Genomic DNA, 49,201 nt, shown 5'->3' on the forward strand with positions numbered 1-49,201 from the left:
ACGCAGATGCCATGAGCGGCGTAGCCTTTTTCAAGCCAGCCTTGAAGAAGGGCGCCGCCCATTTTGCCGCATCCAAGCAGCAGGAGAGATTTGTTCATTGGAAGGTCAAGCTTCTCCGACAACATCCAGCAGGGAGGCTTGCATCGCCTCTTCCGCCGATTTTCCGCCCCAGATGACGAACTGGAACGCAGGGAAGAAGCGCTCGCATTCGGTCAGGGCGACATCCACCAGATCCTCGAGCTGCTCGACGCTCGCGGAATGCGCGCCACGCAGCAGACAGGTCTGACGAAACATCGGTGTTCCGTCTTCGGTGGAGAGGTCGAAATGACCGAGCCAGAGTTTCTCGTTGATCATTGCAAGCAGGGAATGGACCTCGCGCCGTTTCTCGACCGGAACCCGGCTTTCGAAAATGCACGAGAAGTGAAGCGCTCCCATATCCTCCTGCCAGAGGAAAAAGAGCCGGTAGTCAGCCCAGCGGCCTTGGATTTCGACGGCAAGCTCATCTGTGCTCGCACGCTCGTGAGCCCAATCATTGGCTCCGACAATTTCCTCCATCAGGTCTAACGGATTACGGGGAACTTCAACCGTTTCGACGTAAGTCAGAGACATACTATCAAACCCCCTCTGAGAGGTGCGCTGTCCGGCGCTCCGGGACGATCGTAGACAGGGAAGCTTGGTCCGTCAGACCGCGATTAACAGCCCGACTAGATCTAGCGTGATACCAATCGCCAAGTACCACGAGAAGTAGCCTCTCAAATGCGAAACCCGCGATCAACCTATATTTCGTGGGTCGCGTCCGAAATATTGGTCTATTTAGTTTTCTTTACAAAACAGCGGCTTATTTATTCTGTGCCGCATCCGGCGCAGCGGATTTGGCGGAAGTCGTTGTTTTTGCCTGCTTTGGCGCCCGGCGTGTGGTCTTCGCCTTGGCCTCCTTGAGGCTTGCGAGCTCCTTTTCAAGCATTGCAACACGTTCCGCAAGCGCTTCCTGCTCGGAGCGCGCCTTGCTCGCCTGTTCGCGCACGGCCGCGAATTCCTCGTATGTCACAAGATCGTGCTCACCGAGATAGCGCTCGAACTGCTGACGAATCAGCTGCTCCATCTCCTCGCGGACACCGGCGGCGGCGGACATGGCGCCGTTCGCCATCTTGGCGATGTCATCGAAAAATCTGTTATTCGTCTGCATCGGCGGCTCCTCCTGGTCTGGCCCGGCTGCCGGATATTGGGCAAATCCTCGGGGCACAAGCAGCGTCCGTTCCCAGACCTACTACTTTCGAGCTTGCGAAAGCAATCCGCGTCGGGCGAGAAACATCCATATAGAGTTAGGATCGGAGGAACGAGCATGATTGTCGTTACAGGCGGCGCCGGATTTATCGGATCCAACCTGGTCGCCGCCCTCAGCGAGCGCGAGGATCTGGCGCGGGACATCGTGGTCTGCGACACGCTCGGCGCCGGAGAGAAGTGGCGCAACATCGCAAAGCGCGAGTTGGCCGACATCATCCCGCCCGAGGATCTGTTCGACTTTCTCGACAGGCACAAGAACGTGGTCGAGACCGTGTTTCATCTTGGTGCCAGTTCCTCCACCACCGAACGCGATGCCGATTTCATCGTTAAACAGAATTTCCGCACCTCCGTCGATCTGTGGACATGGTGCGCCGAGAATGACGCAAGACTGATCTACGCCTCGTCCGCCGCCACCTATGGCGACGGCAGCGAGGGTTTCGAGGACGACGCCAGCATCGACGGCCTCGCCGGACTGCAGCCGCTCAATCCCTATGGCTGGAGCAAGCATCTGTTCGACCGCCGAATCGCCCGCCTGGTTGCCGAGGGGCGCAAGACGCCGAAACAATGGGCCGGACTCAAGTTCTTCAATGTCTACGGCCCGAACGAATCCCATAAGGGCAACCAGCAGAGCGTGGTGGCACAGATATATCCGCGCGCCGCAGCCAACCTGCCGGCGACGCTGTTCCGCTCCCACAACCCCGATTACGAGGATGGCGGCCAGCTTCGCGATTTCGTCTGGGTTGGCGATTGCGTCGAGGTGATGATCTGGCTGCACGATACGCCGGACGTCTCCGGCCTGTTCAATCTCGGCACCGGCCAGGCCCGCTCCTTCGCCGATCTCGCCCGCGCGGTGTATGTCGCGCTTGAGAAGGACCCGCGAATCGATTTCGTCGATACGCCGGTGGAGATCCGGGACCGCTACCAGTACTTCACCGAAGCGCGCATGGAGAAGCTGCGGGATGCCGGGTATCCGGGTCAATTCACCCCGCTTGAAGAAGGCGTGCGGCGCTACGTCCAGGACTATCTCGACACCGAAGACCCTTATCGCTGAACGCGGGAGCGACCCTTATGGAGCAGGCAGGCCTGCCTTTCCCGAATATCGATCCGGTGATCTTCTCCGTCGGACCGTTCGCCGTCCGCTGGTACGCACTCGCCTACATCGCCGGGCTGATCCTCGGCTGGCGCTATTGTGTGCATCTGTGCCGCCGCACACCGCATTTCATGGACCCGTCCTCGCTGGATGATCTGCTGATCTATGCCACGCTTGGCGTGGTGCTCGGCGGCCGCATCGGCTACGTGCTGTTCTACAATCTCCCCTACTATCTCGAAAACCCGGCACAGATCCTGATGGTCTGGCATGGCGGCATGGCCTTCCATGGCGGCATGCTCGGTACGCTCGCCGGGTTGTTCCTCTTCGCCCGGCGGCGCGGCATCAATCCGCTCCTGGTTGGCGATATCGTGGCGGCGGCGGCGCCGATCGGGCTGTTCTTCGGACGCATCGCGAACTTCATCAATGGCGAGCTCTATGGCCGCGCCACCGATGTTCCCTGGTCGATGGTGTTTCCGAATGGCGGCCCGATGCCGAGACACCCAAGCCAGCTTTATGAAGCCGCGCTGGAAGGCCTTGTGCTGTTCATCCTTATTGCCCTGCTGATCGCCCGTATCGATATCAGGCGCTATCCCGGTGCAATCGGTGGCCTGTTCTTTGCCGGATACGGTATCGCCCGCTTCATCGTCGAGTTCTTCCGGGAACCCGATGCGCAACTCGGCTTCCTGTTCGCGGGCGCGACCATGGGACAGCTTCTTTCGCTGCCGATGATCCTGGTCGGGACCGGGGTGATGATCTGGGCTCTCCGCCGTCCTCCGCTCCCGGATAATTCATGACGGCAAGCCCGCTATCGGCACATCTGAAGGCCCTGATCGAGACGGACGGTCCGCTCACCGTGGCGCGCTATATGCGGGAAGCCCTGCTGCATCCGGAGCACGGCTATTACACGACGCGTGAGCCGTTCGGCGTGGCGGGCGACTTCATCACCGCGCCGGAGATCAGCCAGACCTTCGGCGAGTTGATCGGCCTCTGGTGCGCCGCTGTCTGGCAGCAGACCGGCAGCCCGACGAAGATCGCGTTGGTCGAATGCGGCCCCGGCCGCGGCACATTGATGGCCGACGCACTGCGCGCCGCCCGCATCGTGCCGGGCTTCCGCGATGCCATTGAGGTCCATCTCGTCGAAGCCAGCCCCCGGCTCCGCGCCCTCCAGCGCGAGACATTGTCCGGCACGGATGTCACCTGGCATGACACGGTGGAAACACTCCCGAACGCCCCCTCCCTCATTCTCGGCAACGAATTTTTCGACGCCCTGCCGATCCGGCAACTAATCCATCGCGATGGCATGTGGCGGGAGCGCTGCATCGTCCAGGATGCCGGAAATGACGCCCTTGGCTGGTCGGAGATGCCGGCACCGGCCGACCTGGTCAGGCTGGCGCCTTCCGCCCTGATACCCGCAGAGGGTGACATATTCGAGATCTGCGAGGACGGCCGCACGGTCGCCGAACAGATCGCACGGCACATTGCCCATTGTGGCGGCGCCGGACTGTTCCTTGATTACGGCCACGGCAAAAGCGCTTTCGGCGACACCTTCCAGGCACTGCGCGGCCATCAATATGTGGACGTGCTGGAGAAGCCCGGGACCGCGGATCTGACCGCCCATGTCGATTTCGATGCCTTGCTGGAAAGCGCCGCGTCCGGCGGCTGCACCTGCTTCGGCACCGTGACACAGGGGCAATTCCTCACCGCGCTTGGCATCGAACCCCGGGTCCAGGCCCTTGTCGGAAAAGCCTCCCCCGCCCAGGCGGCGACAATCCGTAGCGGCGCGCGGCGCTTGATCGAACCCACCGAAATGGGCACGCTGTTCAAGGCTGTGGCGATTGCCGCGCCGGGAGTGGATGCGCTTCCCGGTTTCGGCCCGCCACGGAACAGGTCGATGCGTGAAACGGGAGCCTTTTCAGGGTGATCCAACTTGACGAGATGAATACGGACAAGATCCGCCACGCTTTCTATACAAGGCGCGGCGGGGTCAGTCAGGGCATCTATCGCTCGCTCAATTGCGGGCTCGGATCCGGGGACACGCGAAAAGCCGTCGTCGCCAACCGGGCACGAACCATGGCCGCACTCGATTGCGATGCCGGGGCGCTCTTCACCTGCAACCAGATCCATTCCGCAATCGTCCATGTCATCGACAGCGACGAGCGGCCAGACGAGCCCCCGCGCGCCGACGGCATGGTGACGGCACGCAAGAACATCGCCCTCGGCGTCCTCTCGGCGGATTGCACACCGATCCTGTTCTCCGACCCGGGAGATGGCATCATCGGCGCCTGCCACGCAGGCTGGCGCGGCGCGCTGAACGGCGTCATGGAAGCAACGGTCGACGCGATGATCGAACTCGGCGCCCGTGCGGACAACATCCAGGTCGCCGTCGGTCCCTGCATCGGCCAGGCCTCCTACGAGGTCGGTCCGGAATTCCCGCAGCCGTTCCTCGAGCAGGACAAGAACAACGCCGCCTTCTTCAGTGCCGGCAATCGCGAGGGGCACTTCCAGTTCGACCTCTCGAACTACTGCGCCTCCCGCCTGTCCCGTCTCGGGCTGGGCGAGCTCTACCGGCTCGATTGTGATACCTGCAGGGACGAGCCGAACTTTTTCAGCTACCGGCGCTCGCGCCTGCGCAATGAGCCGGATTACGGACGGCAGCTCTCAACCATCGTCATATCGGAGTAGCTTGTGCTGCATTTCACCGAGCAGGAGCTCGCGGACCGCCGCGCGCGGACCATAGACCTGATGCAGCGGCGCGGCCTCGACGGCCTGCTGATGTTCCGCCAGGAAAGCATGTTCTACCTCACGGGGTATGACACGTTCGGTTTCTGCTTCTTCCAGTGCCTCTATCTCGGCGCGGACGGGCGTCTTGCCCTGATGACGCGGGCGCCGGATCTCCGGCAGGCGCAGAACACCAGCATGATCCAGGATATCCGGATCTGGGTCGATCGGGACGGCGCCACACCGGCGAGCGAGCTGAAAGCCATGCTGGGCGAGTTTGGCGGCGCCGGAAAAACCTTCGGCATCGAATACGAGGCCTATGGTCTGACCGCACGGAACGGCATGGCGATCAACGCCGAACTCGACGGCTTTTGCACACTGATCGACAGCTCCGAGCTGGTTTCCGAACTGCGCGTGGTGAAGTCCCCGACAGAGCTGGCCTATGTCCGGCGCGCCGCCGAGCTGGCGGACGATGCCCTCATAGCCGGGCAGGAGCTGACCGGCCCGGGTGCCTTCGAGGGAGACATACTCGCCGCCATGCAGGGAGCCGTCTTCAAGGGTGGCGGTGATTATCCCGGCAACGAGTTCATTATCGGCTCCGGCTCCGACGCGCTGCTGTGCCGCTACTTCACCGGCCGCCGCACACTGGAGGCCGAGGATCAACTGACATTGGAGTTTGCCGGGGCATACCGGCACTACCATGCCTGCATGATGCGCACGCTCCCCATCGGACCGGCGAAGCCCGGGCATGTCGACATGCACAGCGCCTGCGTGGAAGCACTGGAAGCCTGCCGCGCGGCACTACGTCCCGGCAATATCGCCGGTTCGGTGTTCGACGCGCATGCCTCCGTCATGGACCGGCGCGGTTACAGCCATGCCCGGATGAATGCCTGCGGCTACTCTCTCGGCGCCGTCTTCGCTCCGATGTGGATGGACTTCCCGATGCTCTACCACGGCAACCCGGTTGAAATCCGTCCCGGCATGGTGTTCTTCGCACACATGATCCTGATGGACAGCAACAAGGATCTTGCCATGACCCTCGGCGAGACCTTCATTGTCACCGACGATGGAAACGAACGGCTTTCCAGGCTGCCGCTCGACCTTGTTCGCAAATAGCACTCCGGGGAAGACGCCGAAACATGCCTCATCTCCATATCCTGTTCGCAGCGGCCGTCCTCGGGCTGCTTGTCAGTTGCGTCCTGGTGATTTAAGTCCCGCACCATGAAAGACAGCCCCCCGTGCCGGGACTTCTCCGCACGCCGCCTCATCCTGCCGGTCCTGCTGGTACTCTTCCTGACCGGCTGCGGAGAAATACCGCGCCCGTTCAGCCGGGAGCCTTACCAGAAATCAGACGTCGAATTTCTTCTCGCCCCCGAAGCCGCCGGCATCTATGTCGAGCCTATCGAGGGACCTGTGGGCTGGGTTGGGGAAGCCATGGCGGCGGCGCTCTCGAAATCACTGGTCAAACACAATGTCATCGCCAGCGCCAGCGCCCGGAACAAGCGCAGCTATGTTCTCAAGGGCCAGGGCTATCAGCAACTCCATGTCGGACAGCCTTCCGAACTTATTCTCGATTGGGAGTTGAGCGACCCGTCCGGCAAGGTCATCGGCGAGAAACGCGTCGCCTCGGTTCCGCCCGCCGCATTCTGGGAAGCGCCCGACGCCGCCCATTTCAAAGACATCTCCAACCAGAATGCGCCGGATATCGCGGCCTGGCTGCTCCCGCAGATAGAAACCCTCGCCACAGCCGATCTTCCCGGACTTTATGTCGATCTGATCGAAGGCAAGGCCGGCAGCGGGAATGCCATCCTGCGCCAGGCCCTGCTGCGCAAGCTCCGCGCCCGCGGCGTGGCCATAGAAAACAGCGGCACGATCCCGGAGGGCGCACTGTCCCTGAAAGGCAGGATCGACATCAAGCCTATCAATGCAGACACCGATATCGTCGCCATTTCCTGGCGCCTTATCGATCCTGCCGCCCGGGAAATCGGTGTCATCGACCAGCAGAACGCGGTGTCCGCCGGCAGCATGGAAGAGAATTGGGTTTCCGCCTCGCCACTCATCGCGGACGGCACCATGCAAGGCCTTCTGCCCCTGCTGCGTGCGTATGGACGCCAGAGAATAGGCGAGAAACCTGTCACAAAGCGGCAATAACCCTTGCGCGCTTTCAACACGCGCTGATATGTTCCGCCCGCTTCTACTGATGCTGATTTCTTGAAGATCCGGCACAGCAAGATAAGGATTTCACCGCTCCTTCCCCAACCGAGATCACAGGGCACGAATGTCAGACGTTCGTATGAAGATCCTGGCCTGTAACAGTAACAGGCCACTGGCGGAAACAATCGCCGCCTACCTCAACATGCCATTGACGAAGGCCGACGTCCGCCGGTTCTCGGACATGGAAGTGTTCGTCGAGATCCAGGAGAATGTGCGCGGGGAAGACGTTTTCGTCATCCAGCCAACCTCCTATCCGGCGAATGACAACCTGATGGAACTGCTGGTCACGCTCGACGCACTGAAGCGGGCCTCGGCACGGCGCATCACGGCTGTCATTCCCTATTACGGCTATGCCCGTCAGGACCGGAAATCAGGGTCCCGAACACCGATATCCGCCAAGCTGGTCGCCAATCTGATCACCACGGCCGGCGCTGACCGGGTGCTGACCATGGATCTCCATGCCGGCCAGATACAGGGGTTCTTCGATATCCCGACGGACAATCTGTTCGCCGCCCCCGTCTTCCACAAGGACATCACGGACCGCTACGGCGACGAGCAAATCACCATCGTTTCGCCCGATGTCGGCGGTGTTGTGCGTGCTCGCGCGCTGGCCAAGCCGCTGAACGCCGACCTCGCGATCATCGACAAGCGCCGCGAACGTGCCGGTGTGTCCGAGGTCATGAACATCATCGGTGACGTGAAGGACAAGCGCTGCATTCTGGTCGACGATATCGTCGACAGCGGCGGCACCCTCTGCAATGCCGCCGAAGCCCTGATGGCCTCCGGCGCGGTTTCCGTCGATGCCTATATCACGCATGGCGTGCTCTCCGGCGGCGCTGTTGCGCGCGTGACATCCTCGCCGCTGCAATCCCTGGTCACCACGGACAGTATCGCGACCACGGAAGCCGTTCGTGTCGCACGCAATATCCGCCAGATTTCGGTCGCGCCGCTTCTCGGCGAGTCGATCCGGCGCATCGCCGAAGAGCGCTCGGTTTCCAGCCTCTTCAACTTCTAGACCTGCCGCGCCGGACCGGCATGCCGGTCCGGGCCGCTTTGGGCTAGCTTTTTCCGGCGAAAGCCACTAAAACGCCCCGCTCATCCGTTCCGCCTTGCGGGCTGGCACCCCTGGAGGTCAGCCGCACGCGGAACATCTTTATTGGAGAATAAAATGTCTGATGTGATCGCACTGAGCGCCCAGACGCGTGACCGGGTCGGTAAGGGGTCCGCCCGTGCCGCCCGTCGCGCGGGGCTCATCCCGGCCGTAATTTACGGCGACAAGAAAGACCCGGTTTCCGTGACGCTCAATGAGCGTGCGCTGACGAAGCTGCTTCATCAGTCCGGTTTCTTTTCGACCCTGATCGATCTCGAAGTCGACGGCAAGAAGCACAGCGTGCTTGCCCGTGACGTGCAGCTGCACCCGGTCACCGATCGTCCGGAGCATGTTGATTTCCTTCGGGTCAGCGCCTCTTCGACCATCACCGTCGAAGTGCCGGTTGAGTTCATCAACGAAGACAAGTGCCCGGGCCTCAAGGTCGGCGGCGTTCTGAACGTCGTGCGTCACGAAGTCGAAGTGAGCTGCCGTCCGGACCAGATGCCGTCTTCCCTGACCCTCGACCTCGAGGGCTGGAATGTCGGCGACAGCATTCACATCAGCGCCATCGTCCTTCCGGAAGGTGTCACCCCGACCATTACCGATCGGGATTTCACCGTCGCAACCATCGCTGCTCCGTCCTCGATGAAGAGCGAAGCCAGCGAATCCGAAGACGAGGCCGAAGATACGGCTGAAGACGCCGAAACCGAGTCCGAAGACTAATCTGCCGCGCCGTGCCCGCCTCCTCGTGAGGCGGTCCGGCGGGAGGGGACCGAGCGATGTTTCTGTTCGTTGGCCTTGGAAATCCCGGGGCGAAATACGAGCTGACGCGCCATAATATCGGCTTTCTCGTCGCTGACGAAATTGCCTCAAGCTATGGTTTCGGTCCTTTCCGGGCACGCTTTCAGGCCCTCACCGCCGACGGTACAGTCGGCGGTGAGAAGGTCCTGCTGATGAAACCGACCACCTTCATGAACGATTCCGGCCGCGCGGTCGGCGAAGCTGTCCGGTTCTTCAAGATCCCTCTCGAAAACATCATCGTCTTCTATGACGAGATCGACCTTGCCCCCGGCAAGCTGCGCGTGAAGCGCGGCGGCGGAAGCGGCGGTCACAATGGTATCCGCAGTCTCGATGCCCATATCGGCAAGGAATACTGGCGGGTCCGTCTCGGCGTCGGCCATCCGGGCGACAAGAACCGGGTGAAGGATTACGTGCTGCAGGATTTCGCCAAGGCGGAACGCGCCGGCTGGCTCTCGAAGCTCGTGCCCGCAGTCGCCGACGAGGCTGACCTGCTGGTCAAGGGCGAGGATAGCGGCTTCATGAGCCGGGTCAGCCAGGCCGTCTTCCCGCAGCGCCCGAAACCGCCAAAACCGAACAACAAGCCGGATACAGCCAAGGCTGTCGGCGCCAGCGATAACAGTCAGGAAAATTAAGTCATGGGCTTCAAGTGCGGCATCGTTGGCCTGCCGAATGTCGGCAAATCCACCCTCTTCAACGCGCTGACCGAAACGGCGGCGGCGGAAGCGGCGAACTATCCGTTCTGCACCATCGAGCCGAATACCGGCCGCGTGGCCGTGCCGGACCCGCGCCTCGAAAAGCTCGCCGAACTCGCCAGCTCGAAGACCATCCTGCCGACGCAGCTTGAATTCGTCGACATTGCCGGTCTGGTACGCGGTGCCAGCAAGGGCGAAGGTCTGGGCAACCAGTTCCTCGCCAATATCCGTGAGGTCGACGCTATCGTGCACGTGCTGCGCTGCTTTGCCTCCGACGACATCACCCATGTCGAAGGCTCCGTCGATCCGCTGCGCGATGCCGAGACCATCGAGACAGAGCTAATGCTTTGCGATCTCGACAGCCTGGAGCGCCGGGTCTCCCCGCTGGAGAAGAAAGCCAAGTCCGGCGACAAGGACGCGAAGATCCAGGTCGCCATCATGACCAGACTTCTGGAAGCCCTGCGCGACGGCAAACCGGGCCGCTCCATCGATGACTGGAGCCCGGAAGAACAGAAGATCGTCGCCACCCTGCAGCTGCTGACCACCAAGCCGGTGCTCTATGTCTGCAATGTGGACGAGGAAAGCTCCGCCGAGGGCAATGAATATTCCGCCAAGGTGTTCGAGATGGCGAAAGCCGAAGGCGCCGTCGCGGTTGTGATTTCAGCCGCCATCGAGTCCGAAATCGCCCAGCTCGGCACCACCGAAGAAAAGGCCGAATTCCTGGAGACTCTTGGTCTGGAAGAAGCCGGTCTCGCCCGCCTGATCCGTGCCGGTTACAGCCTTCTGGATCTGCTGACCTTCTTCACGGTCGGCCCGAAGGAAGCCCGGGCATGGACCGTCGGGCGCGGTGCCAAGGCACCGAACGCGGCAGGCGTCATCCATACCGATTTCGAGCGCGGCTTCATCCGGGCGGAAACCATCGCCTATGACGATTTCGTCGCCTGCGGCGGCGAGAGCGGCGCCAAGGAAGCCGGCAAGATGCGGGTCGAAGGTTCGGAATATCTGGTGAAGGACGGTGACGTCTTCCACTTCCGCTTCAACGTCTGACCTCGACAGCCTTCAGCCGGCATTGACGGCGGGCATCAGCTTCCGCCGGGCCAGTGCGAGAAACAGCAGCCCGGTCGCGAACATGATCAGGCTGTATGTTGCCGCCGGAATGACGTAGGCGCCGCCGCCAAAGATCAGCACGCCCACCGCGATGGCGAGGGTACCGTTCTGAAGGCCGCATTCGATGCAGATCGAAATACGCTGCTCCGGCCCGCTGCCAAGCGCCTGGGCGCCGAGGAAGGCGAGCGCCATCATGACGACGTTCAGCGCAAGCGTGACCAGTCCGGCTTCGGCGAAATACGCCACCACATTTTCCCGCTCCTGCAGAATTGCACCCGCGAGGACGAGCACGAAGAACAGGGTCGAGAGCTTGATGGCATAGGGCGCGCACCGGTCCGTCAAACCGGGCACAAAGTGACGCACTGCCATGCCGAGCAGGACCGGCACGGTCACGATCAGGAAGATGCTGATCGCGGTTTTGCCGATCGAGACTTCCCCGGCCAGTGCCTCACCGGCAATCTGTTGATAGGCCATGCCGAGAACCAGCGGGATGGTTACCACGCTGAGCAAACTGGCGACAGCGGTCAGCGACACCGAAAGCGCGACATCCCCTCTCGCCAGAGAGGTCAGGAAATTCGATGTCACGCCGCCCGGCGCCACGGCGATCAGCATCACGCCCATCGCGATTTCCGGTGCCAAAGGCCAACTGGAAACCAGCAGAAAACCAACGAGCGGCAAAAGCAGCATCTGGAAGACCAGCCCGGTCACCATATCCCGCGGCTGCGTCAGCAACCGGCCGAAATCGGAAATCCGGAGCCCCAGTCCCAGGGTGAACATCATGAAAGCCAGGACCAAAGGCAGGACGATGTCAGTGACGATCCCCATTTCGAACCTCGTTATTCAATTTGACCACCCTTCGGCGTGCCGGGAATCCCCAATATCACAAAGGGTTCGTGAAGGCTTCAACAAGGATAAACGCCATAAGCGGTTATGGACGTGGAGTGTTGGTGAAGAACGGCGATATCTTTCACGTCAACGTCAACGTCGGGGCGTCTTCCGCAGCGAGGACGGCGCTCTGCCATAGAGCGCCCGGAACACGTCATTGAACCGCCGGATACTCTGAAATCCGGCGGCGAAGGCAATCTCCGCCATCGGCATCTCGCCAAGATCGATCAGACGTTTCGCCCGCTGCACCCGTGCGGTCGCCGCGACCTGAGCCGGACTGGCCCCGGCATGCCGGGCGAAAAGCCGGGACAGGTGCCGTGCGCCAATCCCGAGACTGTCCGCCAGTGCCGTGACCGGCTTGTCATCCAGATATCCCGCCTCGATCATCCGCATTGCCCGGCCCACCGTTGCAGCCGTTCCGCGCCAGGCGGGACTGCCGGGCGCCGTCTCCGGCCGGCATCGCAGACATGGCCTGAACCCCGCATTCTCCGCAGCGGCGGCGGTCGGGTAAAAGCTGACATTGGCGGACTTTGCCGGACGAACCGGGCAGACCGGCCTGCAATAGATCTTCGTGGATCGCACGCCGCTGAAAAACAGGCCGTCAAATGCCGGGTCCCGCGCCAGTCGCGCCCTGTCGCAGGTTTCGGGATCGGGGAAGTCGGTCTCGTCGGATTGCATAACAGCATGATCCTCTAGCGGTTCTCGCAACGCTAGCTGGAATCGGACTCAATCCCGGGATGACAGCCGAATACAGCCAGCAAGACCACAACACGGGTGCGACAAAAGGTTAACCGGAGGTCTCCCATGTCGCACAAAACCCCGAATATCGCTGTCGAAACCGGCCTGCTCGTCCTGCTGTCTTTTCTCTGGGGTGGCTCATTCACCCTGACCGAAGTGGCGCTCGATACTGTGCCGCCCGCCAGCATCGTCGCCGCGCGCCTCATCATCGGCGCGGGCCTTCTTATCCTGACCGCACTTTGGATGCGGCTGAAATTCCCGAGCACGATAGCCGCCTGGTCCGCCTTGCTGGTGCAGGGTATCCTGCAAAGCGCCCTACCCTTCACGCTGATCAGCTGGGGGCAGACCCGGATCGACAGCGGTCTGGCGGGCTTGCTGAACATCACACCGCCGCTCTTCGTCTTTCTGATCAGCCTGATATTGCTCGGTGACCGCGCCAATCTCGGCAGACGGTTTACCGGCACAGTAATCGGCTTCGCGGGCGTTGCGGCAACGCTTGGCCCCGCCGCCTTCGCCGACGATCGGGGCTCCGTCCTCGGACAGCTTGCAATCACCGGCGCCAGCCTCAGCTACGCCCTGGCCGCCCTCTTCGCCCGGCGCTTCTCCGGCCAGCCTCCCATCCTGACCGCGGCCTGTTCCATGAGCATGGCAGCGGCAATCATGATCCCCGCGGCATTCCTGACCGATCAGCCCCACACCCTCTCTCCCAGCATTGAGGGCATCGCCGCAATCCTTGGCCTCGGGTGCTTCTCGACCGCCATCGCCATGGCGATCTATTTCCGGCTGGTCCGCACGCTTGGACCGCTCGGCGTCACGACAGGCAGCTATCTCAGGGCTGGCTTCAGCATGCTGCTCGGGGCACTCCTCCTCGGAGAAGCGCTCTCAAGCGCGCAGATGCTCGGCTTTGTTCTGATCCTGCTTGGGGTCGCGGTGACGACGGGCCAGATCCGGTATCCGTTCAGAGCCCGCCATGCACAATGATGGCGAGTCCTTCATCCGGGTCCGGCGCCTCGAAATATCGGGAGATCAGATCGAAATCCGCATCGCTCGGCGCGAAGGCATGTGTTCCGCTCGCATTGCGCTTGCGGAGACGATCGCGGCATTGCGCTTCGGAGAGATCGAGATAATGCAGGATCGGCAAAACCTCCGCCGCCTCGGCAAGCTCCCGCATCCAGGCCCGCAGCCCCCGCGTATTGGCCGGAAAATCCAGCGCTACCGTCGTGCCGCCACGCAGCAGGGAGACCAAATGCGGCTCCATGACCGACCGCAGCCGCGCCGAATAGCGGACATAATCGTCGAAGCTCTTCAGCTCCGGCCCGTACAATGCGCTCATCCAGTCATCCTCGCTGATCAGCAGGGCGTCGGACTGACAGGAAAGGCGTTTGGCGAAAGTGGATTTACCGGCGGCGATCTTGCCGCAGAACAGATGCAATATGGTGGACATGGCGCTTTACCGTATCCGGGTCTAGGAGCCCGGCTGCGGGCATTACCCGCGGGTTTTGGAACAAGGGTATACGATGACCCGGCCTGTTGGTCAGACCGGGTCGGTAATAACTCGGCGCACCACGAGGGTCGCCGCCTTGTTCAGAAGCGCGTTCATGCCTTTTGATTAGCGCAACATGCACGGCCCGTCACGCGGAAACCGCTTTGCTATCCGCATCCGCAGGTTCTAGAGTCCGCCGCTCGGAGCAAGCCAGCGGAGGGACTGATGGGCGAGTTCATGCAATTGACGGCGTCGGACGGGCACAAATTCGACGCATATCTGGCACAGCCGAGCGGAAAGCCCCGCGGCGGCGTGGTTGTGGTGCAGGAGATTTTTGGCATCAACGCGCACATCCAGAGCGTGGTGGACGATTATGCGGCCGAAGGATATCTGGCCATCGCGCCAGCCCTGTTCGACCGGATCGAGCCGAAGATCGAGCTGGGCTATGAAGCCGACGACATCGAAAAAGGCCGCGACTACAAAACCCGCAGCGAAACCGATCCGGCGCTGCTGGATATCGCCGCCGCACGGGATACCGTGGCGGCAGCCGGCAAGGTCGGCGTGGTCGGCTATTGCTGGGGCGGGTTCCTGGCCTGGGTAGCGGCGACCCGGATCGACGGCTTTGCCGCCGGTGCGAGCTATTATGGCGGCGGTATCGGCGCGGTCGCCGAAGAGAAGCCGAAATGCCCGGTGATCTTCCATTTCGGCGAGCAGGACCATGCCATCCCGAAAGAGGATGTCGCCAAGGTGAAAGCCGCGCATCCGGAGCTGACAGTCAACATGTACCCGGCCGGACACGGCTTCAATTGCGACCACCGGGGCAGCTTCGATGCCACCAGCGCGAAGGTCGCCAAGGAGCGCACGCTGGAACTGTTCGGCGCGCATATCGGTTAAGCCGAGCCAGCTCGCCATAATCGCGGTGCCTTGGCTGGCACCGCGATAAGGGAGCTACCTCCCACCTGTCAGGTTCGGAGCACGCGCCATCCAGTGCGGCCATTCAAAATATCTTTGTGAGATTTAGCGGGGCGTCAGGCTCGCAATCTCTTACACTCCTTTGGAACAACGTGGAAATCCGTCGTTTGCGCGACTGACTGTTCAGCACTTATCCGATGTCTTGTAGGTGAGCCCAGACCGTTGGACTCTTATAATATCGCAATCGATTACAGAGACCCGGCATGGATCGCCATAGCGTTTCTGTCCGGATTGCTGTTTCGCCAAATCAACCTGCCACCAATGATCGGCTTCCTGGTCGCCGGTTTCATTCTGCATCTGTTTGGCGCTGAGAGCGATCAGTTCCTTGCCTCCATAGCCGATATGGGCATCACACTGCTGCTGTTCACCATTGGCTTGAAATTGAGGTTAAGCACTTTGCTGCGCCCGGAGATCTGGGCGACCACGAGCCTGCACATGGGCGCTACGGTTGTTCTCGCCGCCGCCTTTATCGCAGCACTCGGCTGGGCCGGTTTCCTTCTTTTCGACGGTATGGACTATCAGACCGCGCTGATCATCGCGTTCGCCCTGTCTTTTTCGAGCACAGTCTTCGCCGTCAAGACTCTGGAAGATCGTGGCTCACTGATGTCGCGCTATGGTCAAGCCGCGATCGGCATCCTGGTCATGCAAGATATTGCCGCCGTGGTTTTCTTAGCCTTCTCCGCAGGAAAATTGCCTTCAATCTGGGCGGTATCCCTTCTCGCCCTTATTCCCGCGCGTCATATGCTGGGCTATCTGATGGAGCGGAGCGGTTATGGCGAACTGCTGGCCGTTTTCGGGTTCAGCATGGCGCTCGGCGGCGCAGCATTGTTCGAGTTGGTGGGCATGAAGGGCGATCTTGGCGCTCTCGCGCTGGGAGCGCTGTTGGCAAGTCACACCAAGGCCAAACACCTCGCCAATATATTGATGAACTTCAAAGATGTGTTTTTGGTGTGTTTCTTCCTGTCCATCGGGCTCACCAGTTTGCCGACGTGGGAAACCGCAGCAACGGCAATGGTTTTGCTGATTCTCATTCCGGTTAAAACACTCTTGTTCACCTGGCTTTTGACTAGGTTTCGGATGCGCGCCCGGGGATCGACGTTTGGCGGGCTGGTTCTGGGCAACTATTCCGAATTCGGCCTGATCGTTATCGTCATCGCCATTGGCGCGGACTGGCTAGCAGCCGACTGGTTGACAGTCATCGCTCTGGCATTGTCCATTTCCTTGATTATCTCCTCAGCCATGAATGTTTACGCGCTGGAGATTTACAGCCGCTTCAGCGATGCCGTGGCAAGATGGGAAACTCGAGAACGCTTAATCGGTGACGAGGATATCGATCTAGGCGGACACCGCATTCTGATCTTCGGAATGGGGCGTGTCGGACGAGCCGCATATGATGAAATGCGCATCCATGCGGAAGACAAAATCGTCGGGATCGATCTGGATGAAACGCAGGTTGAGCGAAACTGCGATGAGGGGCGCAACGTTGTCCTAGGCGACGCCACAAATTCCGAATTCTGGTCTCGTCTCGTGACCCCTCATGCGGACATTGAAATGATCCTGCTCTCGATGTCGAAACACCAATCCAATATCGATGCCGCACGGCAGATGCGTGAGCGCGGGTATAAAGGCCCCATCGTCTCCACATCGCTTTTCCCGGACCAGGAACAGGAACTCCTGGAAAACGGCATCGACGAGGTTTTCAACATCTATGACGAGGCCGGCAGCGGCGCCGCCACACGCATGCACGGACTGCTGGAAAGCCGACGGCCCTGAATAGAGGCTTACCGCCTCAAGCCAAGACCACGCGCCGTCACACGCCGGGCAGCCGGTAGTCCCTGAACTTCTCGCGCAAGGTCATCTTGGACAGCTTGCCGGTTGCCGTGTGGGGAAGTTCGTCGACGAACACCACATCGTCCGGCAGCCACCATTTCGCCACCTTGCCACCGAGAAAATCCTGCATCTCTCCGGCAGTCAGCCGCGATCCGTCCTCCAGTACCGTGATCAGCAGCGGACGTTCCACCCATTTCGGATGCGGCACCGCGATCACCGCGCATTCCGCCACATCCGGATGCGCCAGCGCCGCGCTCTCCAGATCGATCGAGCTGATCCACTCTCCGCCGGACTTGATGACATCCTTGGTCCGGTCCACCAGGAAAAGGAAACCATTCGGGTCGATCCGGGCCACATCGCCGGTTTTCAACCATCCTTCATCGTCGAACGCCCCGTCCGTCGCCGCCTCGTCATTGAAATAGGCGCTCATGATGGCGGGGCCGCGCACATGCAGCTCCCCGAAAGCGACGCCGTCATGGGGCAGGCGCGTGCCCTCCCCGTCAGCAATCTTGAACTCAACCCCGAACATCCGGCGGCCTTGCGCCGTCTTCAGATGCATGCGCTCTTCCTCCGGCAAGGCGCGCTGCCGGGCATAGAAAACGCCGACCGAGCCGACCGGGCTCATCTCGCTCATGCCCCAGCCATGTACGACGGTGACGCCGAAATCCCGCTCGAATTCCTCGATCATCGGTTTCGGCGCGGCGGAACCGCCAATCAGCACGCAATCGAACCCATTGGGCTTGCGGCCGTGCTTGCGCATCTCGGCCAGCAGGCCGAACCAGACTGTCGGCACGCCCCAGCTGGTATTGACCTTCTCCTGATCCATGAAGGCGAAAAGCCCCGGACCGTCGAGTCTTGTGCCTGGCAATACGAAGTCCGTGCCAACCAGCGGAGCGGCAAATGGCAGGCCCCAGGCGTTCACATGGAACAGCGGCACCACCGGCAACAGAGAGCGCTCGGGACTGAGGCCGATGCTCTGCCCGACCGCCAGCAAGCCCATGGTGTGGATGAGAGTCGAACGATGGGAATAGAGCACGCCCTTCGGGTTTCCGGTCGTCCCGGATGTATAGCAAAGCCCCGACGCCTGCCTCTCATCCAGATCAGGCCATATAATGGTATCCGGCTGCCCGGCGAGCAGATCCTCATAGGCCAGAACATTGAGCCCGGTTTCCGGCAAGTCCCCGGCCGCGCACATCACCACAAAGCGCAGATCAGGCGGCAGCCGGTCCGCCAGTTTCTCCACCAGCGGCAGAAAGCTGGTCTCCAGAAACAGAACCCGGTCTTCAGCATGGTGGACGATATAGAGGATCTGGTCCTCGAACAGCCGGGGATTGATGGTGTGGCAGACAGCCCCGATCCCGGAGATCGCGTAATACAGCTCGAAATGCCGGTAGCCGTTCCATGCCAGCGTTGCCACCCGGTCACCGTCCCCGATGCCGAGGGCACGCAGCGCGTGCGCAAGCCGGGAGACGCGCTTGTGCGCATCCTTGTAGCTGTAGCGATGCACGTCCCCCTCGACCCGGGCGGAGATCACCCGCGCATCGCCATGAATCTCGGCGGCAAAATCAAGGATGCTCGGCACCGTCAGGGGACGGTCCATCATATTGCCTGGCAGCATGTATTTCCTCCCGTGCGCACACCAGCTCTTCGGTCTGGTTTGACTTGCACGAAGAGAACCCTAGCAAGCGCGGCGGGCAGTTGAACAGAGCGCTGCTTCCTGGAAATTTGAGGCTATCAGCCCCCCATCTAAACCTTTAGAGGTATCGCTCAAAAGTAACGTCGAACCAGAGCCTCGAACGCCCCGTCATGACACGCCACTATTTTACCGTCTGCGCCATCTTCAGAGACGAAGCCCGCCATCTCGAGGAATGGCTGACTTTCTATGAGCTGCAGGGAGTGGAGCATTTCTTCCTGTATGACGATCAGAGCGTGGACAATGCCAAAGCGCTGCTGCAGCCGTGGATCAACCGCGGGCTGGTGACATATCTTCGCATTTCAGGCGGCACGAAGCGTCAAGGCGGTGCTTACAGGCACTGCCTGGAAAAACACGGAAAATCCGCGCGCTGGATCGGTTTTTTCGATCTCGATGAATTCGCCTTCTCTCTTGATGGCAAACCGTTGCGGGAGATTCTGCAGGATTACGAGCAGGTGCCGGGACTCGGCCTCAACTGGACCCTTTACGGAACGTCAGGTTTCGAGGAACAGCCGACAAGCCTGACGATGACGTCATACCAACTGCGCGCGCCGATCAATGTCCGGATCATGGACAGAGGTATGCTCATACCCGGGAGGCCGCCGGAGGAAACGGCGAGTTACCGGCATCTCGGCACGCATATCAAGAGCATCATCAATCCGGCGGAAGTCGAACGCTACCTCTCCCCACACAGCTTTGAATACAGGAACGGCGCTTTCGCAATCGACGTGCTGGGACGGCCGATCCGGGACACCCCTTACAATGCCTTCACTCAAGAGCCGCTGGGCGGCCCGCTCCGGATAAATCACTATTGGTCCAGATCCGGGGCCGAGTTCACCCGCAAGCTGGCGCGCCCGCGCGCCGACTCAGACACCTTCCATTTTGAAAAAATGGCCCGCTATAAGGAAAGCTGGATGAACAAAAGCTTTGATCCAGCCATTCTGCCCTTTGCAAAGCAGGTTGCGGAACGTTTGGAACGGCCGTTCGAGACCGGGACCGAAGCCGAATGGCAGGCCCGCCTGGAAAGACTGGCACAACAGGTGTTCAAGCCTTAGCCAAACGTTTCCGTGTATTCTCTCTTGCCTATTGAGGTTGTCAATTTTCGAGAGAGAGCCACGGGCGTTTGAGTTGCGGCTGCGTTTGGAGGCATATGTGTCGTTTCTGGCAATCGGTTATCAGGCCGATTTCTTATAAGGGGCTCACACCCGACGAACACCTTACGGCGTTCGACTAAGCAAAGCTGAGATTCAAATCGCAGAGGCCGCACGCACGACGATCTGCGCCTAGCCCATCAAAGTTTCGTTCGAAGAGCGTGAAGCCAAACATGATACCGCTTCCTGATCAGAGTGAGTAATTATTGGTCAGTTTGAATCAAGTATGAGTCGGCAATGACGCTCAATTACACCGATGCTACGCTCATTAATTGTAGGGCAAGCATTTGTGAAGGATGGACACACAATGAGCGAGTCCAAACGAAATTATTTCAATGATAGTCCAATCGAGGCAACGGACGATGACCGCTACGGCGTGACCGGATTTGCAGAATCAATCGCCAAGAGCATCACGCGAATGCCGAAGCCAGTGGGAACGACCATTGCACTCAATGGGCCGTGGGGGTCGGGCAAAAGCAGCGTCGTCAATCTCATCCGTGCTTCCCTCACACAATCCGGCAACGACAAGCTGGTGGTCTCGGACTTCAAATGCTGGTGGTATCGAGGTGAAGAAGCGCTGGCACTTGCCTTCCTCCAAAGCCTGAATGGAACGTTGCGGACCAGCCTGGGCGATAAGGTAAAAGACCTAATCCCCAGTATCACTCAACGCTTGCTACAAGCTGGGCCAACCATCGGAGCGGCAGTAACGCTAGCAAGCGGAGCGCCATTAACAGCGCTGTTCACTGGCGGTTCGAAATTTGTGAGTACCTTCTTTCCGCAGGGCGATACCCTTGAGAAGACATTTCAAAAGCTAGCCAATATCCTTGCTAATGAAGACCGTCGTTTCCTGGTTGTGATCGACGACATCGATCGTCTCACGCCCGAGGAAGCCATAGCGATATTCCGGCTGGTGAAGTCCATCGGCAGCTTGCCAAATGTCATGTATCTGCTGGTGTTCGACCGCGATTTGGCCGAAAAGGCGGTTCAAGAGCGGTTCCCTTCGGAAGGTCCTCACTTTCTGGAAAAAATCGTTCAGGCGGGATTTGAATTGCCTCGCCCCCTCCAAACAGACTTGAACCAAGCGGTGCTTACCGCAATCCAGGAAATTTGCGGCGACCCAGAAGAGGCTCAGATCGTCCGTATCATGAACCTGTTCTACGATATCGTGGCTCCATACATGGCAACCCCTCGACATGTGGCAAGATATCAGAATGCAATCAGCGTGACGTGGCCGGCGGTTGAAGGCGAGGTAAGCTTGGCCGATTTCATCGCTCTGGAAGCGCTACGTTTGTACGAACCCGGCCTGTTTCGGGCGATACGCTCCCGAAAGGAGGAGGCGTGTGGTATCTCCAATCAGCATAACGGCAACCAGAACCACGACGATCGCCTGAAGCCCTTCCTGGATGACGTTCCTCTGTCACGCCACGCTCTCGCTAAGGGAGCATTGCAGCGCCTGTTCCCAAGGCTCGAAAACATGGGCTACGGCGGCGATTGGATTTCACGTTGGGATGTCGAACGTCGTGTCTGCATCGAGGCTCATTTCGATACCTATTTCCGCCTCACCCTAAGTGACGAAACACTCCCGACAAAGTTTATCGAGGAAATGACAAAACGGGCAGATGATGTCGATTTGATCAAGACGACGATGAGAGCGGCCGCTAAAATTATCCGTCGCAATAGCAAATCGATGGTGCCTGTCTATCTGGATGAACTAACCACACATGCTGCTCGCATCGACGTAGAGAAGGTACCTGCTTTTCTCGGTGCGCTATTCGAGATTCATGACGAGATCGATCTTGAGGCCGATGCTGAACGCGGGTTTGGCGGAATAGCAAATACGAGCCTGCGCTATCACTGGCTGTTGCGTCGAGTCACAGCCGAACGCTTAACACCAGAGGAACGTAGCAATGTTCTCGTTGCAGCGGTCCAGAATGCGCCCCTCGGTTGGCTAGTCGATTTTGCTTCGTCAGCCATTGGCGATCACGAGGAGGAACGGGAGCAAGGTCCAAAGCGGGACGAGGATTGCCTTGTGCAAGCCTCCGCCATTGAGCCTGTGCGCAAACTGGCATTGGATACAATCCGTACTGCCGCTGCGAACGGCTCGCTGATTGGCCACCGGGATCTCGTCTACGTCCTTTATCGTTGGCGCGATCTGCTCGGCGGCGATCCGACCGAAGTGCGCGAGTGGACGGGCGCGCGTATCCTCGAGGATTCCAGCCTTGTCGCATTTGCTCGGGATTTCACAGGACGCTCATGGTCTATGGGAATGAGCGGGCTTGGAAGCCTCGGTGATCGTGTTTCTAAGGCCACCATAGTGGCACAGATCAGCGACGATACCGAGATTATTGACTCCGAGGCATTTCGCGCTCGACTGGAAGAAATCGCGGCAGATGGAAAGCTGAAACAAGACGACCTGAAGACAGTCCAGACGCTCCTAGATGCCTGGGATCGCAAACGCGCTGGTAAAAATGGATTATTCGACAGATAGCCATCAGAGAGAGCGGATAGTTGACAGTCGGCTTACTGCGGCCATGGCGTTCGATTTGGGCGTGCATAATAAGCTTAGACACGCCGACCTACTTCAGCCGTGCGCAGATCGTTCAGGCGCTTTGCAAGCGAATGGTGTGTCTGCCGTTCGGGCATTGGCTCAGATTAAGAAGGCCGTTCCGGTTGCTCGCGAAGACCAGCGCTAGGCTATTCATCTTGCTCTGGGAACAACCAAAGGAGAGGCAACATGCAACATCAAGCCTTCCAAGCAGGAAGAACAGCGGTAATCACCGGCTCTGCTCTCGGCATTGGCCGCGCTGCTGCACTCCGTCTCGCCGGGATGGGTCTGAAGGTCTGCCTGGTCGACCTGCCATCGGCGGACCTTGACGAAGCCGAAGAGAGCGTCAGAGCAAAATCAAGCGTGCCCGGCTCGGTGATCGCCGTACCGACGGACGTTTCCGATCCGGCAGCAATTCAGGCACTCGCGGCCACCGTGCGAGAGAAATTCGGCGGCGCGGACATTCTGCTGAACAATGCCGCCTCCCGCGCAGGACGCGGGTTCGACGCCGATATCGAGGAATGGCGCCAGCTGGTCGAAGTCAATCTCTGGGGCGTGATCTACGGCACCCGTGCCTTCCTGCCGGGCATGCGGGAGCGCGGAACGCCCGCCGTGATCGTCAATACCGGCTCAAAGCAGGGCATCACCAACCCGCCGGGCCACCCGGTCTATAATCTCAGCAAGGCGGCGGTGAAATCCTATACGGAAAGCCTGGCGCACGAGTTGCGCAGCACCGGCGCGAACAACGTGACGGCGCATCTGCTGATACCGGGCTGGACGACCACCGGCAAGAACGCACACCGGCCGGGTGCCTGGCTGCCGGATCAGGTTGTCGAACGGATGCTGGAGGGGATCGAGGCCGGATCCTTCTACATCGTCTGCCCCGACGATGAAGTCAGCGAGGAAGAAGACCGCCGCCGCATTCTCTGGGGAGCCGGCGACATTACCGAGAACAGGCCTGCCCTCTCCCGCTGGGACCCGACGGTCGAACACGCCTACCAGGTGTTCAAACCCTGAACGGGGTGACTTTCAGAACGGCATCTCCATGGCCACCCGGCGTTCCACCGGATATCGCGTGGCTTCTTCCGTCAGCGCCTCGGCGAGAGCGGCGGAAAGATTATCAGGCGCCAGACGCGAGAAACCGATGCGCTCATAATAAGGCGCATTCCAGGGTACATCCGAGAAAGTCGTCAATGTCAGGCGGCTGAGTCCCCGCCCGCCGAAGAACCGCTTCACCGCGCGGACCAGCCCCACGGTGCGCCTCTCGCCACTGAAATCCGGATGCACATCAAGCTGGCGAATATGCAGATCGCCATCACGCGGCAAGACCCACATCGCTCCGGCCGGCCGGTCTTCCCCGGTCACGGATACCCAGAGCCGCCACTTATCCTGCGCGTCGGCCAGGTCTTCCGCGCTATCCGGCTCATGCGTCGCGATTTCGGGATAGGGCGTGTCGAGAAACATGCGGCCCGTCTTGCGCTGGATGTCCCGGACGATTTCGATCTCGTCCGGGCGCGCCAGCCGGCACGGGCCGCCGGTACCGTCAGTCATCGCAAACCTTTTAGCGCAGCGGCTCGAGGATCGAGACGTAGTTCGCCACGGCTGCCCCGCCCATGTTGAAGATGCCGCCCATCTTGGCTCCCTTGATCTGCATGTCACCGGCTTCGCCACGCAATTGCATGGACGTCAGGACGTGCATGGAGACACCGGTGGCGCCGATCGGATGCCCCTTGGCCTTCAGGCCACCGGACGGATTGACAGGCAGCTTGCCGTCCTTATGGGTCCAGCCTTCCTTGACGGCGCGGGCACCCTGGCCCGGAGCGGTCAAGCCCATAGCCTCGTATTCGATCAGCTCGGCGATGGTGAAACAGTCGTGCGTCTCGACGAAGCTGAGATCGTCCAGCCCGACCCCGGCAACACCGAGCGCCTGCCTCCAGGCCTCGCCGCAGCCTTCGAACTGGATGATGTCGCGCTTGGACATGGGCAGGAAGTCGTTCACCTGCGCCGCCGCCCGGAAGGCAATGGCCTTGTCCCGGCCGAGCGCGGTCTCGACATCGGTCAGCACCAGCGCCGCCGCGCCGTCGGAGACCAACGAGCAATCAGTGCGCTTCAGCGGACCGGCAACGAACGGGTTCTTCTCGGACTCGTTCCGGCAGAATTCGTAACCGAGATCCTTGCGCATCTGGGCATAGGGATTGTGCACGCCGTTCGCATGGTTCTTCGCCGCGATCATCGCGAGCGCATCGGACTGGTCGCCATGGCGCTGGTAATAGGCCTGGGCTATCTGACCGAAGACACCGGCGAAACCGCCCTCGATGCCGGCCTCTTCCTTCAGATAGCTCGCCTTCAGCAGCGTCTCGCCGATCTGCTTGCCCGGCAGGCGGGTCATCTGCTCGACACCGACACAGAGCACGACACGGGCTTTCTTGGCGGCAATCAGGTTCAGCCCCTGATGCACGGCGGCACTGCCGGTCGCGCAGGCGTTCTCGACACGGGTCGCCGGCTTGAAGCGGAAATCGTCGGAGCTCTGGAATACCAGGCTGGCAGTGAAGTCCTGGGGCGAGAAGCCGCCATTGAAATGGCCGAGATAGACGGCATCGACGTCCTTCGGCTCGAAACCCGCATCCGCCACGGCTTCCGCCGCGACCTTGACGATCATGCTCTCGACATCTTCGTCCTCATGCTTGCCGAAAGGCAGATGAGACCATCCAACGATACATCCGGTCATGAGACTTTACTCCCTGATTTTCTGCGCCGTGCGGACACGGCTTTGATTTTCCCTAGCAGAAATCGGGGGACGAGTCCCACACTTCAATGCTGCACTGCGAGATGTAAGCGGTGCCAATCCGGAAAGACCGGCCCGCCAGTCCGGCCCGTCAGTCAAGGCGAGACACAGCCCTTCCGAAAGCTCAGAGCGTTTCGACGAACTTGACCGGCGCACCCGATGCCTTGCCGACAAGCTCATCATCGCGCATCACGATATTGCCGCGCACCAGCGTCGCCATCACCCAGCCCGTGACCTGCTTGCCGTCATAAGGCGTCCAGCCGCATTTGCTGGCGATCCAGTCATTCGTGATGGTGCGCTTTGCCTTCAGGTCGACGATGGCGAAGTCGGCATCGTAGCCCTTCACGATCCGGCCCTTGGACGCAATGTTGTAGACCCGCTGCGGGCCGGCGGAGGTCAGCTCGACCAGACGGCGCAGGGACAGCCGCCCCTCATGCACATGGTTCAGCATGTTGACCAGCAGGGTCTGCACCCCGGTCATGCCACTCGGCGTCTGCGGATATGGCTTCGCCTTTTCTTCCTGCGTGTGCGGCGCGTGGTCGGAGCCGATCACATCAACCACGCCCTGCTCGATGGCGCGCCAGAGCGCATCCTGATGATGTTTCTCGCGCACTGGAGGGTTCATCTGGGCGAGCGACCCCAGTTCCTCGTAACAATCCGGTGCGGTCAGGGTCAGATGGTTCGGCGTCACCTCTACGGTGGCGATATCCTTGTTGGCCGCGAGGATGTCCATCTCCTCCGCCGTCGTCACATGCAGGATATGCACAGGCCGCCCCGCATCGCGGGCGAGCTTCAGGATGCGGTTGGTCGCGAGGATGGCGGTTTCCTCATCGCGCCAGATATTGTGGACGCGGGGATGGCCTTCTTTCTCGGCGATATGCTTGCGCTCTTCCAGCCGGTATTCGTCCTCGGCATGCACGGCGAAGCGGCGACGCCCGTCGGCCAGGATCTTCGCCAGCGTCTCGTCATCCTTGGCCAGCAGGGAGCCGGTCGAGGAACCCATGAAGATCTTGATGCCGGGGCAGCCCGGCAGGTTTTCATATTCATGCAGCTTGCCGACATTCTCCGCCGAACCGCCGACAAAGAAGGCGAAATCGACCCAGCCGCCCGCCTCGCCCCGGGCGATCTTGTCGGCGTGGGTTTCCGGCGTGAGTGTCAGCGGGTTAGTGTTCGGCATCTCGAAAATCGCCGTCACCCCGCCCATGGCCGCCGCCATTGTGCCGTGCGCGATGTCTTCCTTATGCTCCGCACCCGGCTCGCGGAAATGCACCTGGGTGTCGATCACACCGGGCAGCACATGCAGACCCGAGGCATCGAACACTTCCGCCGCCGATCCCGCATCGAAACTGCCAAGCCCGGCAATCTTGCCGTCCTTCACCGCGACATCCATCGCCTCGATCGCGCCGGGCGTGGCAACGGTGCCGTTCTTGATGATCAGATCGTAAGCGGACATGGGCGGGCCTTTCGGGAGGATCGATAGCTGGAAAGATAGCGATACCGTCGAAGCGCGCCGGAGACAAGTCGCGGGCATGAATACGGGACGGACCGTCAGTGACCCGCCCTGGCATTCAGGGTTTTGCACCAGCGAAACATGACAAGAGCCGCACAAAAGGTTACGACACATTTCTCTGGGGTTAGCTCAATTGAGGCAGGGGAATAGATGACGTTCGAAAGCAGCGGAAGCGGCACTATCGGCTCGGTGGGTCAGATGGATCCGGAAACCCACAAGTTGAAATTCGACCGGGACGGAATTGGCGGCCTCATCGGCCTTCACATCATGAACATCATTTTCATGGTGCTGACCCTCTTCATCTATCGCTTCTGGGCCCTGACACGCGTCCGCCGCGCGATCTGGCCCCGCATGAGCCTGGACGGAACCCCGCTCGAATATACCGGCACCGGACTGGAGATATTCCTCGGCTTCCTGAAAGTCTTCCTGCTGATCCTGCTGCCTTACGGCATTTTTTCGAACTGGGTGCAGTCTCGCATCATCAATCCCGAGCTGGGTCTCAGCCCGCTGTTCGTCGCACTCTCACTCGTAAGCAGCCTAGGGATCTTCTTCCTCTATACCGCCGCCCGTTATCTCGCATATCGCTACAGGGTGAACCGCACCCAATGGCGTGGCATCCGCGGCTCGGTCGGCGGGGCCGCCTATATCTATGCGCTGAAATGGATCGGATATTACTTCCTGGCCGCCATCACGTTTGGCATCATGAAACCCTGGGCAGATGTCAAACTGCTGCAGTACAAGCTCGAAAACACGAAGTTCGGCGGCCGTTCTTTGTCCTTTGAGGCAACCACGACCGGGCTTTGGAAACCTTACCTGCTCATTTTCGCCATTTACCTCGTCATCACCGTTGGAGCAACGATACTTGGGCTTAATATTGCCATGGAAAAAGCGGCGCTCGGCTCCGAACTGCAGCCAGGCGATGAGGCGGCCATGCATTGGGGAATCGTCTCCTTTATCCTAATAGGCATGGTTGCCTGCGCGCTGGCTTACCTGAACTATCTTGTTATCTTCTGGCGGCAGGCCGTGGGCAAGACGTCCTTCGGGACAATCCGGTTCAGCTTCCATCCAACCCGACGACAGATCATCGGTCTCTTTTTCGGCAACTGGCTTATCATCATCCTGACGCTGGGACTGCTTGCCCCCATAGCATGGCTTCGCAAAGGCTCCTTCCTCGCGCGCCATCTGACGATCAACGGCGCCTTGGATACAGATAATCTCGTACAGGCGGAATTCGATACCGACTCAAGGGGCGAAGGACTTCTCGGTGACTTTGACATTGCGTAGATCATGAGTTCGCATTTCTTCGACGGGAGCTCCGCCAAGCGTTACGACATCACCCCGGAAGCGTGGCAGGAGGGCGTCTCCTTCTCTACCGAACGGGGCGATCTTGCCTGGCGCTATGAGGACTTGATCCGGCTCTGGGATTATCGCCCGTCCGACCATTTGGCCTTCACCCACCGCAAGCATCAGGACTCGCGCCTGATCATCGAAGAGCCGGCTCTTGTCGCGGCGATCGGGCGATATGCGCCCGATTTGCTCGACCGCAAGAAGGAAGGGTTCCGTTCCGCCCGCATTGCCGGGATTCTTGCGGTTGGCGTAACCGTGGTGGTCGCGGCGATTTATTTCCTCGTCCCCCCGGTCACGGACACTCTTGCGCGCATCGTGCCCTGGTCCTTCGAAGTGGAAGAGCAATCGAAGCTTGCTACGCTGGAGAAAATCTTCGGCAAGCGCTGCACCGCCGGCCGCCCGAATGAGATCCTCAAAGACCTGACGGACCAACTCCTCTCCGCCTCCGGCTTCCCGCATCCCATTCGGGTTGATGTCCTGGATAACAAGATGAACAACGCCTTCGCCCTGCCGGGCGGGCGAATCATTGTGATGCGCGGCATGATCCGCGAAGCGCACAGCCCAAACGAGCTTTCCGCCGTGCTCGCACACGAAATCGGCCATGTGGTGAACCGGGATCTGACTGAACGCTCAATACGGAACAACGCACTCGGAGCGATTACCGCGCTGGTCTTTGGCGGCAATACCGGCACACTCAGCGATACGCTGTTTCAGACGGGCCTCTCCCTCTCCTTCTCACGCTCGGACGAGGCGGCGGCAGATCGTTATTCCGTGGACCTGCTGAACCAACTCGATCTCGACCCGAGCGGCGGGGCGGCTTTCTTCGAGCGGCTGTCGAAATCGGGCGGGCTTGGCGGGGTCCTGCCCGGCTATCTCAGCACGCATCCCGAAAGCGACGGCCGCGCCGGGTATTTCCGGGAGCACGGAACCGGGACAAAACAGGCACTTTCTCCGGCGGACTGGCTCATCCTGAAACAGATCTGCATCAAGAACGGATAGTCTCACTCATGCATACCGCGCCATCTCGCGCGGGTCATGCATTCCCTCTTTCACGCCCATCCGGATCAGCAATACGTTGACGGGGTATGCGGCGGCCAGACCGGCCGATAACGAGACCACCAGGGAAACCCAGAATATCGGATCGGACATGGTTGCCGAGCCGGCCAGCAAGAGGTCCGTCGTTATGGCGACGATCTCCATGACGGTGATGGACGGCGTCTCCGACGAGAGGGCGTCCAGCATGGCCCGGTTGAAGCCGACGCCTTCCTGCATCAACGGCCCGACGGTCAGGGCAAAGCCCGCGACATAGGCCAGGCAGAATGTCACGCCAGCCACCCACCAGTTGTTGAGCGATAAAAGCCCGACAGTAATGAAGACCCCCGTAATCTCGCCAATACCGCACCCGGAATAGCAATGCGCCACCGAGCGCGCGCCACGCCGCCAGATACTGTCGCGTTCGATCTGCTTGCGCCCGGTTTTCCAGTAAAGGCCGAGCCCCAGCGGCCCCGAATAGAGAACCGTCAATATCCACACGAGCTTCATCAGGCCGGGGATTTCAGGGTTTTCATGTTTCAGGTCACGCAGCAGGACAGTGACGCATGCAAGCGCTATGAGCGCCCAGACACCGACGATCCACCAGTGGTTCAAAATGACTTGCAGGTTTTGCATGCCGTCAAATCCTCCAGCCGAATTGTTGCTGACAGGCTCTGCACGCATTCGAGACCATTCGAATGCGTGGGCAAGCGGCCCCATGCCCCGGCCAGACAGCATCCGGTCCGCGAGGAGAAAACGCATCGGCAGGGAAGTTTGTTCCTGAAAACCGCATGGCGGCCGGGCGTCTAAAGCGGCTCGCCTTCCTGCTCTTCTTCCAGCGCTTCCAGCCGTTCGACAATCCAGGGCATGTGCGGGTTGATTTCGAGCGCGGCGGTGAAAGCCTTGATGGCGCCGTCGGCGCTTTCGATCTGCTCATAGATCAGACCAAGACCGGAGAGCGCACCGAAATGGCGCGGCTCAAGCGACAGCGTGCGCTCGATATCGCGCACAGATCCCGCCAGATCTCCCGTGAGATAGAGCAGTGTCGCGCGTTTGTTCCAGGCTTCGGCGAAGTCGGGATCTATCTCGACAATCTTGCTGAAGATCCGGGTCGCCTCTTCCAGACGTCCGGCATTCATCAGCAACACGCCGCGCTGAAAACGCAGGTCGATTTCCGCATTCGAGCCGTGATGCGACCAGATAGCCCAGATCTCGCGCTCGATATAGCGGGCATCCGTGATCGAGGCCGCCGCCTTCAGCTCCGCGAACAAGGGCTCAAGCCGCGTGTCCGTCTGGTCCGCCGCGACCGGTGCTGAGAGGAGGATGGCGAACAGGGCCGCGAAGATCTGTCTCTGCATAATTCTGAGATAGATCCCGATCCGGCCCCGCCAAGCCCCCCGATCACACGGTCTCGAGCGCTTCCGGTTTCGGCCCACCGGTCGCCCAGTCCAGAAGCTCCACCGTATGCACCACCGGCACGCCACTGCCCGATGCGATCTGCGTGATACAGCCGAGATTACCCGCCGCGATCACTTCCGGCGCGGTCTTTGCGATATTGGCCAGCTTGCGGTCCCGCAGGCGGGTGGCGATCTTCGGTTGCAGCATGTTGTAGGTGCCGGCCGAGCCGCAGCAGAGATGCCCTTCCGGCACGTCCTTCACCGCGAAACCGGCCTTCCTCAACAGCGCTTGCGGCAGGCTCTTGATCTTCTGGCCGTGCTGCATGGAACAGGCGGAATGATAGGTCACCCGCAGCCCGTCCCCGGCGCTGCTCTCCGGCAGATCGAGATCCGTCAGCAGCTCGGTGATGTCCTTCGCCTTGGCAGCGATCCGCGCCGCCTTCTCCGCGTATGCCTTGTCTTCGCGCAACAGGAAGCCGTAATCCTTCACCGTTGTCCCGCAGCCGGACGCATTGATGACGACGGCATCAAGACCGCCTTCCTGCTCCTCAAGCGCCGCCCAGGCATCGATATTCGCGCGGGCCGATTCCATGGCCGCCTCTTCCTTGCCCATGTGATGGGTGAGCGCGCCGCAACAGCCGGCCTCTTTCGGCACCACCACTTCGACATTGTGGCGGGTCAGCAGACGGATAGTCGCATCGTTGATCGACGGCGCCAGCGCCTTCTGCGCGCACCCGGCCAGCATCGCCACCCGGAGCTTGCGCGGCCCCGCCGCATCATGGGTGCCCGGCTTTTCAAGCGGGCTGCGCGCGGGAAGCTGTTTCGGTGCGAGGGACAGCATCGCCTTCACCCGGCCGCCAAGCGCATCGCCAAAGAGACCGGCGAACGGCCGCGCCATTGCCGCCCCGAGCAGGGCGAAGCGGAACCGGTTCGGGTGCGGCAGCAGCCAGGCCAGCAGCCCGCGCAAGGCGCGGTCCATCAGGGGGCGGCTGTAGGTTTCCTCGATATGGGCGCGGGCATGATCGACCAGATGCATGTAGTTCACGCCGGAGGGGCATGTCGTCATGCAGGAGAGGCAGGAGAGACAGCGGTCGACATGCCGGACCACCTCGTCATTGGCCGGTTTACCGTTCTCCAGCATGTCCTTAATCAGGTAGATCCGGCCGCGCGGGCTGTCCAGCTCGTCACCGAGCAGCACGAATGTCGGGCAGGTCGCGGTACAGAAGCCGCAATGCACGCATTTGCGCAGGATGCTTTCGGATTCCCTGACCGCCGGCTCGGCGAGCTGGGCGAGGCTAAAGTTCGTCTGCATGATATCTCGTCCTCTCAGACGCCCGCATACATGCGGCCGGGGTTGAGGATGTGTTTCGGATCGAAACTTTCCTTAAGGCGCAGGCTGAGCGCTGCAATCGCGTCCGGTTGCGGATGAAAAACCGGAACAGCCGCCCGCACTTCCTGCCCCGCACGTACCAGCGTCGCATGTCCACCGGCAACGCCGACAGTCGCGCGCACCACCTCGGCACCAGCATCGTCCGAGACCGGGAGCTGCAACCAGATCAGGCCGCCTGCCCAGTCCGAGAACCAGGCAGCACCATCCATCGCGGACAGCCTCCCCGCGACGTCAGCTCCGGCGGATGGCGGCACGGATATGCGCCAGACCGGGGCGGGCAACGGTGCCACCAGATATTGCACGTCCCGAACCTCACGCCAGAAACTTTGGCTGTTCATCGTGTGCAATTCCTCGACAGCGCCGAACGCGGACAACTCCTCGCGCAGATCGGCACAACGGCGCTCGACGGACGGCCCAAAACCCTCGATCCGCAGCGCCGTGACAGACGCACCGGCGCCCTTGATATAGGACACGCCGGACTTCCCGGTGAGGTCCGCAGGTATATGAGCCGCGGCGGACACTTCATGGGCGCTGTTCATGGCCGCACTCATCGCCTTCACGGCGGTCGGGCCATCAAGGCCAAGCACCAAGACGGTGTAGACCTTCTCCGGCGAGGGCAGGACCTTCACATCGATTTTCGTTACCGCCGCCAGCGTGCCGTATGAGCCGCAGATAATCTTCGGCAGATCATAACCGGTCACGTTCTTCACCACGCGCGCACCGGACTTGAACTGTTCGGCCCGGCCGCTCACCGCCTCGAACCCGAGCAGATGATCCCGGGCGGATCCCGCCTTGATCCGGCGCGGCCCGCCACTGTTGATCATCAACGCACCGGCGAGGCTGCCTTCGCTGGATGCACCACCAAGCAGCCCCGTCATATCCATCGGCTCGAAAGCGAGCATCTGGTTGTTAGCGGCAAGCAGCGCCTCTATCTCGACCATCGGCGTTGAAGGATACGCCGTCAGTACAAGCTCTTCCGGCTCGTAATCGATCACACCGCTGAGGGCGGAAAGATCGAGCGCCGTTTCCGCCTGGAACGGGCGGCCGAGCGCCTTCTTGCTGCCGCGCCCGGACAGCTCCAGCGGCTCGCCATTGGCAACCGCCCATGCGATCGCCTCTTCGACCTGATTGGCGTCGTCCGGTTTGAAAGTGGAGGCCATGCCTACTCCAGAGAACTTAAATAATTGGCCGTAACGGCATCAGAAACGGGGAATATCAGGAAAGGGCAGCTGGCCCGCGCTGACATGCATCCGGCCAAGTTCGGCGCAGCGATGCAGTTGCGGGAAGACCTTGCCCGGGTTCAGCAAGCCATCCGGATCGAAAGCGCATTTGACCCGTTGCTGCTGATTAAGGTCCGTCTCCGTGAACATCGCGCCCATCAGATCGCGCTTCTCGATGCCGACCCCGTGCTCGCCCGTCAACACCCCACCAAGCTCGACACAGGCTGTCAGGATGTCGGCGCCGAAAGCCTCCGCCCGTTCCAGCTCTCCCTCCTTGTTCGCATCGAACAGGATCAGCGGATGCAAATTGCCGTCACCGGCATGAAAGACATTGGCGACCCGCAGATTGTGCTTCTTCGACATCGCGCTCATCCGGGTGAGAATTTCCGGAAGCTGTTTGCGCGGGATGGTGCCGTCCATGCAGATATAATCGGGGGAGATCCGGCCCACCGCCGGGAACGCGGCCTTGCGCCCGGCCCAGAAGGTGTTGCGCTCGTCCTCGCTCTCGCTGATCCGGACCTCGGTCGCGCCGTTCGCTTCCGCGATCTCCCGCACCCGGCCGATCAGGTAATCGACTTCGACCTCCGGCCCGTCCAGCTCCACGATCAGAAGCGCGCCGACATCGCGCGGATAGCCGGCATGGACGAAATCCTCCGCCGCGTTGATCGCCGGATTGTCCATCATCTCCATGCCGCCCGGAATGATCCCGGCGCCGATCACCGCCGCGACGCAGGCGCCCGCCTCTTCCGGGGTCGGGAAGCCGACCAGCACGGCGCGTGCCATCGAGGGCTTGCGCAGAATGCGCACGGTGATTTCCGTTACCACCCCCAGCAGCCCTTCCGAGCCGGTGATCAGGCCGAGGAAATCATACCCGTCCGCTTCCAGATGCTTGCCGCCGAAACGCAGAATTTCACCATCGATGGTGACGAACTCGACGCCGAGCACATTATTGGTGGTCAGGCCGTATTTCAGGCTGTGCACGCCACCGGAATTCTCCGCGATATTGCCGCCGATCGAACAGGCGATCTGGCTGGACGGGTCCGGCGCATAATAGAAGCCGTCATCCTGCACCGCGTGGGTGATACCGAGATTGGTCACGCCCGGCTGGGTCACCACGGCGCGGTTATCGTAATCGATCTCGAGAATCCGGTTGAACTTGCCAAGGCCGAGCAGGACACCATCGGCCAGCGGCAAGGCGCCACCGGACAGACCGGTCCCCGCCCCGCGCGGCACGACCTTCACGCCCTCTTCCTTGCAGTAGCGCAGGATATCCGCCACCTGCTGCGTGGTTTCCGGCAGCACGACGATCATCGGCAACTGCCTGTAGGCGGAGAGACCGTCGGTCTCGTAGACACGCATGGAATCGGTCTCGGTGATCACACCCTCACCGGGAACGATTGCCCTGAGCGCGGCCGCGATTTTCTCGCGGCGGCCGATAATGGCCTGATCCGGCTCCGGCATCTGCATAGCGCTCTCCCATGTTCTTTTCCGGCCACAATAGGACCGTCGGACATTGGGAGCAATCTGACGTCATCATTCCGGATCACAAGATCAGATCCCACGATACGGAACAACTGGTTCGGACATGAAAAAGGCGACGGTCCATACGGACAGCCGCCTTGATCGGATCAGGCCGGAGCGATTAGCCCTGGCGTGCCTTGAAGCGCGGATTCTGTTTATTGATCACGTAAGTCCGGCCCTTGCGGCGAACAACGCGACAATTACGGTCCCGCTTCTTCAGCGTTTTGATCGAATTCGCGATTTTCATGACACGAGTCCAAATAATTCCGTCGGAAAGGCTAGCTGCCTTCGAGAAGCGCGGAACATATGGTGGAGGATGGGGGTTGTCAACGCTTGATGCCTGAAAAAACGCTCAGCCCGGGAACAGCTTCCCGATCAGGCCTTTACGGGCTTCAGGGCAAAATAGCGATGCAGGCGAACCTCTCCTGCTTCGAGCAGCGCCGCAAGCCGCGCCCAGCGCTCCACCTCGCCCATCAAAATCTCAAGCTGTCCCGGCGTGGCCTTGATCCGGCCGTCCTGATAACGGTCGATAAAGCTCTGGAAGGCCCGGGTCATATAGCTGTGATAATCCTTGCTGATATTCTCGGACACCCGGACATCCATTTCCAGCGCCGCCATTTCCGCGTCGTAGCGATCCATGGGCCAGAGGTGAATCGGGAAAGGATCGTTCTTGATCCATTTCTGGACGGCGGCGGACGGCTCCTTGCCCGGCGGCAGCACAAAATCAGTGAGCGACAATTGCCCATACATGCGCAGCGCCCGCTTCAGGGTGCGCAACATACGGGTCTTGTCCTCGGTTCTGAACAGGAACTCCCGAGTCAGAATGCAGTCGAAACTGTTCGCCTTGAGCGTGATCTTTGCCGGATCGTATTCCTGCAGTTTGATTTTTGCGCGGGTCTGCGACATGTCGATATTGCGCTTGGAGATCTCCGCCAGCTCCGGCACGTTCTCAAGCAGGGTGGCATAGCAGCCGAACTGGCTGGTCACCGCGATCGTGCCGCCGGCCATGCCACTGCTCAGATCAAGCAGGTTCATCTGGTTGTCGAGGGCAAACGGCTTTGCCAGGGTCAGGGCATGCTGCGCACCGCCCGGCATGTTGAAGCCCTTGCCCCAGATAGCCTCGATCATTTCGATGGTCTTCGGATGCCAGGGACCGAGGACTTCTTCCTCCTCGGGTTCCTCCTCCTCGATCTCGAAATCGATTTCAAGCTTTGTCTCGTCAACGGAAAGCGTGCGCAGAAAAGCGAACCAGAGGCGCCTTACGCGCTTCACCACTTTGTTCTGTCGCCAGCTAATCGCCAAACTATCCCCCCGCGAACCCGCATGAAAAAATAATAGAATTTATTTTAACCATGACTTTATTAACCGTTTACTGAAATTTACCCGGCCTCTCAATTCTATCTATCTTTAATTTTCCGCAAAATTTATCGATCACCGAGAACGTAAGACTTTGGCGTATCGCCCGATTCTCCATTTTTTTCAAGTAATAGAAGCACAGCATCGCAGAATTTGGGGAATTGACGATCATTGAGTGGAACGGCCTATAGTCAGGCTCCGATTCTGCAAAGCTGGAAAGTGGATATGAGTTCTGGATTCTCCGAAACCTTTCGGGGCGACGTCAAAGCCTGGGAATGCGACGTTGTCGAACATTTCACCGTCGCCTATTACTATGAAAAATTCGAAGCGGCCGGCTGGCGCTTCCTCCGCGACCATGGCGTCGACCCGAGCAAGGCGCGCACGACGGACTGCTACACGCGCTATCACGCCGAACTCCGGAAAGGCGACCTGTTCCATATCGAGACAGGCCTGATCGAAACCGGCTTCCGGCCCGTCATTGCCCACAAGCTGTTCAATTCCGAGAGCGGGAAACTCTGCACCACGATGGAGCAGACCCTGGACGGTGCTGCATTGACCGGCTCCGCCGTCGATTGGGACGGCCCGGCGAAGGAAGAACGGGCGCCCGCAGCGGCCTCAGCGAAATGGGTCCGCGCCGGGATGGACGTGGTCCGGCCAAGCGATCTCGACTGGACAGGCAAACTCGGCCTGGGCGGGCTGATTCACCAGTTCTCCGGCTCCGGCTTCCATGCCCTCGCCACCATCGGCATGAGCCCGTCCTATCTGCGCGAGAACCGACGCGGCTTCTCGACCTTCGAATTCCAGATCGAGATGGATCACTGGCCGGATAGCGGCGACCTCGTGCATATCGACAGCACGGTCGCCCATGTCGGCTCTTCCTCGATTCGGATGGTGCATCGCCTGATGGATACGACGAAGAACATCCGGCTGGCCGAACTCAGCCAGTTCGGCGTGCATCTCGATCTCGACGCCCGCAAACCGACGCGGCTGCCGGAGCCGATTCTCGAGAAGGCTAAAGAGCTGCTCGGCGGTTAACCTCACGCATTCAGAAACGCGGCGTTCGATCAGGGTCGGTCCCGCTGCCGCGAAGGCTTCGGCGAGTGTAGTGCCGAAGCCTTCCGCGCTTTCGGGCCGGGCATAGCCGCAGTGATAGGCCGCCGCGAGCGCGGAGAAATCCGGCACCAGCAGGTCCGTGCCAAGCGGCTGCACACCCGCATTGATCATGTGATCGCGGATTTCGCCATAGCCGCCATTGTTCCAGACCACCACCGGCAAGGGCATGCGCAGCTCCGCCGCGACGATCAGTTCCTCCGCCGTGAACAGCAGCCCGCCATCGCCGGCAATCGCCATGGCCGGCCTCTCCGGCGCGCCGAGCTTCGCGCCGATCGCCGTCGGTACCCCGGTGCCGAGCGTTCCAAAGCCGTTCGGAAAATGCCAGCCATTGGGATGGCCGATCCGGAAGTAGGACGCGCCGGTATAGGCGACCTGCGTCGAATCGAGGGAGATGAAACAATTCTCCGGCAGATATTCGGCCAGCATGTTCAGCATGCGGCACCGGTTCATCGTCCCGGGTGTTTCATGCTCCGCACGGTTCTCAGCCCAGAGCCGCGCCGCGCGTTCTTCGGCACCGGAAGCAGGCGTGCCACCAAGCTGCTCCGTCAGAGCCGCCATGGTCAGAGCGGCATCTCCCAGGATCGCAAGATCGGGCCGAAAACCACGCACAAGCTGCGCCGGATCGATATCGACCCGGATCAATTTGTCGCCGAGCCGGATGCTCCCGGCACTCGTCCAGAAACTGGTCTCCGCCAACTCGGAGCCGACAGCGAGCACGATATCGGCAGCCGCAAGCGCCCGCTGGGTCGGCTCAAGCTCAAGCGTCGCCCCGGCGCTGAGGGGGTGGGTTTCCGGGATCGCTCCCTTGGCGGCCGTGGTTGTCACGACCATGGCGCCAAGCCGCTCCGCCAGTGCCAACGCTTCGGCTCCGGCCCATTTCGCCCCGCCGCCGAGCAGCAGTACCGGCTGTTCCGCGCTGGAGAGAAGTTCCGCCGCTTTGGTTACCGCACGAGCATCAGGACCGGGCTTTGGCGTCCGCGGCCATGCGGCGCCATCAACATTGGCCATCTGGTCAAACAGATCACGCGGCACCTCCAGCCCGACCGGACGGGGGCGCCCACTGTCAAACCGGGCAAAGGTCTGCGCAAACACTTCCGGCAGATTTTCCGGAGCCCGCAGTTGGTGATTGAAGGCGGTGACGGTCCGCGCCGCGTCATTCTGGTTCGGCATTTCATGCAGGAAGCCCTGCCCCATGCCGAGCTCGTTACTCTTGTTCGCGGCAGCGACGACCAGCATCGGCACAGAATCCGAATAGGCCTGACCGATCCCGGTTGCGGCATTGAGCAATCCCGGCCCGGTAATGACCGAACAGGCAGCGGGGCGACCGGTTGCAAGGCCGTATCCGTAAGCCATCAGCGCCGCGCCCTGCTCATGCCGGGGCGTCACATGACGCAGACCGCTCGAGACCAGCGCCCGGTAGAAAGCCACGGTATGCACACCCGGAATTCCGAAGATCGTGTCGATCCCGTAGCTTTCCATCAGCCCGACAATCGCGTCAGCGCAGCTTTTCTCGGCCATTCCGCCCCCGTTACTTTCTGAAATTGACGCCGGCCCGGGCCGGTACCGTGCACCGCTTGGCACTTCACGGGACCCTAACGCCCGGTCTATCGTCGGCAAAACAACAAATTCTTACCCATTGATAAGCTCGCCTGGAGGGAGACCAGCCATGACCACGGACATTCAGCAAGCCCGCATCGATCTCGCCTGTTCACTGCGCTGGTCCGCCCGCATGGGCCTCAATGAAGGCGTCGACAATCACTTCTCGCTGGCCCTGCCCGACGATGACGGCGTGATGCGCGGCAACCGGTTCCTGATCAATCCGTTCGGCTGGCACTGGTCTGAAGTCACCGCCTCCTCGATGGTGCTCTGCGACGGTGACGGCACTGTCCTTGAAGGGTCGGAGACGGTCGAGGACACGGCCTTCTTCATTCACAGCCAGATGCACAAACACGTGCCGAGCGCGGTCTGCATCATGCATACGCATATGCCCTATGCCACCGCCCTCACCCTGCTGGAAGGCGGCCGGCTGGAGATGTGTGAACAGAATGCGCTGATGTTCGACGGGCGCATCGCCTATGACGACGAATATGAAGGACTGGCGCTGGACGAGGATGAAGGCGCGCGGATGGCGAGCAAGATGGGTAATAACGCGATCCTGTTCCTCGCCTGCCATGGTGTCATCACCACCGGCGCCACGGTGCAGGATACTTTCAACGACCTTTACTATCTGGAACGGGCCGCCAAGGTGCAGGTGCTGGCGAAATCCACCGGCCAGAAAATGCGCACGATTTCAGAGCGGGTCCGCTCCCACACCCGCCAGCAGGCCTCCACCGAAAACGCCCGGGTCGCGGACCGGCATTTCAAGGCGCTGCGCCGGATGCTGGAGAAGGAAGAGCCCGATTTCCTGAACTAACGCGCCAATATCCGCATGCCGGGACCATGATGAATATACCTTTATGGAGAATAACCCGGCATGCAAAATAATCTTTAATTGCAATTGGATTGCTGGCACGATCCCCAGAATCGGGAGCAAAGGCGCTCTACGATGCAGGACCGGGATCGATGGACAGGCACGGGAAAATCGATAGCGGCGCCGGGCGTAATAGCTATGCGCCAATTGGCCAAGAAATGGCCCCGTCTCTCGCCAGGATGATCGCGAGCGCGAACCTGCGCACCTTTTACGATGATCCTGAAAATCTTTCCGAAATCCTCGATCTGATCAGCCAGGTTATCTCGGCAAAATCGATTGAGCTGCTGTCGATCGATGTTTTCGATACGGCCCTGCTCCGCGCGACAACGCCGGAACTGGACCGTTTCCGGACACATTCGAAGCGCTTCCAGCAAGTCATATCCGGCTCTGACGCCAGCGCGAATATCGACCCGGAAGACATACTGCTCGCCCGGCTCATCGCCGCACGCGCCGCCTACGGAATGCAGCGGGATTCCCTAGCTGACGGCGACCCATCACTCAGCGCCATCGCCAACGCCGTTTGCACGCTCCTCAACCGGCCGGATCTGGCCGCGCTCTATATCCAGACCGAGCTGGAATGCGAGATCGAGAACCTTTCCCTCAATCCGCTTGTTGCAGCGATTGAAGAGCGGTTTCCGTCACTGCCAATCGTCTTCCTGTCGGATATGTATCTGGACAGCAGTCAGATCGGACGCATCTTTTCCGCCCTGAAGGCGGGCGAGAGGCGTCCTCGGATTTTCTCCTCGGCGGATGGTCACGGCAGTAAAGCGGCAGGCGCATTGTTCGGCCATGTTGCCCGGACCATGCGTGCCGCCCCGGGCCGCGCGCTGCATATCGGCGACAATCTGGAAGATGATTATCGCAGCGCGAAGCGCTCTGGCTGGAACGCTCTCTATCTGCCGCTTCCCGGCGAAGAGCTGGACGCACGCCGGGATTGCTTCGCCGAAACCCTCGCGCGGATCCCCGTTCTGGAGAGCGGCTTCAGGCAGGAATGCAGGTTCACGCCATGACACGGCAAAAAACCGAACCAAGAACCCTCGGGGAGATCGGCCGGGATCTGCTTGGCCCGCTCCTCAATCTCTATTTGCTGAAGCTGCACGCACATCTCATGCAAACGGACCCGCGTCGTGACCGCATCCTGTTCACCCTCCGCGCCGGCCTCCGAATTCAGGCTCTCTACGGCATCTGGCTGAAGCAGCGGGGCTTGCCCTTTCCCGCCAATGCCGCGCTCTTTCGCGCCTCCCGCCTGATGGCCGTCAAGGCGGCTTACGGCCCCACTCCGGATCTCGCCTTGACAGCTCTCGGCAGGGAGATGGAGGGGGAATCCTTGGAGAGCATTGTTCGCGCGTTGGTAAGGTCACAGCCTCCTTCCGGGAAGAACGGAGCCCTGCCGCCAATCCCGCAACAGCCCCTTCACGAATTCCTGCGCACGGACTTGCCCATCGCAAAAAGCGTGCGCCAGCACCTGCAGCATCAATCCCGTCTCTTTGCGGAGTATCTCGATGCTCTCGCCGGCGGTGCGGACCGGCTTATCCTGATCGATACAGGATGGCGCGGGACACAGCAGCTCTTGCTGGAACAGGCCTTTCCCGAGCGGGACTGGACCGGCCTCTATTTCGGCTGCACGGCGCGGACCGAGATTCTTGGATACCGGCCACGGAAAATGTCCGGCCTGATGTTCAACAGCCCGCATTACGATCCGGACGATCCCGTTACCGCCATCATCCTGCACCGTCATCTGATCGAGAGCCTGCTGGAGCCCGCACTCCCTTCCGTTGAGCATATCGGCCAGGACGATATCGAGGCGGCACAGCAGCCAGCCCCGCTGGATCACACCGCGCATGGCGCACACAGTCTGCCCGATCCGGCCTTTGAGGGCGTTGTCGCCCATATCAACGCGCATGCGGCGAACAGCCCCGGGAAAATTGCAGCCTCCTGCGCAATGGCCCTGACACAGCTCCCGGACATGATTACCGCACCGACAAGGGATGACCTGCACCTGCTGACCCTGAAGCCGCGCTCACTGGATCTTGGACGCGCCGGTTCCGTCTCCGTCATCCTGCCCGCGAAAGATCGTTTTCCCGGCGACACACCGCAACAGCGGATCGACGATGCACTCTGGCAACCGGGACAAGCCGCCATCGAATTCGACGGGGAGCGGCGGCAACGGGCGCAGCGCATCTTGCGGGCGCAAGCAACGCGCCCGGCAAAACAGGATGAGCCCGGCGTCGCAATCATTACCCGCACCAAGGATCGCCCCCTGCTGCTTGAAAGGGCCGCCCGCAGCGTGGCCGGGCAGAGCTATCGGAATCTGTACTGGGTTATCGTCAATGATGGCGGCGACCCGGAGCCGGTGCGGGAAATCATCGAAAAATCCCTCGTCGATCCGACCCGCATCATCTTCCGTTCACATCCGGAAAGCACGGGCATGGAAGCCGCCTCCAACGCCGGCATTCGCGCGTCCGCGTCCGATCTGATCGTCATTCACGACGACGACGATAGCTGGGAGCCGGATTACCTCGAACAATCTGTCGCTTTTCTGAACCGGCATGGGCCGTTGTATGACGGTGTCGTCTGCCACAGCACCCATGTTGAGGAGGTCCTCTCCGAAGGCAGGGTGCTTGAATGCGGCCGCCGCCCCTTCAACAACTGGCTCCAGAATGTACAAATCGCCGAAATGGCGGCCGGTAATGTGTTTCCGCCGATATCCTTCCTGTTCCGGCGCTCTTTATGGGAACGCCTTGGCGGGTTTGACGAAAGCCTCCCGGTGCTCGGGGACTGGGACTTCAATCTGCGCTTCCTGATGGATGCCGATATCGGTGTCCTGCCGCTACCCCTGGCGAACTATCACCACCGCTCAAACGAAGGCCAGGAGAGCGGCGGCAGTTACGCGAATTCCGACAGCGGCAGCGAAAACCCGCATGTCGCCTTCAGTGCCATCTTGAGAAACCGCTATCTGCGGCGGGCGGCGCATGAACCGCAATTCGCCACACTCGCGGGTCTGATGGGCCAGGCCTATGGGTTGGGGGACCTGAGATCCCGTCTTGAGACAGCTCCCGCCGGAATGTCCCGTTCCATGCCCGAAGACTCCGAACTGGACAGGCTGAAAGCCCGCTGTGCGGCACAGGAGAAGGAGCTCGACCGGCGCTGGGTCCTGCTGCAAATGACCGTCACCGAGATCATCCGCACCCGCGGCCTTGCCGTCGAGGCGGGCGACCTGATCCCTCAGCTTTCCGGCCTGGCCGATCACTACATCCGGTCAACCGTGATACAGCCGCCACCGGATTTCGACGAATTTGCATACCGGGCGGAGAATCCCGACATCGCCCGGGCCATTGCCGAGGGCCGTTTCAAGACTGCCTTTGACCACTTCACCAAGTTCGGCCGGCAGCAGGGGCGGCCACGGCCGCATGCGGAGCCGGTCAGCCAGCAACGGACGCCGGCCCGATGACAGAACCGCTTCCAGCCGCCAGCGCCTATATCCGCACCCTTCAGACGGAAGCCGAGGCCGCCGAGGCCAAGGCGCAACGGGTCCGGCAGACCATCGAGCGCTGCTGGTCCATGGCGCCGGACACGCTGCCGCCACCGGCCATGATGAATATTGTCGGAAGCCCGGACGAGGCTCATTTCCGCGCCACGATGTGCGATCTGTTCGGTGAACTGGTACAGCGCGGCACTGTCGAGCGGACGGACACAATCCTCGATCTTGGCTGCGGTTGCGGGCGCCTGGCGATTCCGTTCGCCAGCCACCTGGATGACGGTGCCTATTACGGTATCGACGTCTGGCGGGAAGGACTCGACTGGTGCCGGAATAATGTCTCCTCCACCACAGGCAGCATCCACTTCATTCAGAGAGAGGCGGTCAATAATTACTATTTCGAGCCGCGCACCCCTGGCGCCGCCAACCGCTATCATCTCTCCGAGCTGCACCATGAAGAGGTCGATTTCGCCTTTGCCATATCCCTTTTCACCCATCTCCAGAAGCAGGACTGCATCGCCTATTTCGCGGAACTATCACGGGTACTGAAGAGAGGCGGGTGCGCGTATCTGACCTGTTTCATCATTGATGAATTCTTTTTCGATTTCGTCCGCCGCACCGGCCAGCACCGGTCTGTCTCGCAGGAAGAGCAGGGCAGTTACTACGCTTATCAGGGTCAGGATTTCTTCGCCGGCTACACCCGCGCGACCTGGACCCGGATGCTGGAAGACAGCGGCCTCCGGATTGTCGGTTACGACCCCGGGAAATGGGCGGAAAAACCGGGAGCCCTGCATTATCAGGACACATTCATGGTCGTACCGCAGGGCTATCGGAAAGACTGAATGCGCCGGGACAAGCTGCAGGCGAGCGGGAGAAAGATCAGATGGCATCCCTGGTAGGAGGCATGTTCGATCCGGCGGAAAACCGGAACATAGACGCGGAGCAGAGCACCCTCATTCGCGACTTTCTGGATTCGCTCGGCTTATCGGAATCCTCCGTCGAGACCGTGACGGTTCAAGCATCCGACAGCTCATCCGGTGGCGATAGCCCCGCACCATTTGTCCTGTCCGACGAGACGACCCTGGCAACCGCCCTGGCCCCAGACGGCAAACAGATCTCACTGTCCCTCAACCCCGACTCCGAGACGGGAAAGACCCTGATCATTCAGGGGTCGGGAGATGCCCTGATCACAGGCAGCGGCGGCGGCGACAATATTCAGGCAGGCAGTGGCTCGGACACCGTCGATGCGGGTCTCGGCGACGACCTTGTGCAGGGCGGCATCGGCTCCGACAGCCTGATTGGAGGGATCGGGAACGACATTATCTACGGTAACACGGGAAGCGACACGCTTGCCGCGGACGCAGGCGCCAACAGCCTCTTCGGCGGACAGGGGGAAGACCATATATCCGGCGGTGCCGATGGCGATTTTCTCATGGGCAACCGGGACGCGGATATCGTCCATGGCAACGCGGGCTGGGATATCGTCTACGGAAATCAGCAGAACGACACGATCTTCGGCGGTGCCGGCAACGACACTCTGTATGGTGGCCAGAACGAGGACATGCTGGATGGCGGGAGCGGTGACGACGCCTTGCATGGCAATCTCGGCGGCGATCAATTCATCTTCCGGAGCAACAGCGGCGTCGATGTCATCCATGACTTTGTCGCCGGGACCGACACGATCGTCGTCTCAACGGGGATCAATGGTCTGCAGGTTACCGAACCGGGCGATCTCAGCACCCGCATCTCCAGCGATGCGCTTGGCAATGCGGTGATCGATTTCGGCGGAGGCAATGTCGTCACCATCGACGGTCTGAATGCCCAGGACCTGCTCAGCGACATCGGTTCCTACATCAGTATCGGCTGACCAAGAAGCAGCCCACGGCTAAAGAACAAACATGTTCTTAAAAGAAAAAATTACCGCAGAGCCAGTAATTGCGCGAAATTCGGCTAAGAATGCAAACTTATTGGTCGCATTGAGATGAATCAAAAAATGATGCCGAAGCAAAATGATGCGGACCATTCTTGCTCTCTGCAACTTCGATCAATCCTGACGAAATGCATCCCTGGACTGATGCTTTGCATTGTTTTGAGTTTCGTCATTTCACTCACAATGTTCATTCCTCCCCTATACATGCTGAAATTGTTCTCCGGCGTGACGGAAAGCGGCAGCGTTGCGACGATTGCCGGCCTGTCGCTCCTCGCGGGCGGGGCGATCCTGCTCTATGCCATCCTCGATTATTTGCGCAGCCTGACCTACCACCGCCTTTCCGGCTGGCTCGCGGAGCGGCTGGGCGAGGTTGTCATTGCGCCAATCTCGGCACTTTCTCTCAGTGGCGGAGAAAGACCGGCGGAACTGCTCAAGGATATCGGACTGCTGCGTGATTTCGTTTCAGGCGGCTCGCTCACCGCCGGCCTTGAGATGATCTGGGCGCCGATGTTCTTCGCCGCGCTCTTCCTGCTGCATCCCTATTTCGGATGGCTTGGTCTCGGCGCCGGGACGGTCCTGCTGCTGCTCGCTGTGGCGAACGACCTCCTGACCAGAACGCCAGCCCGGCAAAGCAGTGAACGCGCGGAAGTCGCCTACCGGGAAATCGGCGAGACCCTGCGCTGTGGCGAAGTCATCGATGCCATGGGAATGCTGGCCGGTATTGCCCGGCGATGGCGCGCCCATAACGCGGCAATGATCACGGCCAACATGCGCGGGGCGCAGCGCCAGGCCATGGTTCTAAGCGCGGCGAAGGGTATCCGCCTTGCCGTACAGTTGGCCGTGTTTGGTGGCGGCACCCTGCTGGTGCTGGACCAGGCGGCGGATTTCGGCACGCTGCTCGCCAGCTCCATCATCCTTGTGCGTGCCCTCGCACCGCTGGAGCAATTGCTTGACCGCTGGCGGCACTGGAACGCGGCGGCGGCGGCGGCCCGGCGTATTGCGGCCATCCTTGCCGAGCCCGCACGCCTGCAGCGCTCTTCCATGCCCCAGCCCCGCCCATCCACCAGACTGAGGCTCGAGCGTGTCTCTTTCGTGCCCTCCGGCGCGCCGCGCCCGACCGTGAAAGGCGTCAGTTTCGATGTCGGCAGCGGCGAGTTCATCTGTATCGCGGGAGCGGCGGCATCCGGGAAAACCACCCTTCTGCAACTGATGACCGGCCTGTGGAAGCCGACCGTCGGCTTCGTCACACTGGACGGACACGATACCCATAGCTGGAACCGGGAGGATTTTGGCAGCCATATCGGCTATCTGCCGCAATCGGTTCAGCTCATTGGCGGCACAGTCCGCACGGTCATCTCCCGGATGTCGAACTGCGACCCGTATGCCACGGTCAAGGCAGCAAAACTTGCGGGAATTCATGATCTGATCGGGCAACTGCCAAACGGTTATGACAGCCCCATGGATGGCAATGGCGCGCGACTGACCGGTGGTCAGCGGCAGCAGGTCGGCATTGCCCGCGCCCTTTACGGCGATCCCGCACTGATCCTTCTGGATGAGCCCGACAGCAATCTGGACAAAACCGCGCTGAACACCCTGATTACCACGCTCAAATGGCTGAAAGAGCGGGGCCGGATGATTGTTGTCGCCAGTCATCGCCAGGAAATGCTGCGCAGCGCGGACCGGGTAATCCTGCTCGATCAGGGCGCCGTTATAAAAATCGCCGTGCCCGCCCCAGCCCCGTCAGCCACCCTTCCCCCTCACCTGCCTGAGCCAGCCGCATGATGAGTGCCCTCGCCAATTATCGAACCGAGGGCATCCCGCCCTCCCCCCACATCGGCCCGATAGCCCTGTCAGCGCTCGCCGTGATCATATTTTTTATTATCGGGGTTGTGCTCTGGAGCTGGCTCGTGCCGCTCAATGCCGCCGTACTCGCAGAGGGCCGCGTCCTGGTGCAATCCTATAAGAAAACGGTTCAGAGCCGGGATGGCGGGCGGATCATACGGCTTCTGGTGTCGGAAGGAGACAGTGTCACCGCCGGGCAACCGCTGCTGCGTTTCGACCCGACGGAAGCCTGGGCCGAGCATGACATGATCCGCAATCGCTTCATCCAGGCCCTCGGACGGGAGGCACGCCTGTCCGCCGCCCTGCGCGGTGCGAGCCAGCCGGACTGGCCGCCGGCCCTGACCCGGGATGCCACGGATCCAACGGCCACCCGCGTGATGGAAATCGAGCAGACCCTTTTCGAGGCCGCACGCCGGGAACAGCATGGCAAGGAGCTGGTTCTGGCCCGCCGGATCGCGGAAATAGAGGAGGAAGTCCGGTCCCTGGAAGGGCAGCTCCGTTCCGTGGACAGGCAGTTGCCGATGCTGGAAGAGGAAACAGCGGATGTTGCAACATTGTTGAACAAGGGGCTGGAGCGCAAGCCACGGCTGCTCGCCCTCAAGCGCGCCCGCGAAACCCTTCTGGGAAAACGGGATACGCTCCGGAGCAACATCGCCCAGGCCGAGGAAAACCTGGCGGCGGCCAGGCTCAACCTGCTGGCCTTCAAGAACCAGAGCCAGACGGAACGCGCGGAAGCCCTGACCCAAACCTCAAACGAAATCGCGGCACTGCGCCAGCAACTGAAAAGCGCCCGCGACCGGCTGCGCAACACGGAGATACGCGCGCCCGCCTCGGGGGAGGTTGTCGACCTCGCCTTCCATACCATCGGCGGCGTCGCCCAGCCCGGAGAAGAGATCCTGAGCATCATCCCCCGGCAGGACGAGCTGGTGGTCGATGCCCGCATCCGCGCGGCGGATATCGATGCGGTTTATCGCGGCCAACTGGCCGAAGTCCGCATCAGAGCCTATCGCTGGAAAGACCGGCCACCGCTGCATGCCCGCGTCGTTCGGATCTCGGCGGATCTGCTGGAGGATGCGGTAACCGGCCGGCCTTACTACGAAGCAAGGCTGCGGTTCGACGCCGGCAGCGGCCAAAAGGGAACGATATCCGCTCTCAAGGTAGGAATGGCGGCGGATATCGCTCTTCTGACGGAAACACGAACCGCCGCCGATTATCTGCTTGGCCCTCTCTATCAGCTCATGTTCCGGGGGTTCCGGGAACAGTGAACCTCCGGATCAGGCGTTGCCGGTCAGATATTCCATCGCGGCCTGGGCGCCGCCCTTGTTGTGCGGCACACCGGCAACGGCAAAACCCATCTCGACACCGGAGAGCGTGCCCATCAGCATCAGGTCGTTGAAGTAACCGAGATGGCCGATACGGAACACTTTGCCGGCAACCTTGCCGAGGCCTGAACCGAGCGACATGTCGAACTTGTCGAGCACGGTCGCCCGGTAGGTATCCGCATTGTGACCGTCGGGCATGACGACGGCGGTCAGAACCGGGCTGTATTCGTCGGCGGACTGGCAGAGCACTTCAAGGCCCCAGGTCCGGACAGCGCGGCGGGTCGCCTCGGCGAAGCGCTCGTGCCGGGAGAAGACATTGTCCAAGCCCTCTTCCATCATCATGTCGCAGGCCTCGTTCAGGCCGTAGAGCAGGTTGGTTGCCGGGGTATAGGGGAACCAGCCGTCCTTATTCATGCCGATCTGGCTCTTCCAGTCCCAGTAGGACCGGTTGATGCGGGCATTCTCGCTCGCCTTCAATGCCTTCGGGCCGACCGCGTTGAAGCCGAGACCCGGCGGCAGCATCAGGCCCTTTTGCGAGCCGCTGACGGTGACATCCACGCCCCATTCGTCGTGCTTATACTCGGCCGAGCCCAGGCCGGAAATGCTGTCCACCATGAACAGAGCCGGGTGGTTCGCCGCGTCGATAGCCTTGCGGACTTTCTGGATCTTCGAGGTGACGCCGGTCGAGGTCTCGTTATGGACGACACAGACAGCCTTGATCTCGTGCCCCTTGTCTTCCAGCAGCCGTGCCTCGATGGCTGCGGCATCGACACCATGGCGCCAGTCGCCGGGGATCACCTCCGGCTGCAGCCCGAGACGCGTGGCGAGTTCGGCCCAGAGCGAGGAGAACTGGCCGGTCTCGAACATCAGCACCTTGTCGCCAACATTCATGGTGTTGACCAGGGCGGCCTCCCAGGCACCGGTGCCCGACGATGGCAGGATCACGACCGGGCATTCCGTCTGGAAGATCGGCTTCACCTTCGCCAGCACCTCGTTTGCGAGGGTCTGGAATTCCGGGCCGCGATGGTCGATCGTCGGCTGACCGATGGCGCGCAGGATCCGGTCAGGGACGTGGCTTGGCCCGGGGATCTGCAGGAAATGGGGTCCGGACTTGTAGGTCATTGGTCTTCTCCTAAGTGCAGGATCACGCCAGCGCGCGGTCCAGAATGGTTGCGACATGCACCGCCTCGCGGGC

General features: G+C 60.9%; 43 protein-coding genes. 25 read left to right on the forward strand and 18 right to left on the reverse strand.

The genetic code is table 11. The features are described 5' to 3' along the window. Positions 1 to 105: 105 nt before the first annotated feature. Positions 106 to 609, reverse strand: coding sequence for a YbjN domain-containing protein (locus AAC126_RS06800; RefSeq protein WP_193172752.1), 504 nt, complete (start codon positions 607 to 609; stop codon positions 106 to 108). Positions 610 to 838: 229 nt separating this feature from the next. Continuing rightward, entirely contained in the window at positions 839 to 1,186 is a 348-nt protein-coding gene (locus AAC126_RS06805) for an accessory factor UbiK family protein (protein WP_339851385.1), read from the reverse strand. Positions 1,187 to 1,342: 156 nt separating this feature from the next. Here AAC126_RS06805 and rfaD point away from each other — a divergent pair, with 156 nt between their 5' ends. From rfaD to ychF, 10 genes are all read left to right on the forward strand, one after another. Beyond that, a complete protein-coding gene (rfaD, locus tag AAC126_RS06810; protein ID WP_339851387.1) occupies positions 1,343 to 2,335 on the forward strand; it encodes an ADP-glyceromanno-heptose 6-epimerase in 993 nt (330 codons plus the stop codon). 17 nt (positions 2,336 to 2,352) lie between these two features. Next, positions 2,353 to 3,168, forward strand: a complete 816-nt coding sequence (gene lgt, locus AAC126_RS06815) for a prolipoprotein diacylglyceryl transferase (RefSeq protein WP_339851388.1) — start codon at positions 2,353 to 2,355, stop codon at positions 3,166 to 3,168. Next, positions 3,165 to 4,295: an SAM-dependent methyltransferase gene (locus AAC126_RS06820; RefSeq protein WP_339851391.1), complete on the forward strand. Its 1,131-nt coding sequence runs from the start codon at positions 3,165 to 3,167 to the stop codon at positions 4,293 to 4,295. The genes lgt and AAC126_RS06820 overlap by 4 nt, the downstream gene beginning before the upstream one ends. Continuing rightward, positions 4,292 to 5,056, forward strand: coding sequence for a peptidoglycan editing factor PgeF (pgeF, locus tag AAC126_RS06825; protein ID WP_339851394.1), 765 nt, complete (start codon positions 4,292 to 4,294; stop codon positions 5,054 to 5,056). The genes AAC126_RS06820 and pgeF overlap by 4 nt, the downstream gene beginning before the upstream one ends. A 3-nt stretch (positions 5,057 to 5,059) precedes the next feature. Further along, positions 5,060 to 6,208: a Xaa-Pro peptidase family protein gene (locus tag AAC126_RS06830; RefSeq protein ID WP_339851397.1), complete on the forward strand. Its 1,149-nt coding sequence runs from the start codon at positions 5,060 to 5,062 to the stop codon at positions 6,206 to 6,208. Positions 6,209 to 6,313: 105 nt separating this feature from the next. Beyond that, a complete protein-coding gene (locus AAC126_RS06835) occupies positions 6,314 to 7,243 on the forward strand; it encodes a hypothetical protein (RefSeq protein ID WP_339851399.1) in 930 nt (309 codons plus the stop codon). Between the two features lie 142 nt (positions 7,244 to 7,385). Beyond that, complete coding sequence (locus AAC126_RS06840) at positions 7,386 to 8,321, forward strand: ribose-phosphate pyrophosphokinase (protein ID WP_339851476.1); 936 nt, start codon at positions 7,386 to 7,388, stop codon at positions 8,319 to 8,321. Positions 8,322 to 8,474: 153 nt separating this feature from the next. Further along, on the forward strand, positions 8,475 to 9,119 hold the full coding sequence (locus AAC126_RS06845) for a 50S ribosomal protein L25/general stress protein Ctc (RefSeq protein WP_339851401.1): 645 nt from the start codon (positions 8,475 to 8,477) through the stop codon (positions 9,117 to 9,119). A 56-nt stretch (positions 9,120 to 9,175) separates the two neighbouring features. Then, positions 9,176 to 9,829: an aminoacyl-tRNA hydrolase gene (gene pth, locus AAC126_RS06850; protein ID WP_339851403.1), complete on the forward strand. Its 654-nt coding sequence runs from the start codon at positions 9,176 to 9,178 to the stop codon at positions 9,827 to 9,829. Positions 9,830 to 9,832: 3 nt separating this feature from the next. Then, on the forward strand, positions 9,833 to 10,936 hold the full coding sequence (gene ychF / locus AAC126_RS06855) for a redox-regulated ATPase YchF (RefSeq protein WP_339851406.1): 1,104 nt from the start codon (positions 9,833 to 9,835) through the stop codon (positions 10,934 to 10,936). A gap of 12 nt (positions 10,937 to 10,948) precedes the next feature. Here the strand turns inward: ychF and AAC126_RS06860 are convergent, their stop codons facing one another. Both AAC126_RS06860 and AAC126_RS06865 read right to left on the reverse strand, forming a co-directional pair. Beyond that, positions 10,949 to 11,821, reverse strand: a complete 873-nt coding sequence (locus AAC126_RS06860) for a bile acid:sodium symporter family protein (protein ID WP_339851409.1) — start codon at positions 11,819 to 11,821, stop codon at positions 10,949 to 10,951. Positions 11,822 to 11,974: 153 nt separating this feature from the next. Next, a complete protein-coding gene (locus AAC126_RS06865) occupies positions 11,975 to 12,559 on the reverse strand; it encodes an Ada metal-binding domain-containing protein (RefSeq protein WP_339851411.1) in 585 nt (194 codons plus the stop codon). A gap of 126 nt (positions 12,560 to 12,685) precedes the next feature. Between AAC126_RS06865 and AAC126_RS06870 the strand changes: the two genes are divergently transcribed. Continuing rightward, positions 12,686 to 13,600 (forward strand): DMT family transporter, encoded by a 915-nt coding sequence (locus tag AAC126_RS06870; protein WP_339851413.1) that lies wholly within the window; start codon positions 12,686 to 12,688, stop codon positions 13,598 to 13,600. Here AAC126_RS06870 and AAC126_RS06875 read toward each other — a convergent pair. Beyond that, entirely contained in the window at positions 13,578 to 14,063 is a 486-nt protein-coding gene (locus AAC126_RS06875) for an ATP-binding protein (RefSeq protein WP_339851415.1), read from the reverse strand. The two genes, AAC126_RS06870 and AAC126_RS06875, sit on opposite strands and share 23 nt — an antisense overlap. 264 nt (positions 14,064 to 14,327) lie before the next feature. Between AAC126_RS06875 and AAC126_RS06880 the strand changes: the two genes are divergently transcribed. Further along, a complete protein-coding gene (locus tag AAC126_RS06880) occupies positions 14,328 to 14,996 on the forward strand; it encodes a dienelactone hydrolase family protein (protein ID WP_339851417.1) in 669 nt (222 codons plus the stop codon). A 240-nt stretch (positions 14,997 to 15,236) separates the two neighbouring features. After that, positions 15,237 to 16,847, forward strand: coding sequence for a cation:proton antiporter family protein (locus tag AAC126_RS06885; RefSeq protein ID WP_339851419.1), 1,611 nt, complete (start codon positions 15,237 to 15,239; stop codon positions 16,845 to 16,847). Between the two features lie 37 nt (positions 16,848 to 16,884). Here the strand turns inward: AAC126_RS06885 and AAC126_RS06890 are convergent, their stop codons facing one another. Further along, positions 16,885 to 18,522, reverse strand: a complete 1,638-nt coding sequence (locus tag AAC126_RS06890) for a long-chain-fatty-acid--CoA ligase (RefSeq protein ID WP_339851421.1) — start codon at positions 18,520 to 18,522, stop codon at positions 16,885 to 16,887. A 188-nt stretch (positions 18,523 to 18,710) separates the two neighbouring features. Here AAC126_RS06890 and AAC126_RS06895 point away from each other — a divergent pair, with 188 nt between their 5' ends. The 3 genes from AAC126_RS06895 to AAC126_RS06905 all read left to right on the forward strand — a co-directional run bounded on the left by AAC126_RS06895 (position 18,711) and on the right by AAC126_RS06905 (position 23,310). After that, positions 18,711 to 19,652 carry a glycosyltransferase family 92 protein gene (locus tag AAC126_RS06895; protein WP_339851423.1) on the forward strand — a complete coding sequence of 314 codons (942 nt, stop codon included), beginning with the start codon at positions 18,711 to 18,713 and terminating at the stop codon, positions 19,650 to 19,652. 403 nt (positions 19,653 to 20,055) lie between these two features. Then, a complete protein-coding gene (locus AAC126_RS06900; protein ID WP_339851425.1) occupies positions 20,056 to 22,236 on the forward strand; it encodes a P-loop NTPase fold protein in 2,181 nt (726 codons plus the stop codon). Positions 22,237 to 22,482: 246 nt separating this feature from the next. Further along, positions 22,483 to 23,310 carry an SDR family NAD(P)-dependent oxidoreductase gene (locus AAC126_RS06905; RefSeq protein ID WP_339851428.1) on the forward strand — a complete coding sequence of 276 codons (828 nt, stop codon included), beginning with the start codon at positions 22,483 to 22,485 and terminating at the stop codon, positions 23,308 to 23,310. A gap of 12 nt (positions 23,311 to 23,322) precedes the next feature. Here the strand turns inward: AAC126_RS06905 and AAC126_RS06910 are convergent, their stop codons facing one another. The 3 genes from AAC126_RS06910 to AAC126_RS06920 form a co-directional block, all read right to left on the reverse strand. Continuing rightward, on the reverse strand, positions 23,323 to 23,844 hold the full coding sequence (locus tag AAC126_RS06910; protein WP_339851430.1) for a GNAT family N-acetyltransferase: 522 nt from the start codon (positions 23,842 to 23,844) through the stop codon (positions 23,323 to 23,325). 10 nt (positions 23,845 to 23,854) lie between these two features. Further along, positions 23,855 to 25,021, reverse strand: coding sequence for an acetyl-CoA acetyltransferase (locus AAC126_RS06915; protein ID WP_339851431.1), 1,167 nt, complete (start codon positions 25,019 to 25,021; stop codon positions 23,855 to 23,857). Positions 25,022 to 25,202: 181 nt separating this feature from the next. Further along, entirely contained in the window at positions 25,203 to 26,531 is a 1,329-nt protein-coding gene (locus tag AAC126_RS06920) for a dihydroorotase (RefSeq protein WP_339851433.1), read from the reverse strand. A gap of 207 nt (positions 26,532 to 26,738) precedes the next feature. On the opposite strand from AAC126_RS06920, the gene AAC126_RS06925 reads away from it, so the two are divergent. Next, entirely contained in the window at positions 26,739 to 27,872 is a 1,134-nt protein-coding gene (locus AAC126_RS06925; RefSeq protein ID WP_339851435.1) for a DUF898 family protein, read from the forward strand. Between the two features lie 3 nt (positions 27,873 to 27,875). Next, on the forward strand, positions 27,876 to 28,934 hold the full coding sequence (locus tag AAC126_RS06930) for a M48 family metallopeptidase (protein ID WP_339851437.1): 1,059 nt from the start codon (positions 27,876 to 27,878) through the stop codon (positions 28,932 to 28,934). A gap of 6 nt (positions 28,935 to 28,940) precedes the next feature. On the opposite strand, the gene AAC126_RS06935 is transcribed toward AAC126_RS06930, so the two are convergent. From AAC126_RS06935 to AAC126_RS06970, 8 genes are all read right to left on the reverse strand, one after another. Continuing rightward, positions 28,941 to 29,729, reverse strand: coding sequence for a DUF4396 domain-containing protein (locus AAC126_RS06935; protein ID WP_339851439.1), 789 nt, complete (start codon positions 29,727 to 29,729; stop codon positions 28,941 to 28,943). Positions 29,730 to 29,773: 44 nt separating this feature from the next. Continuing rightward, complete coding sequence (locus AAC126_RS06940; RefSeq protein WP_339851442.1) at positions 29,774 to 30,325, reverse strand: tetratricopeptide repeat protein; 552 nt, start codon at positions 30,323 to 30,325, stop codon at positions 29,774 to 29,776. A gap of 43 nt (positions 30,326 to 30,368) precedes the next feature. Next, complete coding sequence (gene glcF / locus AAC126_RS06945; RefSeq protein ID WP_339851445.1) at positions 30,369 to 31,676, reverse strand: glycolate oxidase subunit GlcF; 1,308 nt, start codon at positions 31,674 to 31,676, stop codon at positions 30,369 to 30,371. A gap of 14 nt (positions 31,677 to 31,690) precedes the next feature. Beyond that, positions 31,691 to 32,914 carry an FAD-binding protein gene (locus AAC126_RS06950; protein ID WP_339851448.1) on the reverse strand — a complete coding sequence of 408 codons (1,224 nt, stop codon included), beginning with the start codon at positions 32,912 to 32,914 and terminating at the stop codon, positions 31,691 to 31,693. A gap of 39 nt (positions 32,915 to 32,953) precedes the next feature. Continuing rightward, positions 32,954 to 34,441, reverse strand: a complete 1,488-nt coding sequence (locus AAC126_RS06955) for an FAD-linked oxidase C-terminal domain-containing protein (protein WP_339851450.1) — start codon at positions 34,439 to 34,441, stop codon at positions 32,954 to 32,956. A 175-nt stretch (positions 34,442 to 34,616) separates the two neighbouring features. Beyond that, entirely contained in the window at positions 34,617 to 34,742 is a 126-nt protein-coding gene (ykgO, locus tag AAC126_RS06960; RefSeq protein WP_193172723.1) for a type B 50S ribosomal protein L36, read from the reverse strand. Between the two features lie 128 nt (positions 34,743 to 34,870). Then, a complete protein-coding gene (locus tag AAC126_RS06965; RefSeq protein ID WP_339851451.1) occupies positions 34,871 to 35,767 on the reverse strand; it encodes a methyltransferase domain-containing protein in 897 nt (298 codons plus the stop codon). Positions 35,768 to 36,466: 699 nt separating this feature from the next. Then, positions 36,467 to 38,482 (reverse strand): 5-guanidino-2-oxopentanoate decarboxylase, encoded by a 2,016-nt coding sequence (locus tag AAC126_RS06970; RefSeq protein ID WP_339851454.1) that lies wholly within the window; start codon positions 38,480 to 38,482, stop codon positions 36,467 to 36,469. Between the two features lie 148 nt (positions 38,483 to 38,630). On the opposite strand from AAC126_RS06970, the gene AAC126_RS06975 reads away from it, so the two are divergent. The 7 genes from AAC126_RS06975 (at position 38,631) to AAC126_RS07005 (ending at position 47,949) form a co-directional block, all read left to right on the forward strand. Further along, positions 38,631 to 39,377, forward strand: a complete 747-nt coding sequence (locus AAC126_RS06975) for an aldolase (protein ID WP_339851456.1) — start codon at positions 38,631 to 38,633, stop codon at positions 39,375 to 39,377. Positions 39,378 to 39,526: 149 nt separating this feature from the next. Further along, positions 39,527 to 40,444 (forward strand): hypothetical protein, encoded by a 918-nt coding sequence (locus AAC126_RS06980; protein WP_339851458.1) that lies wholly within the window; start codon positions 39,527 to 39,529, stop codon positions 40,442 to 40,444. Further along, positions 40,441 to 42,885, forward strand: coding sequence for a glycosyltransferase (locus AAC126_RS06985; RefSeq protein ID WP_339851461.1), 2,445 nt, complete (start codon positions 40,441 to 40,443; stop codon positions 42,883 to 42,885). Before AAC126_RS06980 ends, AAC126_RS06985 begins: the two co-directional genes overlap by 4 nt. Further along, entirely contained in the window at positions 42,882 to 43,754 is an 873-nt protein-coding gene (locus AAC126_RS06990) for a methyltransferase domain-containing protein (RefSeq protein WP_339851464.1), read from the forward strand. The genes AAC126_RS06985 and AAC126_RS06990 overlap by 4 nt, the downstream gene beginning before the upstream one ends. A 41-nt stretch (positions 43,755 to 43,795) precedes the next feature. Then, a complete protein-coding gene (locus tag AAC126_RS06995; protein ID WP_339851467.1) occupies positions 43,796 to 44,779 on the forward strand; it encodes a calcium-binding protein in 984 nt (327 codons plus the stop codon). Between the two features lie 207 nt (positions 44,780 to 44,986). Then, positions 44,987 to 46,624 (forward strand): ATP-binding cassette domain-containing protein, encoded by a 1,638-nt coding sequence (locus AAC126_RS07000; RefSeq protein WP_339851470.1) that lies wholly within the window; start codon positions 44,987 to 44,989, stop codon positions 46,622 to 46,624. Beyond that, a complete protein-coding gene (locus AAC126_RS07005; RefSeq protein WP_339851472.1) occupies positions 46,621 to 47,949 on the forward strand; it encodes an HlyD family type I secretion periplasmic adaptor subunit in 1,329 nt (442 codons plus the stop codon). Before AAC126_RS07000 ends, AAC126_RS07005 begins: the two co-directional genes overlap by 4 nt. Positions 47,950 to 47,958: 9 nt before the next feature. Here the strand turns inward: AAC126_RS07005 and AAC126_RS07010 are convergent, their stop codons facing one another. Then, positions 47,959 to 49,128 carry an aminotransferase class V-fold PLP-dependent enzyme gene (locus AAC126_RS07010; RefSeq protein WP_339851474.1) on the reverse strand — a complete coding sequence of 390 codons (1,170 nt, stop codon included), beginning with the start codon at positions 49,126 to 49,128 and terminating at the stop codon, positions 47,959 to 47,961. Positions 49,129 to 49,201 lie beyond the last annotated feature (73 nt).

Origin of the sequence: uncultured Nisaea sp. (assembly GCF_963974195.1) — a bacterium.
Lineage (GTDB): Bacteria > Pseudomonadota > Alphaproteobacteria > Thalassobaculales > Thalassobaculaceae > Nisaea.

Excerpts from the sequence above, each read along its gene's own strand:
- AAC126_RS06950 (WP_339851448.1), bottom strand. The coding sequence starts at position 32,914 with ATGGCCTCCACTTTCAAACCGGACGACGCCAATCAGGTCGAAGAGGCG.
- AAC126_RS06910 (WP_339851430.1), bottom strand. The coding sequence starts at position 23,844 with ATGACTGACGGTACCGGCGGCCCGTGCCGGCTGGCGCGCCCGGACGAG.
- AAC126_RS06975 (WP_339851456.1), top strand. The coding sequence starts at position 38,631 with ATGACCACGGACATTCAGCAAGCCCGCATCGATCTCGCCTGTTCACTG.
- AAC126_RS06820 (WP_339851391.1), top strand. The coding sequence starts at position 3,165 with ATGACGGCAAGCCCGCTATCGGCACATCTGAAGGCCCTGATCGAGACG.
- AAC126_RS06980 (WP_339851458.1), top strand. The coding sequence starts at position 39,527 with ATGGACAGGCACGGGAAAATCGATAGCGGCGCCGGGCGTAATAGCTAT.
- AAC126_RS06800 (WP_193172752.1), bottom strand. The coding sequence starts at position 609 with ATGTCTCTGACTTACGTCGAAACGGTTGAAGTTCCCCGTAATCCGTTA.
- AAC126_RS06890 (WP_339851421.1), bottom strand. The coding sequence starts at position 18,522 with ATGCTGCCAGGCAATATGATGGACCGTCCCCTGACGGTGCCGAGCATC.
- AAC126_RS06805 (WP_339851385.1), bottom strand. The coding sequence starts at position 1,186 with ATGCAGACGAATAACAGATTTTTCGATGACATCGCCAAGATGGCGAAC.
- ychF (WP_339851406.1), top strand. The coding sequence starts at position 9,833 with ATGGGCTTCAAGTGCGGCATCGTTGGCCTGCCGAATGTCGGCAAATCC.
- AAC126_RS06955 (WP_339851450.1), bottom strand. The coding sequence starts at position 34,441 with ATGCAGATGCCGGAGCCGGATCAGGCCATTATCGGCCGCCGCGAGAAA.
- AAC126_RS06935 (WP_339851439.1), bottom strand. The coding sequence starts at position 29,729 with ATGCGTTTTCTCCTCGCGGACCGGATGCTGTCTGGCCGGGGCATGGGG.
- AAC126_RS07000 (WP_339851470.1), top strand. The coding sequence starts at position 44,987 with ATGCTTTGCATTGTTTTGAGTTTCGTCATTTCACTCACAATGTTCATT.
- AAC126_RS06895 (WP_339851423.1), top strand. The coding sequence starts at position 18,711 with ATGACACGCCACTATTTTACCGTCTGCGCCATCTTCAGAGACGAAGCC.
- AAC126_RS06900 (WP_339851425.1), top strand. The coding sequence starts at position 20,056 with ATGAGCGAGTCCAAACGAAATTATTTCAATGATAGTCCAATCGAGGCA.
- AAC126_RS06845 (WP_339851401.1), top strand. The coding sequence starts at position 8,475 with ATGTCTGATGTGATCGCACTGAGCGCCCAGACGCGTGACCGGGTCGGT.
- AAC126_RS06990 (WP_339851464.1), top strand. The coding sequence starts at position 42,882 with ATGACAGAACCGCTTCCAGCCGCCAGCGCCTATATCCGCACCCTTCAG.
- AAC126_RS06880 (WP_339851417.1), top strand. The coding sequence starts at position 14,328 with ATGGGCGAGTTCATGCAATTGACGGCGTCGGACGGGCACAAATTCGAC.
- AAC126_RS07005 (WP_339851472.1), top strand. The coding sequence starts at position 46,621 with ATGATGAGTGCCCTCGCCAATTATCGAACCGAGGGCATCCCGCCCTCC.
- AAC126_RS06995 (WP_339851467.1), top strand. The coding sequence starts at position 43,796 with ATGGCATCCCTGGTAGGAGGCATGTTCGATCCGGCGGAAAACCGGAAC.
- AAC126_RS06870 (WP_339851413.1), top strand. The coding sequence starts at position 12,686 with ATGTCGCACAAAACCCCGAATATCGCTGTCGAAACCGGCCTGCTCGTC.
- glcF (WP_339851445.1), bottom strand. The coding sequence starts at position 31,676 with ATGCAGACGAACTTTAGCCTCGCCCAGCTCGCCGAGCCGGCGGTCAGG.
- AAC126_RS06930 (WP_339851437.1), top strand. The coding sequence starts at position 27,876 with ATGAGTTCGCATTTCTTCGACGGGAGCTCCGCCAAGCGTTACGACATC.
- AAC126_RS06875 (WP_339851415.1), bottom strand. The coding sequence starts at position 14,063 with ATGTCCACCATATTGCATCTGTTCTGCGGCAAGATCGCCGCCGGTAAA.
- AAC126_RS06970 (WP_339851454.1), bottom strand. The coding sequence starts at position 38,482 with ATGGCCGAGAAAAGCTGCGCTGACGCGATTGTCGGGCTGATGGAAAGC.
- AAC126_RS06920 (WP_339851433.1), bottom strand. The coding sequence starts at position 26,531 with ATGTCCGCTTACGATCTGATCATCAAGAACGGCACCGTTGCCACGCCC.
- rfaD (WP_339851387.1), top strand. The coding sequence starts at position 1,343 with ATGATTGTCGTTACAGGCGGCGCCGGATTTATCGGATCCAACCTGGTC.
- AAC126_RS06835 (WP_339851399.1), top strand. The coding sequence starts at position 6,314 with ATGAAAGACAGCCCCCCGTGCCGGGACTTCTCCGCACGCCGCCTCATC.
- AAC126_RS06860 (WP_339851409.1), bottom strand. The coding sequence starts at position 11,821 with ATGGGGATCGTCACTGACATCGTCCTGCCTTTGGTCCTGGCTTTCATG.
- AAC126_RS06840 (WP_339851476.1), top strand. The coding sequence starts at position 7,386 with ATGAAGATCCTGGCCTGTAACAGTAACAGGCCACTGGCGGAAACAATC.
- AAC126_RS06915 (WP_339851431.1), bottom strand. The coding sequence starts at position 25,021 with ATGACCGGATGTATCGTTGGATGGTCTCATCTGCCTTTCGGCAAGCAT.
- AAC126_RS06905 (WP_339851428.1), top strand. The coding sequence starts at position 22,483 with ATGCAACATCAAGCCTTCCAAGCAGGAAGAACAGCGGTAATCACCGGC.
- AAC126_RS06985 (WP_339851461.1), top strand. The coding sequence starts at position 40,441 with ATGACACGGCAAAAAACCGAACCAAGAACCCTCGGGGAGATCGGCCGG.
- ykgO (WP_193172723.1), bottom strand. The coding sequence starts at position 34,742 with ATGAAAATCGCGAATTCGATCAAAACGCTGAAGAAGCGGGACCGTAAT.
- AAC126_RS06865 (WP_339851411.1), bottom strand. The coding sequence starts at position 12,559 with ATGCAATCCGACGAGACCGACTTCCCCGATCCCGAAACCTGCGACAGG.
- lgt (WP_339851388.1), top strand. The coding sequence starts at position 2,353 with ATGGAGCAGGCAGGCCTGCCTTTCCCGAATATCGATCCGGTGATCTTC.
- pth (WP_339851403.1), top strand. The coding sequence starts at position 9,176 with ATGTTTCTGTTCGTTGGCCTTGGAAATCCCGGGGCGAAATACGAGCTG.
- AAC126_RS06940 (WP_339851442.1), bottom strand. The coding sequence starts at position 30,325 with ATGCAGAGACAGATCTTCGCGGCCCTGTTCGCCATCCTCCTCTCAGCA.
- AAC126_RS07010 (WP_339851474.1), bottom strand. The coding sequence starts at position 49,128 with ATGACCTACAAGTCCGGACCCCATTTCCTGCAGATCCCCGGGCCAAGC.
- AAC126_RS06925 (WP_339851435.1), top strand. The coding sequence starts at position 26,739 with ATGACGTTCGAAAGCAGCGGAAGCGGCACTATCGGCTCGGTGGGTCAG.